Consider the following 57,671-nt stretch of genomic DNA (forward strand, 5'->3'; position numbering starts at 1 on the left):
AAGATGCCATCATCCAGCGCCTGATCGTGGGCTTCGCCGACGCTTCCGCAAAACGCAAAACGTACATAGGTAGCGCTTTCGCCGGTGAGTGCCGAAAAATAACGCGACAGATAGGTGCCAACCAACGCAACCGGTACGAAATCGTGGGCGGCTTCTTCCAGCGTTTCGCGCACTACGGCCTGAATCAGGGATTCGTTTGCGTCAAGGTGACCGGCTGGTTGATTAATGCGGATGCCTTCACGAGTACGCTCTTCAATCAACAAAAAGCGGCCGTCACGTTCGATGATGGCCGCAACCGTGACAGAGGGTTTCCAAACTTCAGTCATAAATTCCTCAGGTAAGCCGACATTTTAACGTGGCTGTCAAATTTTCGACCGATCGTAGCCAAAGTCGTGTATCTGTCACAACAAAATGTCGCGACTGACCAAGCGGGCAAGCTAATAGAATGCCTTCTCACCATCTTCATATGGTTGCGTTACAAATATTCCGTGTAATATCCCTACCAGCATTGTCGATGCACATCCCGACACTGCATTCTTTCGGTCCGTTGAGATCCCACCCCGGTCTCGCAGACATTGGTGGCTTAAGAGGTCATCCCGAGAGTCATCGCAAGAACAACGGTCTGGAAGTTAGATATCGATGGTGATTATTGCGCTGACCGCACGCCTTCAGCGACTAAGGATTTTAACAACAATCGTTTTGCCTATAGATTAATACAATCCTATAGACGACAAGAATTTCTACAATAAGGGAGAATCTTATGAAAATCGGCATCCCCGCCGAGACGCGACCGGGTGAAACCCGGGTTGCAGCGACCCCAGAGACGGTCAAAAAGTTAGTCGCAGCAAAACATGTAGTAGTGGTGCAATCCGGTGCGGGCATTTCGTCCAGCATTCCTGATGATGCGTTTGCGGCAGCAGGTGCGCAAATCGGCACTGCCGCCGAGGCGTTCGGACAGGAAACTATTCTCAAAGTGCGTGCTCCTGCGGCAGAAGAGTACGCGCTGCTGAAAAGTGGCACCGTCGTAATCGGCATGCTGAACCCGTTTGATGCTGAGAACATCGCCTTGATGGCCAGCCATGGTCTGACGGCTTTCGCCCTCGAAGCCGCGCCGCGTACCTCGCGTGCGCAATCCATGGATGTATTATCGTCGCAAGCCAATATTGCCGGTTATAAAGCCGTGCTGATGGCGGCCAACACTTATCAACGCTTCATGCCAATGCTGATGACTGCCGCCGGGACCGTCAAGGCCGCGCGGATGTTAATTATGGGTGCCGGTGTTGCTGGTTTGCAAGCCATTGCCACGGCTAAACGGTTGGGCGCGGTGATAGAAGCCTCGGACGTGCGTCCAGCGGTAAAAGAGCAGATTGAATCGCTTGGTGCCAAGTTTCTGGATGTCCCGTTTATTACCGACGAAGAGCGTGAAGTCGCGCAGGGCGTCGGTGGTTATGCGCGGCAAATGCCGGCAGACTGGATGCGCCGTCAGGCAGAACTGGTGCATGAACGTGCCAAACTAGCTGACATCATCATCACAACGGCGTTGATTCCGGGCCGCAAAGCCCCGATTCTGATCAGCGAAGAAACCGTTAAAGCGATGAAACCCGGTTCGGTCATTCTGGATATGGCGGTGGATCAAGGCGGCAATTGTCCTTTATCCGAATCCGGAAAGACCGTCATCAAACACGGTGTGTACATCATCGGCGAAGGCAATCTGGCCGCGTTAGTGGCTGCGGACGCGTCGGCGTTGTATTCCCGCAATGTACTGGATTTCTTAAAGTTGATTGTCAATCCTGAGGGCGGACTAGTGATTAACCGTGAAGACGATATCGTGGTCGCTACCTTGTTGTGTAGCGGCGGTGAAGTTCTTCGCAAATAAATTACGCATATTTGGCGCGTCTGCGCCGGTGATAGCGGGTGTAGATCGCTAGCGAACACAGGAGATAGAAGCAATGCAACGCATCATGTTACGCGCGAAAATTCATCGCGCAACCGTTACCCAGGCTGACCTGCATTACGAAGGATCGTGCGGTATCGACGAAAATCTGCTGGAAGCGGCCGATATTCTTGAAGGCGAAAAAATCGAACTGTATAACGTCAATAATGGCATGCGCTTTTCGACTTATGCAATTCGGGCCGAGCGTGGCAGTGGCGCCATTGCACTCAATGGTGCCGCAGCACGTTGTGCCCATTTGGGCGATTTGCTGATCATTTGCACCTATGCACCGTTTGCAGATGCTGAAGCCGCCACGTACGTGCCGAAAGTCGTGTTTGTTGATGACAACAATCGCATCACAGGAATGAAAAATTCTAGCTAAATAAAGTTGACCGCATCGTCGCTCATCTGCGCGTGCGGTTTGCAAATCATAAGGGGAGAACACATGGAAGTGTCACACACCATCACCAATCTAATCATATTTGTACTGGCGATTTATGTCGGTTACCACGTGGTCTGGACGGTTACACCAGCATTGCATACGCCATTGATGGCGGTCACCAACGCGATTTCTGCGATCATTATTATCGGCGCGATGTTAGCTGCCGGACTGACTGAAGGTCTGGTCGGACAGATCGCCGGTACGCTGGCCGTAGCCTTGGCCGCGGTCAATGTATTCGGTGGCTTTCTGGTCACGCAACGAATGCTTGAAATGTTTAAGAAAAAAGAACCGAAGGTAAAAGTACTTGCCGTTGAAGCCGAAACCAAAGTTAAAGCAGGAGCGCATTAATGGGTGCTGAAATCGCTAGTTTGTTAAGCATGAATCTGGTCACGATGTTTTACCTGATTGCGTCGGTGTGTTTCATACAGGCGCTCAAAGGACTGTCGCATCCTTCTACTGCACGGCGCGGCAACGCGTTTGGCATGGGCGGGATGGCGCTGGCGATTGTCACCACGATTGCACTTATCATCAAACTCAAGGTGGAATCGCAAGGTGCCGGATTCGGTTTTTGGTTAGTCGCCGGCGGTGTCGTGGTCGGTGGCGGTATTGGTGCGTATTTAGCCAAGAGCGTTGAGATGACCAAGATGCCGGAACTGGTCGCGGCGATGCATTCGCTGATCGGTCTGGCAGCGGTCTGTATCGCGGTCGCAGCAGTGTCGGAGCCATGGGCGTTCGGGATTGCCGCGCATGGCGCAGCGTTGCCGGTTGGTAACCGGATCGAGCTATTTATCGGGACCTTTGTCGGCGCGATTACGTTCTCGGGATCGGTGATTGCTTTCGGTAAATTGTCGGGAAAATACAAGTTCCGTCTGTTCCAAGGTGCACCGGTCAGCTTTGCCGGTCAACACTTTATCAATCTGTTACTGGCCGTCGCCATGCTGGTGCTTGGCATTATCTTTGTCATGACGCAGGCATGGTTGCCGTTCATATTGATGGCATTGATCGCGTTTGTGTTGGGCGTGCTGATCATTATTCCTATCGGTGGTGCGGACATGCCAGTGGTGGTGTCTATGTTGAACAGCTACTCTGGCTGGGCTGCGGCCGGTATCGGTTTTTCGTTGAATAATTCGATGCTGATTATTGCCGGTTCACTGGTTGGTTCTTCCGGTGCCATTCTGTCGTACATCATGTGTAAGGCGATGAATCGTTCGTTCTTTAATGTGATTTTGGGGGGCTTTGGTGGGGATACTGCGACGGCTGCGGCGACTGGCTCACAAGTGCAGCGTCCCGTTAAATCGGGTTCTGCTGACGATGCTGCGTTTCTTTTGGGTAATGCAGAAACGGTCATCATCGTGCCGGGGTATGGCTTGGCGGTGGCACGTGCACAACATGCATTGAAAGAGTTGACTGAGAAGCTGACGCACAAAGGCGTGATTGTCAAATATGCGATTCATCCGGTGGCAGGGCGTATGCCGGGTCACATGAACGTATTGCTGGCGGAAGCGGAAGTGCCTTACGATCAGGTGTTTGAGATGGAAGACATCAATAACGACTTTAGTCAGGCGGACGTGGTGCTGGTGCTGGGGGCGAATGATGTGGTGAATCCTGCTGCTAAAGATCCGAAATCATCGATTGCGGGGATGCCGATTTTGGAAGTTTATAAGGCTAAAACTGTTATCGTCAACAAGCGTTCAATGGCTTCTGGTTACGCCGGGTTGGATAATGAATTGTTTTATATGGATAAAACTATGATGGTGTTTGGGGATGCCAAGAAGGTGATTGAGGCGATGGTTAAGGCGGTCGACTAAACTTTTTGCTGTCTTAATTGAACCGCGCTGGTGAATTTTATATTCACTTGCGCGGTTTTTTTTATGGGATGTAGCTATTGGGTAGCGCAACACGTTCGATTATTCGGTAATTAAAGCGGTTTGTGCTTCGTGGATGCTGGCCGCGTATGGCCCGGCAGCGAGTTATTTTTTTGCTTCGCTAGGCGCCCCCGACTAGCATCCACGGAGCACTAACCATTTTAGCTATCGATCAACCGAACCAACCAAAACGGCTCAACGTCGTCGGCGCTCCATTCACATCCTTAAATTTAATATTCACCGCATCGCCAAACAATAAGTAACCAAATGGCTTGCAATAAACCATAGTATCTCCAACTTGTTTCCGATACTAAAAGCAGGTTAGCGTCGCCCAAACATCATTTGCTCGGCCAGCATATTTTTTGCTGGCTGAATAGCATCCACTAAACCGAGTGATAACCCTAGCAGGGTTTGTGAGAGGGCGCCTTCCGGGGCGCTGGCGAATATACGGGCCATTATGTCTGTCATGCGGATTGTTATGCTGCGGTCGGATTTTCTGCTGAGGGTGAACTTTTCCAGCGCTGCAGGGGTGACTTCCTGGGCTAACAATTTAGCTAATACCGTGGCATCGCGTAGTCCCAGATTGAGACCTTGGCCTGCGACCGGGTGGAGGGTCTGGGCGGCGTTGCCGATGGCGACGGTATGGGTGGAAGTGGTAGGGTTTGCGTTTAGGCCTAGTGGAAAACTGTTCCGTTGGGAGGTACGGATAAAACGTCCTATGCGAGCGCCAAAGGCCTCCGCCAGCGCTTGTAGAAATAGTGCGTCATTCAACCCCAGCAGTTGTGCAGCGTTAGCGGTGCGCACGCACCAGACTAACGCGTAGCCGTCGTCCTGCGGGAGTAGCGCTAGCGGGCCCTGATCGGTAAAGCGCTCAAAGGCGCGATGGGGAATTGGTGCGCTGGTGTGCACGTGCGCGACGATGGCAATCTGGTTGTAATCGCGTTGCAGCTCTTTGCAGGTTTGTGCGCCGAATAAACCGCCTTCGGCTTGTACCATCACTTTGCAATGCATACGGTGGCCATCCGATAGCGTCATCGTAACGCCGCGCGTGTGATCGTCGCTTGTGCTGACCTGAAGCGGACGCAAGAGCGTGATCTCTTGCAGCGCTGGCAAGGCGGCCAGCGCTGTGACCAGATTGCCGTAACGACTGACGTAACCCAGCGCTGGTAATTGATATTCATCGCGTTCAATAAATGTTCGGCCAAAATGTCCCCGTCTTGAGACGTGAATCTGGTGGATGGCGGTGGCGGCTACTGGCCACGCGCCGATGTCTTCCAGAATCTGGCGACTGCCGTAAGAAAGCGCCAGCGCGCGAGGATCAAGACGGGCCTGATCAATTGTTTTGCCATCGATTAGCGCTATCCGGTCTGGTGCGATGCCGCGTTTGACCAGTAAGGCGGCGAACGCCATTCCCACCGGTCCGGCACCGCAAATCGCGATATCGGCATGGATGATATTGCCTGCATCTGATGTTGTTTTTGATGTGCTGTCGGTCATGGTGGCGCTATTTTCGCATCAATGCTTCGATATCGGCGACAGTACGCGGCGCGCCAGTGGTCATCAGTTCGCAGCCGTTGTCGGTGACTAAAGCGTCGTCTTCAATGCGGATGCCGATGTTCCAGTATTTTTCTGGAACGCCTTCTGCTGGCCGCACGTAAATGCCGGGTTCGATAGTGGTCACCATGCCGGGTTGCAGCCCGCGCCATGGCCTTTGCCCGCCTTCTGTTAGCGCGGCATTCAGATCCCTGTATTCGCCCACATCATGCACGTCCATGCCTAGCCAATGACCAGTTCGGTGCATATAAAACTGTCTGAAATCACCGTTGGTAATGACGTCTTCTAACGAACCGACTTTGTCCTTCTTGAGTAATCCGGTATCCAGCATGCCTTGGGCCAGCACGCGCACTGCCGCGTCGTGACCGTCCATAAAATGGTTGCCCGGACGCGTCACTGCTATGGCCGCGTTTTGCGCCGCCAATACAATCTCGTATAACTCTTTTTGTGGGCCTGAAAAGATGCCGTTGGCCGGAAAAGTACGGCTGATATCACCAGCATAGCTGTCAAATTCGCAACCGGCATCGATCAGCACCAGATCACCGTCTTGCAGAACCGCATCGCCGGCCCGATAGTGCAATACGCAGGCGTTGGCACCGGTCGCGACGATCGATCCATAGGCGGGATATTGCGATCCTTGACGACGAAATTCGTGGAGTAATTCTGCTTCCAATTCATATTCATGCAGGCCGGAGCGCGACATCCGCATGGCACGACAATGGCCTTCGGCGGAAATGATGCCCGCACGTCGCATCAACGCAATCTCGTCTGCGTCTTTAATTAAACGCATTTCATCCATCAGCACCTGAACGTTATGGATGGCAGACGGCGCAACCACGCCTGCACGGCTCATGGCGCGCACACTATCTAACCAGCCCTGCAATTTTTCATCGTATGCACGTTGCTGGCCTTGGGTATAAAAGACTGAAGGCGCGTCGGCTAGCAATTTTGGGATTTCAACTGACATCGCTTCAATGGGAAACGCGGCGTCGAAGCCAAACTTTTGTCGTGCAGCCTCCGGGCCGTAGCGGACGCCGTCCCAGATTTCACGTTCCAGATTTTTTTCACGGCAAAACAGAATTGATTGTGGCTTTTCGCCTGCAACGATGACGACAACCGATTCTGGTTCCATAAAGCCCGACATGTAATAGAAGTAGCTATCGTGACGATACGGGTAGTCGGCATCCCGGTTGCGCATCACTTCAGGAGCGGTAGGGATGATCGCTACACCGCCGCCTTTGGCTTGCATCAGACTTATTAACTGCGCGCGACGTGTGGAGTAGGGGTTCATAAGCATCCTTGCATGTTGGTGAGTGGCACCGCTGGGCGTCATTCTGGTAGCTAATCTGGAATACTCATCCTGATAAAATAAGTCGATCAGGACGATTGATTCTGAGATTCTTTAGCGAAATCTATATTAGCGAAATCTATATTCGATTGTCGCCCATTCAACGCTGGTCTGGTTGTGGTAACTAATATTCCTGACCCGTCCGAATAACGCGACATCTGTTGCATCGATTACATTGGTGCGTTTAACTGTTCCAACCGCGCAACCGTCCCGACATCGGTCCAGTCGCCACGATAGACCTCGCCGCCGAGTTGGCCGCGATCCGCGTAGTCACGCAGTATCGGGGCCAACTTACCGAATTCACCTGGTGCAATAGAATCGAAAATCATCGGACGGAATACCCCGATACCGGAGTAAGTAAAGCGCGGCTCGCCTTCGTTAGACACCGAAAAACTATGCACCGCAAAGTCGCCATCAGGGTGATGTGCCGGATTTTTGACCAGATAAATCCAGCCGACGTCTCTGGTTTCAATCGGATGCGGAACGCCCCAGAGATCATTGTCCTCCAGCGTTGTTTTGACTTGTTCAAAATTGAAAAAAGGGCAGTAGATATCGGCCGAAATGGCAATAAATGGCGCCTCACCGAGTAAGTGTCGCACCTTAGCCACGCCGCCCGCAGTCTCTAGCGCCGTGCCTTCTGCCGAGTAGGTGATTTTAGCTCCGAATTTGCTGCCGTCGCCGAGCGTATCTTCGATCAATTGGCCTAAATGGGCGTGATTAATGATGATATCGGTAATACCAGCGCGTACCAGATTGACGATGTGCCAGACGATGAGCGGGCGACCACGGACTTTTAGCAGCGGTTTAGGAGTGGTGTCGGTCAGTGGGCGCATGCGCTCACCACGACCGGCGGAAAAAATCATTGCTTTCATGGTGGCTCAGTTATTTAGTTATTGGTTATTGGTATTGGTACTATTAATTATCGTGCCCGGCAATGATGTTATCAACAAATATACCGAGAAAACATTGCAGGGCAGGTGCGACGAATCAACCTTAAAAGGTATAGCCAATCTGCTGCGGCGTGTCTTCCAGTTTATCGATCAGGCGTACCAGAGGGATCAGCTCGCGGTAGCGCAATGCCGCTTTGCGCACATAATCCATTACTTGCGGTATGTGCTGCATGTATTCTGGTTTGCCATCACGATATTTGAGACGCGCGAACAGGCCAAGAATTTTCAGGTGACGCTGCAATCCCATGTATTCAAAATCCCGATAAAACGTGTCGATATCTGGCGCAACCGGCAAGCCCACGCGTTTAGCGCGCTCCCAATAGCGAATCACCCAGTCGAGAATCTGTGCTTCATCCCATGAGCGGTAGACGTCGCGCAACAGAGACGCGAGGTCGTACGTAATCGGGCCATAAAGCGCACCCTGAAAATCCAGAACGCCGGGATTGCCTGTCGGTATCACCATCAGATTACGCGAATGATAATCGCGATGGACGTACACCTGAGGCTGGGCCATATTATTGGCCAAAATAACATTAAAAACTTCCTCCAGGCTGGCGCTCTGTTCCGTCGTCAGCGTAACATTCAGATGTTTGCCTATATACCACTCAGAAAATATTTGGAGCTCTTTTAATAAAAATGCCCGGTCATATTCTGGCAACACGTCCGGCTTGCTGTGGGTTTGCAACGTTACTAAAGCATTGATTGCGTCAAGATAGAGCGCGTTGGCGTCAGCGTTCTCTTCATTCAGTTGTTGCAGATAGGTGGTCGGACCCATATCGGACAGCAGCAAAAAGCCTTGTTCAACGTCTTGCGCGAGGATAGCAGGCGTTGACATTCCGGCATCATTGAAGATGCCCGCGATAGCGATGAACGGGCGCACGTCTTCTTGTGGTTGCGGCGCATCCATGACGATTAAAGTGTCTGGTGCGGTGGCGCCGGAGGCAGTGACCCCTGAGCTAGCCCGGTCAACCCTAAAATAACGTCTGAAGCTGGCATCGGCTGAGGCGGGTCGCATTGACGCTGCGATAGTTGGGTAGTCTGCTAAAGTTGAAAGCCACGCAAGTATTTTGATCAGACGCAGATCGGTCGCCTCAGGGGGTAAAGAAGGTGCGCACTCTGCGGCTAACAGAGGTGGAGTCGGAGTTGATGTCCGGTTTGATGTCATTTAGCGGTCCAGGAATACGGTTGTAGGTAGTGAGTTCCCCTATAATAAGGTATTAATTTTAAAAAATCGCCTACGATGGTGTTTGCTCAATGCATTTTTTGACACGGTTTTCCTCAGTGCTCCTTTCCCAAGCCTCGCCGCAACCACTGCTGTCGACCCAATTACGCTCGCCAATACGCGGACGTTTGGTCGTGCCCTCCCGTCAAATCGGGTCGTTACCGCTGCCTCGCATGCGACGGCTTACGTGGCTAATTGCGTCGGTACTGGCTTCTTCGGTGCCGATATTGACGTCATCTGTTGCCATGGCGCAAGCAGTTGCGGTCAGGCCTCCGCATGTCGATGAGAGCAATTTACCAATCACTGTTGAAGCTGACCAGATGACAGGTCGCCCGGATCGGGTGCTCAACCTTGACAGTAACGCTGAGTTGAAGCGTGGCCAGACCGAGGTTAAAGCCGATAAGGCAACTTACCGGATTGTTGAAAATGAGGTCGAGGCGCACGGTTGCGTGCGGATGAATCGTTACGGTGACGAGTACACCGGCGATGATCTCAAGCTCAATATGGACTCTGGACAAGGATTTTTGACCAAGCCGACTTATAAGTTTGGTATCAACGGCGGGCATGGGGGTGCCGAACGTTATGATTTTGTGGATGAAGATCATGCCAAGGCGATTACCGGAACGTACACTACTTGTCCCGGTATCAATCCGGACTGGTATATCAAATCAAGCACCATGGATATCGATACCGGTCGCTCGGAGGGCTTGGCGCATGGCGGTGTATTGTATTTCAAGGATATCCCGATTCTGGCTTCCCCTATTCTGTCCTTTCCGCTTTCCAGCGATCGCCAGTCCGGGTTTTTGCCACCGACCATCGGTGCCACCAGTACCGGCGGCTTTGAAGTCAGTCAGCCGTATTATTTTAATATCGCACCCAATCGCGACATGACTTTCAGTCCTAATGTGATTACCAAGCGCGGTGTGCAACTGGGGGTTGAAGGGCGCTATCTAAGCGATACTTATAGCGGTATTACCCGTTTTGAGTACCTGCCAAACGATATGTTAACAAAAAGTAATCGTTATGCCATTGAGTCAACACACGCACAAAAATTGGGTGGTGGTTTTGGCATGTCGTGGAATGTAAACTACGCATCCGATAATAAATATCCAGATGATTTTTCCCGATCTATTACACAGAGTGCGCAACGACTACTGAATCGCGAGCTTGATCTGACCTATGGCGGTACTTTAGGCAGCGTGACAGCGATCGCGTCGCGGTATCAGGTGTTGCAAGATTTCGATTCCAAAGGCAACCCGTTGATATCTCGGCCGTATGATCGGTTGCCGCAGGTCACGTACGGCGTGGGGCGACAGGACGTTGGCGGGTTTGACTGGACCGTGGCTGCCCAATATACCCGCTTTAAAAATAGCCAGTACGATATCGCGCCGAGCAGGCAACTGCCGGGTGAAGGCGATCGTATTTACATTAATCCGCAGATTTCGTATCCGATCATCGGGGCTAGTTATTTTTTAACACCTAAGATTCAGCTCGATGCAACGTCGTACAGCCTTACCAACGTGGTGCCGGGATCGCCGACCAGTTTCAGTCGTGTTTTGCCAACGTTCTCAATCGACGGGGGGCTGACCTTTGAGCGAGATGCAAAATTATTTGGTAACGCGGTAACCCAAACCTTAGAGCCACGCCTGTTTTATGTACGGACGCCATATAAAGATCAGAATAACTATCCACTGTTCGATACTGGTGTGGCCGACTTCAATTTCGCCCAGATTTTTACTGAAAATAAGTTTTCCGGTCATGATCGCATTAGCGATGCGAACCAGTTGACGACGGCCATTACCTCGCGTTTTATCGAAGAAAGCGGGATTGAACGTTTGCGGCTCGCGATTGGTCAACGCTTTTACTTTACGCCGCCATTGGTATCGCTGGATAACAGTATCGTCAACAGTCGTTCCGATTTATTGTTCGGCGCAAGTGGTCAATTGACGCGCACGCTTGGACTGGACAGCAATCTGCAATACAGTCAAAGTAACAATACGATTCAGCGCGCCAATTACAGTATTCGCTGGCAGCCTGGTCCTAAAGAAGTTGTCAACCTGGCGTATCGGCTGGATCGCACGCCAGCGGACGTCGCACTGAATAATAACGAAATATTGAAACAAGTCGACTTATCGGCGCAATGGCCACTCGCCAAACGTTGGTATGGCGTTGGGCGCATCAATTACTCGCTCCAGGATCGAAGAATTGCTGAAGGTTTGCTCGGTGTAGAGTATAAAGCTGATTGTTGGGTTTTTCGCGTAGTGGCGCAACGGACCCCGACCTCGACTGCTAAAACCAGTTCCGCGTTATTTTTCCAGCTTGAATTGAATGGTTTGACGAAACTAGGCTCCAACCCGATGCAAGCATTAAAAGGCAGCATCCCCGGTTATCAAAATGTAAATCAACCTGACAAGATCATCAGTAACTGAATCCGTCATACTTATATATGAATGCTCTCATCACTATGCGTAAAACCATCAAGCCCCGCTCGTCCAACCAGACTCACATTGCGATGATTATTGCATCGCTGCTCATCAGTACCTCCAGTGCATGGGCGCAAAAGCCAGTCAGCCCGTTGAGTCCACCCCTGATGGACTCGCCGACCACAGTGGCTGCCCCGGCTGCCCGAAAGCCAAGAGCGGCCGGCACCCCCGAGACAATAGATTCGATTGCGGCGGTAGTTAACAATGAAGTCATTACCCGTCAGGAGCTGGCACTGCGCCTGAAGGACGTGATTGCGCGGATGCAAGGGCAGGGCGTTGAAGTGCCGCCCCCGGCTGAATTGCAAAAGCAGTTGCTTGAGCGTTTAATCCTTGAGCGGGCGCAAGTGCAGGCCGCTAAAGAGGCGGGTTTGTCGGTCGACGACAAAATGCTGGACACTTCAATTGGCCGCATTGCAGAACAAAATAAATTGTCGATGAGCGACTTCCGCAAGCAACTGGATCACGACAAGATTTCTTATACTGCTTTTCGGGAAGATATCCGTCGCGAAATCTTGTTGCAACGCCTGCGTGAGCGTGAGGTCGATAACAAAATTACCATCACCGAATCAGAAGTCGATAATTATCTGACCGCCGAAGCCAATAACAAGCAATCGCAACAGGCGCAGCAAGAATTTAATTTGTCACAGATTTTAGTGCGCGTGCCAGAAAATGCTACGCCAGCGCAAGTCAGTGAGCGTCGTAAACGTGCAGAAGAAGTGTTGCAGCAATTGCGCTCTGGTGGCAATTTCGGCAAGGTCGCGGCAACCTATTCTGATGCTCCCGATGCTTTGTCGGGGGGCGAGCTAGGATGGCGCGCACAGGATCGCTTGCCGAAAATGTTTCTCGATGCAATTGCAACCCTGACGCCGGGTCAGGTCACTACTATCCTACAAAGTGCGAATGGTTTTCACATCGTTCGGCTTAACGATAAACGTGCTGCTGCCAATACACCAAAACCTGACGCCGCACCGGTAGAGCAAACACACGCCCGTCATATCCTGATAAAAGTCACCCCAACGGTATCAGCGGCAGATGCTAAACGCCGTTTGCTGGAACTAAAAGATCGTCTGGACAATAAAGCGGCCACGTTTGAAGATTTGGCTAAATTATATTCGAATGATTTGTCCGCCTCTAAAGGTGGTGATCTGGGTTGGATCTATCCCGGTGATACCGTCCCGGAATTTCAACGTGCGATGGATACACTGAAACCCGGTCAAATCAGCGAACCGATTCAAACCCCTTTCGGTTATCACCTTATTCAGGTGCTGGAGCGCAAAACCGATACCGTCTCGTCTGATCGTAAACGCCTTGCAGCGCGTGCTGCCATTCGTGAGCGTAAGCAGGAAGAAGCGACCAACGACTGGTTGAGAGAGCTGCGCGACCGCGCCTACGTGGAATATCGCACCGACGATAATTGATGGCTTAACCCCGCGTGTTATTTTGCACGCGGGGAGTCTCTAAGATGCGGTGAAATGCGGCGATTTGCTCCAAAGTGCTGTTACGACTACTAATTGACATGGCAATGACTGCTGAAAAATCCCTCAACACAGGAACTCGTGCCGTGAGTACTGCCGCCTCGCGCCCCATCCTAGCGATAACCTGTGGTGAACCGGCCGGTATCGGTCCGGAAATATCAATCAGAGCGGCGTGGGAGTTACGCGCCACTATCAATAGTGTTCTGATTGGTGACGCTGCATTTTTGGCAATGATTGCAGAGGAGATCGACCCTGCTATAAAACTGGTTGCACTCTCTGAGCAAGCATTCAAATTTAGCGGGTTGCCTGACTTTGGGCCGGAGCGCGTAGCGGTGATTGATTGTCCCTTTAGCGTCCACGTGCGGCCGGGCGTACTCGATCCGCGCAATGGCAGGGCGATTTTAAAGACACTGGATATTGCGATCAGTGGGGCCATGGAAAAAGCCTTCGACGCTATCGTCACCGCGCCGTTGCAAAAAAGCACGATTAATGACGCTGGTGTACATTTCACTGGCCATACAGAATATCTGGCAGAAAAAACCGACACCGAACACGTAGTAATGATGCTGGCGACGGACCGCACCACGCCGCCGTTACGGGTTGCGCTGGCGACGACACATCTCGCCTTGAAGGATGTGGCGGCGGCTATTACTGCCGATAGTCTGAGCCGTACATTGGATATTTTGCAGCATGATTTGCGCGCCAGATTTGGCATAGCGCAGCCGCGTATATTGGTCACCGGCCTCAATCCGCATGCCGGTGAAGGCGGTTATCTGGGTCGCGAAGAGATAGACATCATTATCCCGGTATTGGCGGCAGCAAAGGCTAAAGGCATGTTAGTCAGCGGTCCTTATCCTGCCGATACCTTGTTCCAGCAAAAATATCTGGATCAGGCCGATTGCGTACTGGCGATGTATCACGATCAGGGTTTGCCAGTGCTCAAATACGCCAGCTTCGGACATGGCATCAATATTACACTCGGCTTGCCTGTCATTCGTACTTCGGTCGATCACGGAACGGCGCTCGATTTAGCAGCGGCTGGCTTGGGAAGAGCCGATCATGGCAGTATGCTGGCAGCGCTTAACGCGGCGGCACAGCTGGTGCGCGCGACCGCCGCTGTCGCTGAATAACTCCGCTTTACTTTGCGTTGAACGGCGCATAGTAGCTAGCGTAAAAGTATGGCAAGGGGACGGCAATCCTTAAACCACTCGAATCGGCAGCGTATCAAATTTAGAATTAAGCAAAACCTTCCCTAAATGGCTTTAAGTTGCCGACGCATAACGCAGGCAAGTCTATGGTCTCGCATGGGGAAAGTAACGCCCCGCCGAGGCAATTTTGCGTAAGTCCTATTTTTATCATCAACCTTTGGCATCACCTATTACACAGCTCATCGCATCCATAAATGAAACATATTGCACGTAAGCGCTTCGGCCAGAATTTCCTCACTGATAAGCAGGTATTAACCGACATTATCAGCGCCATAGCACCACAGCCGGACGACAACATGGTCGAAATTGGCCCCGGCCTGGCGGCGATGACCACGTTGCTACTCAAGTCGTTAAAGCAATTACACGTAGTCGAGCTGGACCGCGATCTGGTGACGCGGCTGGAAAAAACTTTCGATCCTGCGCGCTTGCATGTGCATTCCGCCGATGCATTGAAATTTGATTTCAGCAGTATTCCTTTAATTGGCGAAGGAAAGCTGCGGGTCGTCGGCAATCTGCCGTACAACATTTCAAGCCCTTTATTATTTCAGCTGACCGAGATCGCGCCGTTGGTGCAGGATCAATATTTTATGCTGCAAAAGGAAGTCGTCCAGCGTATGGTCGCCGAGCCCGGTAGCAAAACTTTCGGACGACTTTCGGTCATGCTGCAATGGCGCTACAAGATGGAATTATTATTTATCGTGCCACCGACCGCATTTGATCCGCCACCGCGGGTTGAGTCTGCCATTGTAAAAATGGTGCCGATTGCGGAGCCGTTGGTGTGCGACCAGCAGAAACTGGAAGATGTCGTTTTGAAAGCCTTCACCCAACGCCGCAAAGTGATTCGCAATAGCCTGGCGGGTATGTTTACCGAAAATGATTTGATCGACGCCGGTGTTGATCCGCAGGCACGTCCCGAAACCATATCGATGGAATTATTCGTCGGCCTGGCGAATCGACTCAAATAAATTTCTAGCGCGCGCCTTAAACTTAAAGCTACTTAAAGCTTTTCGTTAGGCCAATGCCCCGGCTTACGTTCAATTAATTCAATTTTATAGCCGTCAGGATCTTGTACGAAGGCGATATTAGTAGTGCCGCCTTTGACAGGACCGGCTTCGCGGGTGACATTGCCGCCCTGAAGTTTGACGTCGGCACACGCCTTATGCACGTCTTCAACCGCAAGCGCGATGTGGCCGTAAGCCGTGCCCTGTTCGTAACTATCGACGCCGTAGTTATAGGTCAGTTCCAATTCGGCGTGTCCCGGATTGGTGCCGTAACCGACGAAGGCCAGCGTGTATTTGTATTCCGGATTGTCATTCGTGCGCAGTAGTTTCATGCCAAGCACTTTGGTATAAAAATCGATGGAGCGTTGCAGATTGCCGACGCGCAGCATGGTATGGAGGATTAGCATATTTTTTTCTCGTGATGGAAATGGGAAGGGATCGATAACTGGGACAAGTATCTGCGCTTAAAATCTATCTTCTTAAATTTGACTGATTTTCCCCAGCATTTGAACATTTGTATTTCAAGTATGACGATTCTAACTTCTTCGGTGATATGTTGCAGCGTTGTTGCGCACTGCGGTGGGGGTCTCCCATTTTTATCGATAGCATTATGGTCAAAAACTCACAAAGATTCTTTGACATGCGGAATTTTCTCAGCATCATAGATATCGTAGATAAGTCGCAATAACTGTCCCAGTTCCTCTGACTGATCTGCCATTCGAACGCTAAAAATGATCGGGGAGGTCGTGTTCTTTTCCTCCAGTTCCATATAACTGACATCCTCCCGTTTCATGCCTTGCAAGCTGGCGGGAACAATCGCGACCCCTTGTTCCGCCGCCACCAGGCCGATTGCAATCTGAAGCTCTCTGACCTCGATAATTTTTTCGAGTTTGATTGCACGGTCGCTAAAAGCGGAAAGCACCTGATCCGCAAAACTGGGACGGGGGGCCTTCGGAAAGATAATCAGCGTTTCGGGAATTAAGTCCTTCAAATTAAGATGTGTTCCCAATCCGGTAAGGCGGTGACCTGTCGGTAACGCCACGATCAATCGTTCTTCGCGCAATACGATGCGTCGTACATCCGCATCCTCATATCTGATCCGCCCGAATCCAACGTCAATACTGCCATCCTTCAACGCTTTGATCTGTTGCATGGTAGTCATTTCATGCAGGCTGATCTCGACCGCGTTGTACTCTGATCGAAACCGCCGGATAATTTTTGGTAACAGTCCGTACAGGGTGGAGGCGACAAATCCGATCGAAAGCGTCCTTTCAATTTTCCCCACACGCTGTGTCATTGATTTTAGATCCGCTGCCTTACCTAGTAATTGCTGCGCATGCGCGTAAAAAAAGCGTCCGGCTTCCGTCAGTTGGAGGGGACGTGAGCCGCGTTCAAATAAAGAGACTTCTAATTCCTCTTCCAGTTGCTGTATCTGGCGACTTAACGGCGGCTGGGCGATAAATAGCCGTTTAGAGGCGCGCGTGAAGTTTTTCTCCTCGGCAACGGCCACAAAGTAGCGTAAATGGCGCAATTCCATGTTTATACCTAAAAAGTATTGAAACGATAGCAAATCGGTGTTGGACGGGTCTGATGGCATGCTCTAACCTGCAGATATTCGTTTAATTATACAAATAAAATATGATCAAAACTATAGAAACTATCCTTGTCGATGTACCCACCATACGTCCTCATAAATTATCGGTAGCGATCATGAACGCGCAAACGCTGGTGCTGGTACGTGTGGTTTGTGGAGACGGTATCGAAGGCTGGGGCGAGGCAACCACCATCGGCGGATTGAGTTACGGCGAAGAAAGTCCTGAGAGCATCAAGACCAATATCGATACCCATATTGCACCCTTGTTGCTCGGCATGGACGCCAGCCAGGTTGGCAAGGCGATGGCAAAGATACGCAAAATTATTCAAGGTAACCGATTTGCCAAATGCGCGATTGAAACTGCCTTGCTGGACGCGCAGGCGCGCCGCTTAAAAATTCCTTTGAGCGAATTATTGGGCGGACGGGTACGCGATGCCTTACCCGTCGCCTGGACGCTTGCCAGTGGCGATACCAGCAAGGATATTGCGGAGGCGGAAAAAATGCTTGCGCTACGGCGTCATCGTATTTTTAAATTAAAAATCGGTTTGCGTTCGGTAGCCGACGATGTCGCCCACGTGCTGACAATTAAAAAAGCCCTAGGTGATGACGTCAGCGTGCGGGTGGATGTGAATCAGGCCTGGAGCGAACTAGATGCCGTCAATGGTATCGCAGCGCTTGAAGCGGGCGGGATTGATTTAATTGAACAGCCAATCCGCGCAGACAATAAAGCAGGGTTGGCACGTTTGGCGAGCCGCTTTTCTGTCGCGCTGATGGCGGACGAATCATTGCATGGCCCTTTGGATGCGTTCGATCTCGCAACTATCGCCGGGGCAGACGTTTTCGCTGTAAAGATTACCCAATCTGGCGGATTGATCCCCGCCATTCAGGTCGCCACTGTCGCGCAGCTTGCCGGGATTGGTTTGTATGGAGGAACGATGCTGGAAGGTGGCGTCGGGACTGCGGCATCTGCCCATGTGTTTTCCACCTTCAGTGATCTGTCTTACGGCACGGAACTCTTCGGGCCGTTGTTGTTGACAGAGGAAGTGTTGGTCGAACCACTGGTCTATAAGGACTTCATGTTGCAAGTCCCAAATAAGCCGGGTCTTGGCGTAGAAATTGACCGAGAGAAATTAAACTTTCTCCGCCGAAAGTAATAGCGCCGCTTACATCATTATAAAAATAGGAGAAGACCATGTTGTTTCACGTGCGAATGGACGTCAATTTACCGCAGACTATGCCGGAAAATCAGGCGACCGCATTAAAGAAAACAGAAAAAGACATTGCGCAGGGTTTACAAGAAAGTGGCAAATGGCGGCATCTATGGAGGATCGCTGGCCAGTACGCCAACATCAGCGTTTTCGATGTTAGTAGCGTTGATGAACTACACACCCTGATTTCGACTTTGCCATTATTTCCTTACATGCAAATTCAGATCATGCCTTTGTGCCGTCATCCATCATCAATCAGGAGTAATGACGCATAAAGGCTGCGCTCGCTTGCCATGTAAACGGTAGCGCTGCAACAGAATTTTAATATCCCTATAAGTAAATATATCTAAGGAGACAACAATGACACATACTGAAATCGACACTTTAGTGAAAAGCTGGATCATCGATTCCGCTATCCGGGAAGCAAATCCCCGTGTGCAACAGATCGTACTGCGTGTAGTCGGCGATTTGTGCAAAACAATTGAAGACCTGGATATACAGGCAAGTGAATTCTGGAAGGGCCTGGAGTATTTGTCAGCGGCGGGCGCCAATAATGAACTTGGTTTGATTGCACCAGGTTTGGGGCTGGAACGATTTTTTGATATTCGTGCTGATGAGGCGGAAGTCAAGGCAGGACTGACCGGAGGCACACCGCGTACTATTGAGGGTCCTTTATACGTCGCAGGTGCGCCGCAAAGCAAAGGATTTGCGCGTTTGGACGAAGACGCGGTAAGCGACGAAGCAGAAGTCCTGTTCATGCAGGGAACGGTCTTTGATGCGCATGGCAAAGCAATGCCAGGTGCTAAGGTTGAAGTCTGGCACGCCAACTTGATGGGCAATTATTCCTTCTTTGACCAGACGCAGTCCCCATTCAACCTGCGTCGCACCATCATCGCAGATAAAAACGGCCGTTACCAGTTCCGCAGCATCATACCGGTCGGATACGGTTGTCCACCGAATGGTTCCACCCAGCAATTATTGGATCTGTTAGGTCGTCACGGTCGTCGTCCTGCGCACATTCATTTCTTCGTCACCGGCGCAGGTCATCGTAAGCTGACGACGCAAATTAATATCGATGGCGACGAATACCTGTGGGATGACTTTGCATTTGCCAGTCGCGAAGGTCTGGTGCCCGCCATCCACAAAATCACGGACAAGGAAGAACTTGCGGCTAAAGAGTTGACCCGTCCTTTCTCGTCGATTGATTTTGATTTTAATCTGTACTCAGAAACGCCTGCTGCGCCTTCGACTGAAGTTGCGCGTATCCGCGCTGCTGCATAATAAAAAATGGGCAGTGCATATTCACTGTCCTTTTCTTAAACATAGAACTTACACAAATCGCCCCAGATGCGTTGTGCCTTCTTAACCGCCAACCTGGCGCGGTCGTCACATTCTGTCTTAATCCGCACGCCTTGTAGGGACAGTTTTGTGTAAGTTCTGGAACAGAAGGAATTCATCATGATCCCCATTTATCCTGACAACACGCCAAAGCTCAAAAACCTCGACGAATATCTGATCGAAGATGAAGCCAAAGGTGACTATCGCTTGCATCGCAGCGCCTTCACCGATGACGCTTTATTTGAATTGGAAATGAAGCATATTTTTGAAGGCAACTGGATTTACCTGGCCCATGAAAGTCAGGTTCAAAATAATAATGACTACTACACCACGCATATAGGTCGTCAACCAATATTCATTGCGCGTAATCGTCAGGGTGAATTGAATGCATTCATTAATGCCTGCAGCCATCGGGGAGCGCAGTTGTGCCGCCATAAACGGGGTAACAAGGCGACGTATACCTGCCCGTTTCATGGCTGGACTTTTAATAACAGCGGCAAGTTACTCAAGGTCAAAGATCCTGATGAAGCCGGTTATCCAGAGTGCTTCAATAAAGAAGGCTCGCATGATTTGAAAAAAGTTGCGCGCTTTGAGAACTATAAAGGGTTTCTGTTTGGCAGCGTGAATGAAAACGTGGCACCGCTCACTGAATTTCTGGGTGAAGCAGCCAAGATTATCGACATGATTGTCAATCAGTCTGCGGAAGGGCTGGAAGTATTGCGTGGCGCATCCACCTACACGTTTGATGGCAACTGGAAGCTGCAAGCGGAAAATGGCGCGGATGGCTATCACGTCTCCGCCGTGCACTGGAACTATGCGGCTACGACCAATCGCCGCAAGGACGCAGATGCGACACGTGAGGATAATGTCAGAGCGATGGATGCCGGTAAGTGGGGCAAACAGGGCGGTGGATTTTATGCTTTCGAACATGGGCATCTTGTGTTGTGGTCCAAATGGGCGAATCCACAAGACCGTCCAAACCATCCGCGCCGGGATGAGTTTGCTAGGAGTTTTGGCCCCGCAACCGCTGACTGGATGATCGAACGCTCGCGCAATTTGTGCCTGTATCCCAACGTTTATCTGATGGATCAGTTCGGTTCCCAAATCCGTGTGTTGCGTCCAATTTCCGTCAACAAAACGGAAGTAACGATTTATTGCATCGCACCCAAAGGGGAGTCCGATGAAGCGCGTGCGCATCGCATCCGCCAATACGAAGATTTCTTTAATGTCAGCGGCATGGCAACGCCCGACGATCTGGAAGAATTCCGCGCTTGTCAGCAAGGCTACGCCGGTATTGCAGCCCCATGGAACGATATGTGCCGCGGCTCGCAACACTGGATTGAGGGCGCTGATGAGGCCGCCAAAGAACTCGGTCTGAAGCCTTTGATGAGTGGTGTCAAAACCGAAGATGAAGGCCTGTACACGATCCAGCATCGCTATTGGCTGAACGTGATGAAAAAAGCCTTGCTGGAAGAAGGAGCCAAAGCATGAAGAACATTAGCCTGACCGACATAAGCAGCTTTTTATACTATGAAAGCCGGTTGCTGGACGATGAACAATGGGACGAGTGGCTGGACTGCTATCACCTTGATGCGCAATTCTGGATGCCGTCATGGGACGACGACGATAAGCTGGTCATCGATCCGCAACGCGAGATTTCGTTGATTTTTTATCCGAATCGCCAAGGCCTGGAAGATCGGGTATTTCGCATCAAGACAGAGCGCTCCAGCGCAACCATGCCGGACACCCGTACCTGTCATAACATCGCGAACGTGGAGTTGGAATTGCAGGAAGGCGATATTTGTACAGTCCGATTCAATTGGCAAACATTGAGTTACCGCTATAAAACCAATTACAGCTATTTTGGCATGTCGCGGTATGTGATTGATTTTTCCGCTGAGAGTCCAAAAATTTTGAACAAATACGTGGTGCTGAAAAACGATTACATCAATCAGGTCATCGACATTTACCACATTTAAAAACGATATTCAGGAGACAAGGCGATGAGCTACAACATTGCACTGCAATTTGAAGACGGCATTACCCGCTTCATCGGATGTAACGAAAACGAAAAGCTGTCAGATGCGGCCTATCGTCAAAAAATTAATATCCCGCTGGATTGCCGCGACGGCGCGTGCGGTACCTGCCGTGGCTTTTGTGAGTCGGGCAATTATGATTTGCCTGAGTCGAGTTATATCGAAGACGCGTTAGACGCGAAGGATGCCGCAGCAGGCTTTATCCTGGCATGCCAAATGCGCCCTAAATCCGATTGCGTGATTCAAATTCCAGCAACTTCCAGCGCATGCAAAACGGCGATTTCGCGTTACTCCGGCAGCATTGGTTCGGTCCAGCATTTTTCCGATTCCACGATCAATTTTTCGATCAATCTGGATAACCATTCCGGCCTCGAGTTTCTACCCGGGCAATACGTGAATCTGGAGATTCCAGGTACCACCTTGACGCGCTCGTATTCTTTTAGTTCTCCGCCGGGTGCTCCACAAGCCGACTTTGTGGTGCGTAATGTACCGAATGGGAGAATGAGTAAGTTTTTGGCAGAAGAAGCACAGCCCGGTCAGAAAATGACCTTCTCCGGTCCTTACGGTAGCTTCTATTTACGCAGCGTGACGCGGCCGGTTTTGTTTCTTGCAGGCGGCACCGGTATTGCACCGTTTTTGTCGATGCTGGATGTGTTGGCTGCCGACGGTTTTCCACACCCGGTCCGCATGTTGTTTGGCGTCACTAACGACACCGATCTGGTGGCGCTGGAGCAATTAAACCGGATCGCGTCGCAGCATCCGCAATTTAAATATCAGACTTGCGTAGCCGCAACCGAAAGTCAGCACGCGCGCAAAGGTTATGTGACCGAGCATGTTGCAGCCGAATGGCTCAATGATGGCGACGTCGATATCTATCTGTGCGGGCCTACCGCCATGGTCGATGCGGTCAAAAATTGGTTGGACAAGATCGGTGTAAAACCAGCGAATTTTCATTACGAAAAATTCTCAGAAAGTAGTGGCAGTTGATCATGGAACATTCTCAACGGTTCCAAAATAAAGTCGTTATTGTGACCGGTGCCGCACAAGGTATCGGACGCGGTGTCGCGTTAGCGATTGCGCGTGAAGGCGGCCAAATAGTGCTGGCAGATCGCTCTGATCTGATCAATGACGTTGTAGCTGAAATCAGTCAATTAGAAGCCAAAGCAATTGTCGCAAATGTCGACCTAGAAACTTATGCAGGCGCGCGACAAATGGTCGAGGCCAGTCTTGCAATCTTTGGACGCGTCGATATTCTCATCAATAACGTCGGTGGCACAATCTGGGCGAAGCCCTATCAGGAATACGAAGAAGCGCAAATCGAAGCGGAAATTCGTCGCTCATTATTTCCTACGCTATGGTCCTGTCGTGCCGTCTTACCAGCCATGATCGCGCAGCAGCACGGTGTCATCGTCAACGTATCCTCCATCGCGACACGCGGCATTAATCGCGCCCCTTATGCCGCCGCAAAAGGTGGCGTCAATGCGGTGACTGCCAGTCTCGCATTTGAACATGCGGAGGACGGTATTCGGGTCAATGCGGTAGCAACCGGCGGCACAGAAGCGCCGCCTAGAAAAATCCCTCGCAATGCGAATAAGCTGAGTAAGGATGAGGAAGTCTGGTATCAGGGCATTGTCGATCAGACGCTCTCGACCAGTCTGATGCATCGCTACGGGACGATAGCAGAACAAGTGAGCGCCATCTTGTTTCTGGCATCGGATGAATCTTCTTACATCACCGGCACGGTGCTCCCGGTGGGCGGCGGCGATCAGGGGTAAGTATCTGTTGATGCTCTTCTCAAAAATATCAGACGACGTTTCCCCGCATTAGCGTAAGCTATCGGGGCAGCGTTCTTCTGATTTTTAGCGCTTTACAATCGATAGATCCAAGGAGCATTATGCCTCTCGCACGCATCAATCAAACCGACATCTTTTTTCTCGCCGAAGGCAATCCCTGCAACCCTGCTATCGTATTCTCCAATTCGCTGGGAACCGATCACGCGATGTGGCAAGCGCAGGCCGAGGCGCTGGTCAGTGATTTTTATGTTATTCGCTACGATACGCGTGGGCATGGTCAATCAGCCAGCCCAAAAGGTCCGTATCAGTTGCAACAATTAGGTCAGGATGTGATAGCACTGCTAGATTTTCTTGGCATAGATAAAGCACATTTTTGCGGTTTATCGATGGGTGGAGTGACCGGGCAATGGCTCGGTATTCATGCACCGCAGCGTGTAGAAAAATTAGTCGTCTCAAATACTGCCGCCAAAGTAGGAACGACGGATGGATGGCTGAGCCGGGCGCACGCAGTCAGAGCTGAAGGCCTGAATGCGATTGCCGATAGCGCGGCTTCACGCTGGTTCAGTCCTGCTTTTGTAGAGAATCAATCACCGGTTATTGGTAAATTAATCGCTCATCTGCGCGCTGAAAATCCAGAGGGTTATGCGAGTTGCTGTGAAGCGTTGGCAAGCGCTGATCTACGCGATCAAATTCACGCTATTCCTAACGCAACCCTGATTATCGCAGGTCAATACGACCCCGTGACAACCGAGTCGGATGCGGTGCTGATGCAACAAAAAATCAAAGACTCTACAATAGTGGTGTTACCGGCTTCACATATCTCCAATGTCGAAGCGGAGCATTTATTTACCGAGGCTTTAGCTAATTTTTTGAAAGTCTGACCTCGTACATTTTGCTTGCAGCCGTCAGATTGTCGTGCTGTGACAGGAAATAATATGCCTCAAGTAATGCTTACTTCCGCGGCGGTTACGCAAGCGCGGCAGCTCTTTTTTGAAGAAGGTACGCTACCTAACGGTCTGGTGCACGATGCCGTGTGGCGCTCGTGGCAACGTTGCCTGGGAGACGGGCGCAAAGCTGGCGAGGTGATGGCGTTCAATCCGATCAGGCGTAATTCCGTTGCAGGATTGTTAGAGCGTAACAGGCAATTAATTATTGCATCTGAACCCGCCATCTTGCTACTAGCAAAGGCGATGACCTGCACCGGTTATGGCATTCTTTTGACTGATCGTGATGGCGTCTGTCTGGCGGTGAGTGGCCCGATTGAACACTGCGGGAACATGTTGCGTCAGGCGTTGTGCCCCGGCGTGGATCTTTCTGAGCGCGCGATAGGTACCAATGCGATGGCGACCGCGATGGCGGAAGGTCTGCCGATTGGTATTTTTGGCGGCGAACATTTTTTTGCGCAAAATGAGACTTTTCAATGCGTGGCCGCGCCAATTTTTGATCCCCACGGAACGCTGGTCGGCTCTATCGACATTACCCGCGATGCGCCCGGTGCACAATTTGGCGCCCTGTCGTTGATGCTCGACTGCGCCGCAGCGATTGAAACCTCGCTGTTTCTTCAGTCCCCGGCCCACATCACGATAGGCCTGAACTGGCGGGCCGATGCCAACGATAAATTTTCGGTTGTCATCGTGGCGTTCGGAAAAGATGGCGAGGTGCAGGCAATCAATCGCGCCGCGCGTCGGTTTCTGGGTATCGGTGCGACGGTTTCCGGCCTGCGTTACCAGGATTTGTTTCAGGGAAATTTTGCCGGATTGATGGATGCGATAAAAACCGCCCGTCATCCGATACCACTGACGTTGCAGTCCGGTCTTTGCCTGTTCGCGCAACCGTTGTTCCTCAAGCCGCATGAGACCGTTACGGTGCGGTCCAGCGCGGCAAACGCGCCGCTAAAACAAACCGTGATGCCAGCGTTCGGTGATGCAGCTATTCAACTTTCTCTGCATAGGTCTATCCGTGCTCTAAGCGCCGGATTGCCGATATTAATACAGGGAGAAACCGGAACCGGAAAAGAGGTTGCCGCACGTGCTCTGCATGCTAACAGCGCCGGGTGTAAAGGACCGTTCATCGCGATCAATTGCGGGGCGATTCCGAGGGATCTTATTGAGGGTGAGTTGTTTGGTTATGCCGACGGTGCCTACACTGGCGCTCGCCGTGGCGGAGCAAAAGGAAAAATAGAAGACGCAAATGGCGGAACATTATTTCTCGACGAAATTGGCGATATGCCGATCGACTTACAGACGCGCCTGTTACGTGTGCTCGAAAGCCGGGAGGTCACGCGCCTTGGAGAAAGTACATTGCGCAAACTGGATATTCAACTCATCAGCGCAACGCATCAAGACCTTGATACGCTGGTGCTTGAGAAGCGCTTCAGAAGCGATTTGTATTTCCGCCTGAACGGGATGATGCTGTATCTGCCGCCACTACGGCTGCGCAGTGATTTATCCACCCTGATCGATGCGCTGCTCAGCGAGGAAGGAATTGATCCGGCACGACTGGCGGTGGATAAACGCCTCACGCTGGAAAGTTATCCTTGGCCGGGTAACACCCGAGAATTACGTACCGCACTGCGCTTCGCTCAGGTGATGGCCGATGATCTGGCACCTATCCTTTTATGTCATCTGCCCGATGCGGTGCGCGGTTTGAAATCTGCGCCGTCCTTACTTCCTGCTTCATCGCAGCAGTTGCAAGGGGAGATCGTTGCGGTAAAGCCACTGAAAGAACTTGCAAGCGAAGTCATTACCAGCGCGCTATATGAAAGCAAAGGAAATATTACCTGTGCGGCGCTGCAGCTCGGGATCAGTCGTGCAACCTTGCATCGCTGGTTGAATAAAAATTGACCAAAAAAACCCTGCCGTTCGAAATAAACGAACGGCAGGTATTGAAGCATCAGCGCCTGCTTAAGTCTTTCATCAAAATACTTTTACCAGCCGCAGATGGACCCGGTTAGACTCTTCTGCACCATTGCCAACCTTCAGCGCCCGACCAGCCTGAATCTGCAACTGCACTGTAGGTGTAACGAATGATGCAAGGGTAGCCAGCCAGCGACTATTATTCATTCGATCGTTTTGTGAAGCCCCATTCAACTGGCTTTGGCCGCCGAAGTCGTGATAATACGATAGCCCTACATAGGTGGCAGGCGACAGGACATACCGGAGATGCGTCTGTATGCCGTAGCTAGCATCCTGTTTTTTGATCAGGCCAATAAAATTATTGTTGTTGCCGTATATCGCATATTCCCCGGCTACGTCCAGCATGAAGCTTTTGCCTAGCGCGGTTGTATAGACTGCCTGAAAAATTCCTTTCCAGCGGTTTTCGCCGATATTTACCGGCCCCTTGGAAGGATCGTAGTTGCCCGCCGGTAGCGAGGCAAAGGCCGAAACAGCAAACCATTGCTGTTGTTCGGGACGATTCAATAGCCACAAGGCTGATCCTATTATCGGATCGCCTACGCCGTTTGCAGAGACCGGTGAGAGCGGGCCGAATGGGGTGCTCAGATTAACTTTACCGAACGGGATCACGATCTGTGGATCGATAATGAAATCGCCTATCTTCATGTAATGTACGAACCGCGCCAGGCCGATATCGGTCACCAGCTTGAACGATCCCGGCGTCTTGTCGCCATCAGCGTAATAGGCGTTGCGCTCGGTATGCTGATAATAGACGATACCCAGATTGACACCCGGCGGCAACGCGACATAGTCGCCGGGATCGGTGGCGATTTCCGCTGCGCCGCTGGTGCAGGCCAGCGCCGCGAAGCCGACGCTGGTGATTGCCTTGACCGCGCCCGACAGGCAAGATTTACGACGTGTTATTTGATACATGTACTGTCCCCTGAATTTTATTTGAATTTTATTAGTGCTGCATTGTTACTAGAACGGATAGATGACTGGCTTTTCCATAATGCTCAGCCATTGGCTTTGGGTGAACTCATGGACGTTAGCCGGACCGCCGAAGCGACCGCCGTTACCAGACGATCCCATGCCACCGAACGGCACATGAAATTCATTGTTGACGGTCTGATCGTTGATGTGGATCATGCCGGTGTTAAGTCGTTGAGATAGGGCGACGGCACGCGGGATGTTACGGCTATGGATCGCAGCGCAAAGGCCGTATGCCGAACGATTGACCAGTTCAACGGCTTCGTCGTCGTCGTGGAACACGGTTACCGGCGCCACCGGACCAAAAAGTTCTTCCTGAAAAGCGGCCATATCCGGCGTCACGCCGGTGAGCACAGTAGGACGATAGAACAGCCTTTCATGCGTCGCGCCGGTTAATGCGTGGGCACCTGCACGCAACGTCTCTTGTACTATTCCATGTATTCTGTCGCACTGTTTGCGGTTAATCAGTGGGCCGAGATGCACCTGATCGGTATGCGGATTTCCTACGTGGAGTTTTTCTGCCCGTGCTGCCAACTTTTCTGCATACTGGTCCGCGACAGAATGATGCACCAGATGCCGTCCTGTTTGCATGCATATTTGTCCCTGATGCAGAAACGCCCCCCAGGCACCATTAGAGCTGGCGGCGTCCATGTCGGCATCATCCAGAACGATGATGGCGTTATTGCCACCCAGTTCGAGGGCAACTTTTTTGAGCAGGTAGCCGCATGTTTGTCCAATCGCACGGCCCACAGCGGTCGAGCCGGTAAATGAAATCATGCCGACCTCAGGATGTTTTACCAAGGCGTCGCCAGTCGCAGGACCACCGGGAATAACGTGCAGCACGCCGACAGGTAAGCCTGCATCTTCGAACGCTTGCGCGATCAGTGCGCCACCGCAAATAGCGCTTTGCTGGTCGGGTTTAAGGATGACCGCATTACCTAGCGCGAGTGCAGGCGCGACCGATCGCATTGCCAATAAGAGCGGAAAATTCCACGGCGTGATCACGCCGATTACGCCAATTGGCAACTGGCGGCTGAGATTGGTCCGGCCCGGCATAGAGGATGGGAACAACAATCCCTCCGGCTGCATGGGCAGCGCCGCGGCCATTAGTATTTGTTCGCAGGTGGCGTGCAATTCCCATTCTGCCTTGGCAGGGATTGAACCGCACTGGCGGATGTTCCACACATTGAATTCGGCCGCTCGCTCAAGTACTAAGCGGGCGGCTTCCCGCATAATGTTCGCGCGCTGATCAAAGGGCATCCGGGCCCACGAACGTTGTGCATGGCTGGCGATTTGCACGGCGCGGTCAACATCCTGCGTCGCGCCAATGCCGATATGCCCAAGGACCTGTTCGGTAGCTGGCTCAATGATCGCTGCGGTACCTCCTTCAGCGGCGATCCAGCCGCCTGAGTAAATCTTGCTGTCCCAAATATTAGTAACCGTTGATGTATTCATGTCTCGACTCCTTTTGTGATCCGATTTAAAACCGGGGAAATTTTTAAGCCTGTTTCAGAATTTCTGCCATGCGTTCACCGATGATCATGCACGGTGCCATCGTGTTGCCAGTCGTGACGCGGGGCATGATCGAACCATCAGCGACGCGTAGTCCTTCAATCCCGCGCACGCGTAGTTTGTGGTCGACTACTGCCATCCTGTCGCGCCCCATCTTGCAGGTGCCGGTCTCGTGCCAATAGGTCATCGCGGCGTTGCGGATAAAGTTTTCCATGTCCTTACCTTTAAGCGGACCCGGCATCACTTCGCGTTTGGCGAACTCGCGTAATTCCGGCGCATTGCCAATCTCCCTGCACAATTCAACGGCACGTACCAGCGCCTTCATGTCAGCCGGATCGGTCAAGAAATTGGCGTGAATTTTCAGATGGTCGCGTGGGTCGGACGACTGCAGCGCGACATAGCCTCGGCTGGCCGGACGTACCAGTCCCGGCGCGATAGACCAGGCCGCGGGCGGAATCGCGAACTGTTTCCCCGTGACTTCGCTGGTGTACGGAATTTCGATTTGAAACGGTTGTAGATCCGGCGTGTCGAGACGGCTATCACTCTTCCAGAAAAACGTACACTCCGCGAGATTATTGCGTGGGGCCTGAGGCGAGGTGTATTCCCAGACGCAGCCTCCGAGCAGAATGTGATCCATGAAGTTCTGCCCAACGCCGGGCAGGTGATGCACCGCACGGATGCCGACGCGCTTGAGTGACGCTTCAGCGCCGATACCTGACAGCATCAGTAGCTTTGGAGAATTCAGCGCGCCGGTGGACAAGATGACTTCTTTTGCCGCACCGATCTCATGGGTTTTTCCTTGCCAGATGAATTCGACGCCGGTAGCGCGCTTGCCAACTAACGTAATTTTTTGTACTTCGGCCTGCGTTAATATCGTCAGATTGGGACGCGCCATTACCGGGTGAAGATATTGCGATGCCATGTTGCGGCGACGACCGTCTTTGATAGTGGTGTTGGCGATGGAGCAGCCGCCAGGACCTTCCATCATTGCGCCGTTGTGATCATCGAACGACGGAATGCCGACCGATGCGGCGGCCTTAACCATTGCCGGGGCGATCGGATTGGGTGCATTTGCCGGTTGCACCCATACGTTCCCGCCAGTGCCGCGGTAGGCCGGATCGGGCGCTCCCTGCCAATCTTCGATGCGCTTGTAGATGGCAAGTACATGGTCATAGTTCCAGCGCGGATCGCCCGCTTCGGCGGCCCAAAAGTCGTAATCATTTTTGTGGCCGCGTGCGTAGGCCATGACATTAATGCTGCTGCCGCCCCCGATTGCCTTGCCCATTGCAAGATTGATCTGACGGTTATTCAGATTGGTCTGCGGCACGGATTTGTCACCCCATTCGCGGTCAGTACCGAGATTGGTGAACCAGATACCAGGATCTTGAATGGCAGGAACCTGATCGCTACCGCCTGCTTCGATCAATAAGACTTTGATGTCAGGATTTTCAGACAGGCGACTGGCTACCACGCAACCCGACGATCCCGCTCCACAAATAATGTAATCGTATTGTCGCTGCAGGTTGGCAGCGAGTGCCGATTGGTTGGCTTCGATGGCCGCTGCGTTTTGCGCCATCGTTGCGGCAGTCGCCGTCGACAGTCCTAAGGCTGCCGCAAATTTCATAAAGCTACGCCGGTCAACCCGGCCTTGCATCATCGCCTGTTCGAGCAGATTGATGCGGTCGCCGCCTTCCAGATCGCCGGAATCCCGCTGATTATTTTTCATACTGTCTCCGTTCTACATTTTTTTGTTTGGGTGATTCGGTTTGTTGCAGACGAGGAATAGCAAAACGCATGCCATTAAAATTACGGGCCTAAAATGCGTTAAGTCATTGATTTTTATGCATTTTTTATTGTGGTTATCAATCAACAGCAGCGCTGGCGATGTAGCTATGTCGCATTTTGCGTCGACTGTAGCAAACTGCTACGCAGAGATTATTGAAGATCGTAATGTAATAGATTGAGGATTTAAGCTGAATGATTCGCTAGCGGGAATAGTTAAATTGGGATTGAAACCGCTTGCGCAGACAGTGGAATAGGCAGGGGAAAAACGGTTGTACAGACTTCTATTGCTTACGGGAACTCTATACCTAGCGAGTATTAAACAGATACTTAATCCGTGTTGGACGTAGTTATAACAGCTATATATTCTATGAATACCATGTAAGGAGCCATAGCAAGCCGGTCTCACAATGGTTCAAAAATCAAAATAATACATCGAGGATATAAATCCAGATGTTCATAAAATAGGGACAGTGTTATGCGCCAGATTGACGTTCACAAGGTTGCCGATGCGGCACGATTCAATGGTTTTCACGGTAGGGTACTTTTATGGTGCGCGCTCATTATCATTTTTGATGGCTATGATCTTGCCGTAGCGGGCATCGCAGTGCCCTCCATCATGAAGGACATGGGCGTTACCGCGCAAAACGCTGGCTTTATGGTGAGCGCGGCGTTGTTCGGGATGATGTTTGGCGCAATATTTCTAGGCACCATCGCCGACAAAATTGGGCGTCGCAAAGCCATCGCTATTTGTATCGGTTTGTTCAGTATTTTTACCGCAGCGGCAGGCTTCACCCACGACCCTTACACGTTTAGTGCAATGCGTTTTCTTGCCGGTCTGGGGATCGGTGGCGTCATGCCCAATGTTGTGGCGCAGATGACCGAGTATGCACCTAAGCGTATCCGCTCTACGATGGTCACGCTGATGTTCAGTGGCTATGCGGTGGGCGGCATGCTTGCGGCCTTGCTCGGCAAAGGATTGATCGTCACTTATGGCTGGTCGTCCGTATTTTTAGCCGCGGGTTTCCCCATCGTTCTGGTCCCGTTTATTCTTAAATGGTTGCCAGAGTCGATGCCATATTTGATCAAGAAGAATCGCATCGAAGAACTCAAAATGATCGTTGCACGCATTGAACCGAACTACCGCCCCGATGCAAATGACCGCTTCTCGCTGCCCGCAGAAGACAGAGCCGAAGGCGCGCAGATCGGTAAGCTTTTTCTTGATGGTCGGGGCTTTAGCACCTTGATGTTTTGGGTGGCTTTTTTTATGTGCCTTTTCATGGTCTACGCGCTCAGTTCCTGGTTGACTAAGCTGATGGCGAGCGCTGGTTATAGTTTAGGCTCAGCCCTGACCTTTGTGCTGGTGCTTAATTTTGGTGCCGTCATTGGCGCGGTCGGCGGCGGTTGGCTGGCTGATCGCTTCCACATTAAATATGTTCTGGTTGGTATGTATGCGTTAGCCGCCGTCTCAATCACGCTGTTGGGTTACAAAGTGCCTACCGAGGCGCTGTTCATTTTGGTTGGTCTTGCCGGCGCATCAACCATCGGTACGCAAATTGTTACTTATGCTTATGCGGGCCAGTTCTATCCTATGGCAATACGCTCGACGGGGATTGGTTGGGCCTCTGGGGTAGGGCGCAGTGGTGCGATCCTGGCACCCATCGTGATCGGTACACTTGTAGGTATGGCATTGCCATTGGAAAAGAACTTTATGGCGATTGCAGTCCCAGCAGTAATTGCCATGATTGCGGTATTGCTCATCAATAATAAACGCTCAGCATCGGCGCAGCACGAAGAAGTAAGCGGTACATCCTCCGCTCCGTCAAGCCATGTTGTAAGTTCGGCCTCGGGTGCATAACTAAGCCGTAAATTCGTAATCACGAACGCGGTTAGGGTCCCGTAGGCCTACGAAGATACATTCGTTCGTGCGCAACGGGATACCCTTAAATCATTTTGGTTTGTAAAAAATAATACATAAAAAGTCGTTTTAAAATAATCAGGGGACAGTGCATGAACAAATCAGTATGTAATACCTTAGTCGCGTTATCGACCGTTTTTAGTTCATTAACAGTGTTCGCGCAGTCGCAGGTGACGATGTACGGAATCGTCGATACCGGCGTGGAATATGTCACCCACGCCAACGCGTCCGGTGATTCGGTAGTGAGGATACCGTCACTTACGGGCACATTTCCATCCCGTATTGGCTTCAAAGGCACGGAGGATCTTGGCGGCGGCTTGCAGGCTTTATTCGTTCTGGAGACCGGCTTTGCAGTGGATACCGGCAGCATGGGACAAGGCAATCGCTTGTTTGGACGCCAGTCCTATGTCGGCCTGAAAAATTCTTACGGTGCGCTCATGTTTGGGCGGCAAGTGAATATGACTTACCTTGCCTCGCTTAAATCCGACGTGATGGGACCGAATATTTTTTCAATCAGTAGTCTGGACTCTTATCTGCCCAACGCTCGCAGCGATAACGCGATTGGTTATCTCGGCACATTCTCAAGTTACACGGTGGGGGCAACGTACAGTTTTGGCCGGGATACTTCGTCTGCCGGGGGCCCCGCTGGAACCAATTGCGCGGGCGAAATAGCGGGCAATTTTAAAGCTTGTCATCAGGTGACCGGATTACTGGCATACGACGCGCCATCGTTTGGCGTGGCCAGTGCTTATGATGTTCTTTACGGTGGCCCCGGAGCGGCGGCAGGACTGACCAACAGCAGTTACAGCGATCAAAGAATTTCATTGAATGGTTATGTCATGCTGGGCCAAACCAAGATCGGCCTCGGTCTGGTTGATCGGAAGATACAGGCCGCCACAGATACGCATTCTGATTTGTATTACCTTGGTGTCAGCTATCCGTTTGCGAACTATTGGGTTCTGGACGCACAGGTTTCGCGCTTGAAAATTAAGGATACCGCCAAGGTCTCTACACTGTCGGTTGCGCGCCTGACTTACAATCTGTCAAAACGTACGGCGCTATATACTTCGTTTGGCTACATCCAAAATTCCGGTTCCGCTGCGGTCGCATTGGACGCTGGTGGTACGGTTGGTATCGGTTTGAATCAGGTTGGGGTCATGACGGGTGTTCGCCATACCTTCTAAGAGCCTGTTCACGGCCTTAATGCATAGATCTAATTTTGGCGTGTGATACTCATCGAAGGGCGGCCGTATTTGGTGGACCTGACGCACGAACGTGAGCAAACTTATCTCAAAAAGACGAGCTCGGCATAGCTGGGCTTGCTAAAGGGTTGATGGTTTGCCGCTCTCAATTCAGATTGCACCTGCTGCCGGGTCAACGTGGATTTTGCCACGACATTGACGGGATAGTCATCGCTGATACTAATAAAGCCTTGCTCAGCTATTTGTTGATCCCCAAGAGCGACGTGGTCACCAGTAGTTGTTGGCGCGAACGTGCTTTCGACGGGCGAGGGGATGCCTGCAAATGCGGCGCTGACCGCTGTCAGTAACACTACGGCGCTGACCGCTGTCAGCAACACAAGCCCTACGGAAGTATTTCGGATGTTCATTATGGTTCTCTTAAGAATGAATAAAAGCCTGGCACCGAGGCGGTACATGATCAGCTGCTTTGTATTCAACATAAGCCAAATTTTATTTGTTTCGCTCCTTAAGAAAAATAGCGAACGACACAATTGATTATTTTCATTTTAGGAATAATCCTCCTCTTTTGCTTTGTGCTTGATTTCACTTTACTGATCTCGATTACCACCCGGTAAAATTTTTCAAGTCCTTAAAACTGTTGAGTGACGTCGCGCATCTCTCTGCTAGCGACCTCAGCACTTAAAAAATCGGCAGCGTTTCCTGTGCGCTATCGCGCAACGTGCGCCGTGCGGTTTCAAACTCAGGAAAAATCGACTGCACAGTTGCCCAAAAACGGGGGCTATGATTCATCTCACGCAGATGGGAGAGTTCGTGCGCGATCACGTAATCAATTAGCGGTAGCGCAAAATGCATCAGGCGCCAATTGAGGCGGATCTTGCCGTCAGCGGTGCAAGATCCCCATTGCGTAGTGGCGGACGATAGCGCAAACGATTTGTAGGACACGCCTAATTTATCTGCGTAAAGCCGCAGCCGTTCAGCGAACACACGCTTGGCTTCCAACTGTAACCAGCCTAATACGCGGTCTTTGAGTTGTTGCTCACTGGCATTCAGCGGCAGGCAAACGGTCAAGGTAGCCGCGGCGGGATTAAATTCGATTCCGGTCGCCTGCGTTGCGCGTATCCGTAGGGTGATGCTGCTACCGAGATACGGCAACGTCTCGCCATCGGACCATGTCATTTTAGGCTGCAGACGGCGTGCCGAGCGATCCCGATATTCAAAGAGTTTGGTAAAAATCCAGCGTTTCTTTTCCCTGATAGCGCTTTCAATCTCGACCACTGTCACCCATTTCGGCGCTGTCACGCGCAAGCCATCGTCGCTGATGACAAATCCTATAGAGCGTCGTTTGGAGCGCAGCAACGCGTAATCCAGCACATGCGCGTCAATATGCAAACGCCGCTTACCCGGCGGCACTGGCGCCACACCTTCGGGACGGACCTTTTCAGACGCCGGTGGCGGATCGCCCTGCGTCAATACCGGTGAGGGACTGTTGGCTGGCGGCAGTACTTGTGGGTCAGGGAGAAGGTCAGCAACACCGGGCACCGGACTAAACAAATCTAGCTGGCGCGCCATGGGTTGCTGGAGGGAAACCGGCGTCCGCGCGAGCGGCTTCAGGTCAGGGGCTTGAGGAGGCGATTTTTGATGCAAAAATTTCAAGATTGTTGACGGTTCATTAGTCTGCTGAACAAAAGTCCGGGATGCCCCATTGCTTTATACCGTGTGTCATTTGGTATAAACATGCGGTGAAATCCTCCGCATTTCTGATTCTATCCAATTTTCGACTTTTTCCATCAACTCTGCACTATTTAAGCCTTCAGGAGAAATCGGCTTGCCGATTGAGACTGTGATGATCCCCGGTTTTTTGATGAAAGAATTTTTTGGCCAGCATTCGCCCGCATTCACTGCAATAGGAACAACCACGGCGTTGGTTTCAACCGCCAGACGTGTCCCGCCGAGTTTGTATTTGCCTTTTTGTCCGACCGGAATCCGCGTGCCCTCCGGGAACATGATAATCCATTGGCCATCCGCAAGCCGCTTGCGTCCTTGCGTGACGACTTGAGCGAAAGAGTCGCGCGCGCTGCGATCAATCGGGATCATGCGCATCAGCGCAATAGCCCAGCCGAAAAACGGAATATAGGTAAGGGACTTTTTGAAGACAAACACTAAAGGACGCGGGGTCATTTGCAGTAAGAAAATCGTTTCCCAGGCTGATTGATGTTTGGACAGAACAATCGCCGGTGCATCGGGAAAATTTTCATAGCCGACCACTTTATACTGAATACCGCAAATAACTTTGGCCAGCCAGACGATAAAGACGTTCCAGCGTGAGGTCATGTAATATCTTTTTGCATAAGGAAACGGCGCAAAGAAAAGACAGGCGATCGCCCAGACGACGGTGGCGACGGTCATGATGACAAGGAATAACGCCGATCGCAAAAACAAGAAAAACTGCATACTTACTCCAAAATTTTATTTACAACGAGGCCAGACTATCAAACCCGACAGCCCCATTAAACCGACATTTCTACCGGCTTTTTTAATATAAAGTCGACCACTGCTGCCAAATCGGGGAAGATCATCGTGCCCGGCGGCAGACCGCCTTTGGTACGGGTGATTTCTCCTTTGCCTGTCAATACCAGAAACGGCGCGCAGCCGGCCACAAAACCTGCCTGTAAATCCCGTAGCGAGTCGCCGATTACCGGTACGCCGCCGCGCAGGCTGATTTCAAACCGCTTGGCGATGTCGATGAACATGCCCGCCTTCGGTTTGCGGCAATCGCAATTGTCTTCTGCCGCGTGCGGACAAAAGAAGACCGCATCAATTTCGGCGCCGACCAATTGCGCGGCGGTATGCATCTTTTGGTGGATTTCGTTGAGGACCTGGACATTGAGCAAACCGCGCGCAACCCCGGACTGATTGGTGGCCACGACCACGCGATAACCGGCTTGATTCAAGCGGGCAATGGCTTCCAGCGAGCCCTTGATCGGCACCCATTCATCGGGCGATTTAATAAACGCATCGGAGTCCAGATTGATGACGCCGTCACGATCGAGAATAATTAATTTTATTGGTTGTCCCATGGCGATCTCAGGCGACTAGCTTGGAAATGTCAGCAACCTGATTCAGCATCAGGTGCAGATTAGACAGTAGAGCCAAACGGTTGTTACGCAACTGTTCATCTTCTGCCATGACCATGACATCATTGAAAAATGCATCGACTTCCGTACGCAAGCGCGCAAGTGACTGTAGCGCACCGGCAAAGTCACCCTGCGCAAAAGCTGCGTCAACCTGTGGCTTGACATTGGACATGGCCGCGAAGAGCGCCTTCTCAGCCGCGTCCTGCAATAATGTTTCTTGCACCGTGCCGGTAGAGGTCACATTATTCTTTTTCAGAATATTAGTGATGCGCTTGTTGGCCGCTGCCAATGCCTCGGCTTCCGGCAGTGCGGCAAATGCCTGTACTGCGTCGAGACGTTCAATGATGTTAGTCAGTGTGTCGGGCAGTTGTGCGACCACAGCCTCAATCTGGTTTTGCGCATAACTGCGGTCGCGCAATATGCCGCGCAAGCGGTCGAACATAAAGCTGAGTACGTCTGCACCCGGATCTTTAAAATTCGGATTGTCAGCAAACGACTCCGCTGCAGTGTCCAGCAACGTCTTAAGCGATAACGGCAAGCGTTTTTCCAGCAACATACGCAACACGCCTAAAGCATGCCGACGCAATGCAAATGGATCTTTATCGCCGGTGGGCTGCAGGCCGATACCCCAGATGCCGATCAGCGTTTCCAGCTTGTCGGCCAGCGCCACTGCGGTACTGGTCTCGGTAGTTGGCAATGCATCGCCCGCAAAGCGCGGTTGATAATGCTCGGAAATCGCCAGCGCAACCTGGTCCGTCTCGCCGTCGTGACGAGCGTAATAGGTTCCCATGATGCCTTGCAGCTCAGGAAATTCGCCCACCATGTCAGTCAGCAAATCGGCCTTGGCTAGTCCAGCAGCACGTGCCGCACTCACAGCTAGCAACGGATCGGTGCTGAGTAGTTTGGCAATGGCGACTGCGATAGCTTGCACCCGTTGGGTGCGCTGAAATTGATTACCCAGTTTGTTGTGATACACCACATTGGCAAGCAATGGAACACGCTCGGCCAGGGTCTTTTTCTGATCTTGCTCGAAGAAAAATTTGGCATCCGCCAGACGCGGACGTACGACGCGCTCGTTGCCTTGAATGATGTATTGCGGGTCTTTGGTTTCCAGATTAGAGACGATCAAAAAGCGTGAACGCAGTTTGCCCCCTGTATCGGTCAGCGCAAAGTATTTTTGGTTGGTTTGCATGGTCAGGATCAGACACTCCTGCGGCACGGATAAATATTCGTCTTCAAAATGGCATGGATACACCACCGGCCATTCAACAAGTGCCGTCACTTCATCCAGTAACGACTCGGGCATCAGCACCAGATCTTCGCCCGCCGCAGCCAGCAAAGCAGTGCGGATTTGTTGTCTACGTTGATCGAAACTGGCAATGACCCGGCCTTCGGTCGCCAATACTTCGACATAGCTCTCTGCATCAGCAATTGTCACCGCGCCTTTTGATAAAAAGCGGTGACCGCCAGTGATTCTGTCAGCTTTCAGGCCTAACAAACGCAAAGGTACCACGGCGTCGCCGTGCAACGCGATCAGGCGGTGCGCCGGGCGCACGAAATGCACCGTCTCGCCAGCCGCAGGACCGTACTGAAGTTGGTAGCTCATCTGCTTTGGGATGGGCAATTTGGCGATCGACTCATCCAGAACGACTTGCAAGCCGACTTCCAGCGCCGCACCTTTGGCGGTGTAACTGTAGAAAAAACTCTCGGCCTTGCCATCTGCCGCGCGCTCCAGTTGATCTGGCGTGATCAGCACGGCGTTGGTGGCTGCGGCTAATGCTGCGAGCTTCTTGATCAGCGGTACGCTCGGCTGACCTTGCGCGTCCAGTGCGACGGAGACCGGGAGCACTTTTTCGCGCATGGTCTTGTCCAGCGATATCGCCCGGACATTGCTGATGATGACTGCCAGACGGCGCGGTGTGGCGTAGGTTGTGGCGACTGCATCGGCGGCTAAAAAATCGCGCGCTTTCAAACCATTAAAGATACCGCTGGCAAAAGCATTGCCCAGTTTTTCCAGCGCTTTCGGCGGCAGTTCTTCAGTAAAAATCTCGATTAAAAGGGTAGAACTCATACTGCCTGACTCCCTGCGCGGCGTGCCACCGTTGCGGTGTATTCGTCGCCAAATTCTTTCAACAATAACGGCGCATTTTTTTCGTTCAGTTCCCACATCGGAAAGCCGAGCGTTTCACGCGATTCGTAATAAGCTTTCGCTACTTCGCGCGACAGGTTACGAATGCGGCCCATGTAGGCGGCGCGTTCAGTGACGGAAATCGCGCCACGCGCATCCAGTAAATTGAAAGTGTGGGCTGCTTTTAACACCATTTCATAGGCGGGCAATGCCAGCGGTACTGCCAGCAGTTTCTTGGCCTGTGCTTCATAACTGCCAAACAGCGGAAACAGGAACTCCGTATCGGCGTATTCAAAGTTGTAAGTCGACTGTTCGACTTCGTTTTGATGGAACACATCGCCGTAGCTCAGGTGTTTCTTGACATCGTTCTCGACCCATTCGGTCCAGACCAGATCGTAGACATTCTCGACGCCTTGCAAATACATTGCCAGACGCTCGATACCGTAGGTGATTTCGCCCAGCACGGGTTTGCAATCCAAGCCGCCAACCTGTTGAAAATAGGTGAATTGGGTGACTTCCATACCATTGAGCCATACTTCCCAACCCAGACCCCAAGCACCCAATGTCGGGTTTTCCCAATCGTCTTCCACAAAGCGGACATCGTTCTTTTGCAAATCGAGTCCCAATGCTTCGAGCGAACCAAGATAAAGCTCAAGAATGTTTTCGGGCGCGGGTTTGAGTACTACCTGATATTGGTAGTAGTGCTGCATCCGATTAGGATTGTTGCCATAGCGACCATCCTTAGGGCGGCGTGACGGCTGAACATAGGCGGCGCGCCAAGGCTCAGGTCCGATTGCGCGTAAAAACGTCGCGGTGTGCGAGGTACCTGCGCCCACTTCCATGTCGTAAGGTTGCAATAACGCACAACCTTGCGCGGCCCAGTAATCTTGCAATTTAAGAATTATTTGTTGAAATGTAAGCATTATTTTTTGTGCTGCTCCATGCGGCAGGGCCGGTTGCTAAAAAGCAAAGTGAGTTTCGCTAAAGGAGCGATTTTAGCGGGTTTTGGCGGGCTTATGTGGCTTGCCGGTATTACGCTCGTGTCGCGTTGTTGTTACGCCGTTTGTTATGTCGTTTGTACAGTCGCCTGGTACATTGTTCGTTACGTGTTGTTATAACCATAGCAAGGCGCGCCTTGCGTGAGTTTCCAAAGCATACGCGTCGATGGTCGAAATATCTTCGACATTGTTTACGGGTTTCGGCGTTGGCGTCCGGTAAACCATGCCGCTGCAAGCAATAGCGCCGCACACACCAATAGCAAACGATTACCCATAACAATATAAGGCGTGTCGCCATTGTAACCCTGCACGGTCGCCGCTAACGTGCCGAACTGCAACGGCGGCAGATGCGCCCGTAGGTTGCCATGGGTATCGATGACGGCGGTGGTGCCGGTATTGGTGGCGCGCAGCATGGGGCGACCGGTCTCAATAGTGCGCATCTGCGAAATCTGTAAATGTTGCGGAAGCGCAATCGAATCGCCGAACCATGCAATATTCGACATGTTTAATAAAATTGTCGCCGCCCGATGACCGGACGCTTCCGGGGCCGATAATTGCGCGGCGATTTCTTCCCCAAATAAATCTTCATAACAGATATTCGGAAGCACCCATTGATCCTTTACCGCGAAGGGCGGCTGGACAACATTGCCACGATGGAAATCGCCTAAAGGAATGTTCATCAAATTGACAAACCAGTGAAAACCGTAAGGAATAAATTCGCCAAACGGCACCAGATGATGTTTGTCATAACGATAGAGGGGGGCAGGGTCAGAACCACTAGTTGCAGCCTTCGCCGTCTGGGGATAAAAGCCGAGCACGCTATTGGCGTAGTTATCGGGACCGTCCGTGATCGGAATGCCTAGCGCGATAGTGCTGCCAGACTGTTGTGCGAAATCGGCAATGGCGGGCAGATATTCTGGTGGTAACTGCGTTTGTAAAACCGGTATCGCAATCTCCGGTGTGGCGATCAGATCGGCTGGCTTAGTGCGGATCATGTCCTTGTAGAGCGCTAAGGTGTGATCAATCTGGGTCGGCTCAAATTTCATCTGTTGGGCCACATTACCTTGCAGCAAACGTACCGATATCGGTTGTCCGCTTGGTTGCGTCCAGTTTACGGTATGCAAACCGTATCCCACCAGCAAAAGACCGATTGCTGCGAGGACAGGAATTTTCTTCTGTGGCAAGCAGGCCAGACAGCCGCTGATCAAAGCAGCGATCATTCCCACGCCGTAGACCCCAATTACTGGCGCATAGCCTGCTAGTGGGCTGGCAGTATGCGCGTAGCCGGACACCAGCCACGGAAAGCCGGTAAATATCCATCCGCGCGTCCACTCAGTTAAACCCCACAGTGCAGGGAAAATCGCCAAGGCGGTCATCAACGCTGAGACCGACCAGCGCCTCCGCAGCCAGACCGTTAAGCCAGTTGCCAGAGCGGCGTACAATCCGATAAACAGCGCCAGCAGCACCACCGCGAGGGCCGCAATCCAGCCCGGCATGCCGCCGTATACGTGCAAGCTGATATACAGCCAATACACCCCGCAGACAGTCCATCCAAAACCAAACGCCCAGCCGAGGAGTGCCGCCTGCTTAACTGCGTTAAGGGAGTTAATGCGTAGCAGTCGCCACATTAGTAGCGCCAGCGTTAATATTTGAACCGGCCATGCGCCAAACGGGGCAAAGGCCAGCACGTTGAGTGCGCCCAGCAGGGCGGCGAGCGGGAGATGGATCAAGGTGAAGCGTAAGGTCATCGTGAGAGTTGGCTAAGATTGGTATTACGCGTAAAACCATGCTTTGGTGGCAACGCGCACCCAAGCTACGTATCCAGCATCAATTATCTGTGACTGAATCAAACTGGAACGGCTACGTGGGGGAGTATGGTGCCCCTTCGGTTGTTGTCATTACCCGTTTATAACTGGCAATGACCGTTACGTCCGGTAAGGGGCGAGCAGGTAACAACAAAATATGGAACGGCGGAGCACCGGACAAATTCGCTATGCCAGCGCAGTACTCAACGTGCAGACTTATGCATCAGGGTCGGGAAGAGCGCCTTGTATTTTTTCCACCAGCAGCATATGGACCTGTCGCGGGTCGGCGCGCAGCACCTCAAAACGGACGCGATCAAATATGAATTGATCCCCTTTACGCGGCACCCGTCCCAGATGATTGGCAACTAGTCCGCCGATGGTGTCGACGTCTTCATCAGAAAAATGCGTATCCAGCGTTTCGTTAAATTGTGCGATTTCCGTCAGCGCTTTGACCCGCCAGCGCGCACCTTGATCGCCGTCGCGAATGACCAGAATATTGTCTTCAGCTTCATCGAAGTCATATTCGTCTTCGATATCGCCAACGATTTGCTCCAGAACGTCTTCGATCGTAATCAGGCCTGCAACACCGCCGTACTCATCGACGACAATAGCCATGTGATTACGATTGGCGCGGAAGTCACGCAATAGCACGTTGAGGCGCTTGGATTCAGGGATGAAAATCGCCGGGCGCAGCATGTCGCGTACGTCAAATGAATCCTCGGCATAATAGCGGAGTAAATCTTTCGCCAGCAACACACCAATCACTTTGTCTCTGTCACCATCGACCGCCGGAAAACGTGAGTGCGCCGTGGCCAGCACTACCGGCATCCACTCCTCGATTGGCTTGGTGATATCGATCATGTCCATTTGCGAACGCGGCACCATGATGTCACGGGTGGAAAGATCGGATACCTGAAATACGCCTTCAATCATTGATAGCGCATCGGCATCAATAAGATTGCGCTCGTGGGCGTCTTGCAACACATCGAGAAGCTCAGCGCGGTTTTCAGGCTCGGGGGAAATGAGGGCGGTCAGGCGTTCAAACAAAGACCTGTGGGGTTTAGCGTCAAAGGATTTGACGCTACTAGAGTGCTCGGGCATATGGCGTTAGCCTTGGATTTGCGTTATTTCGAATTCGCTAGGATACAACAAATATGTGACCGGACGAAGAAACGTGTCTGATGACGCCATTATATCGGTAGTTTACAAGATAATTTAACCACAAAATACGCTACCTGCCGAGGTTACCCTGGGCTTTTCTTGCCCCTGCGTACTGTCTGAGTTTGCACAGCCTGTTGGTAAAAGTAGATTCAGGCGTGAACCTTAGCGGTCAAATCCCGGTCAAGTGCCAGCATTACGGCAAGGGTGGTTTTTAAGGTCGGATTGCCGTTTTCGCTAAAAGAAAGCTACAACTGTTCGCGGGAAAGGCCCGTTTGTGCGGCAATCTGCGCCATGCCTTTCGCACGCGCAACAATGCCAAGGGCGTGCGCGATGTAGCTGGCGTCGTTGGTCTGTAACGCTGCGGTCATGAAGGTTGCCATTGCTTCGTCAGAAGCTAAATTTGCGGCGGATCGTAGGTGGTTAATTTTTTAGCTATTACTTAATGTACTTTATAACAACATAACCATTTAACCACTTAACTGCATAACGACAAGAATTTCCACTAAAAAAAGCAATGCCTTGGAGCATTGCTTTAATTTTTTGAACGACGATTTTTAAAGCAATTATTTCTTCATATCGTCTTTCGCCATTGAATCTTTGCCCATCGCGTCTTTACCCATGGCATCTTTGTCCATGGTCGATTTTTTCTTCATTGTATGGGCTTTTTTGGTCATTTTGTCTTTGCCCATTTGATCCTTGGACATACTGTCTTTCGCCATGCCATCCTTGCCCATAGCATCCGGCTTCATTGCGTCTTGGGCATAGACGGTCGTCGCGGCCAATAACATACAGCCCATCAATACAGCCGATAATTGCTTTTTCATGTAAATCTCCAAGTGATTAAATTTGGCAAAAGTGCCTATACATCAGTGTCCGCCTCTCCATAATCAGAGAGTTATTCAGAACCCGTTCAAGATCTGCGTGGTGTGAGATCCAGAACGGGTTTTTAGGCCCCACCGAACCAGTTGTACCCCTGATCTTCCCAATAGCCTCCGGGGTACTTGTTTGTTACTTCCAGCGACATAATATGTTTTGGATTTTTGTAGCCCAGTTTGGTTGGCATCCGCAGCTTCATCGGGAAACCATATTTGGGCGGCAAAATCTGGCCGTCATAGGTTAGGGTCAATTGGGTTTGCGGATGTAGCGCAGTGGGCATATCGATGCTGGTGTGATAATCGTCACCGCATTGAAAGTTAATATATTTGGCGCTAAGATCAGCCCCGATCTGTTTTAGGAATAGCGAAAATGGGACGCCGCCCCAACGCCCGATTGCGCTCCATCCTTCTACACATATATGCCGCGTGATTTGCGCATTTTGTGGCAATTGGTGTAAGGCATCCAGCGTCCATGGGCTTTTGTTGGTCACCAGGCCACCGATTTTCAGCAGATATCCTTCCTGCGCAATTTCCGGCACGTCCTCTTCGCCGTAATAGGCGTTAAATGGAAAAGGGCGCGTGATCATGGAGGCTGGATAGGTCGGCGCCAGTTTATTCGGATCGAACAGCCACGCTTGCACGCCATCGTTCAACCTTGACACCCGTTCCAGCATCCGATTGATGGATGGCTCATCGGTAATATTGCAGCCGGTCAGCAGCGATAGACCACCTAACGTCAGCGCGCGTTTGCCAAACAGGCGTCGCGATGGCATGTCCAGGGCCTGCCGCGCATCCTTCAATATCGAATCGATGTCGCGCTGCGACGGGATCATCAGACGAGTTTTTTTGATCATGATCGAATCTCCTTAAATTTTCTTTGCATCTATTTGAGCAGACTCAACGGCCGCGTAGCATGGCGAGCAACGTGCGTGGCACCAATGCGACCATGACGATGTGCACCACAATAAACAGAACTAAAAAGCTCATTGCGAAAAAATGCACGATGCGGGCATTGTCATAACCACCCATCAAATCGCGCAAAATCGGAAACTGCACGGACTTCCAGATCGCGAGTCCAGAAAGCACTAAGAGGATCAGGTCGATAATGACCGAAAGATAGGCTAATTTTTGCACTGCGTTATATTTATTGGACGTATCGTGCTGAAGTTTGCCGGTAAGGGCTTTTTTAATATCCCGTAGCACCGCAGCAGGCGTCAGCGGGAAAAATTTCTTCCACAGGCGTCCGGTAGCCCCGTTAAGTATCAGATACAACAGCCCGTTAACGAACAATAGCCACATTGCAGCAAAATGCCACTGTAATGCGCCGCCTAGCCATCCGCCAAGCGTCCATTGGTTGGGAATGTGGAACGGGAATATCGGTGACGCGTTATAAATGCGCCAGCCACTGGTAATCATCACGATTACCGCAAGTGCATTGAGCCAGTGTGTGATGCGCAACCACACCGGATGGATGACAATTTTCCTGTATTTTTCTGTCGCTTCAATGGTCATTTTTGTCTCCCGGCACTGAAAAAGATGGGGGCACTATAAATATTTTGCATATTTTGCATATTTTGCGTATTCGCTATCGATCCGAAAGTTCGCATGTGACGCACTTGAAAATTCTTGAATGAAACGTAGTCGTCGGCGGAAACGATTCCTTACACATTATTTTCTATGCTAGTACTTTTTACGACTTACGCAAAACCGCCCCAGTGGCGTTGCGCTTTCCTAGCCGCCTTTCGTGGCCCGACCAACGTGGCCCGACCAACAGTGCTGCCTTCTTCTGCAGGCTTGTTAGCTCGGTGCCGGGCTGATTTTGCGTAAGTCCTACTTTCAGGGACTACAACTTGCTTGAAAAGGTTAAATTTTTCGCCAAAATTAAGGGTGGTTTTTAAATATTAATTTAGCAATTTTTAAGTTGGCGCGAGAATCGGTTAGGGACCTGATCAGTTTCGGCGGGAGGGGAGGGAGTCGTTAGCGCCCGTAAGCAACTTATGCTGTAAGAGGGGATAAAGTGGGGAGCGAAAAAATAAGCAACGCGCTATAAAGCGCTGCTTGCAACAGGTAATGATCTTTTATGGAAGCGAAAGCGAATAAATGAGGAATACGGGGTCTGCGCGATAGTTTTTGTACGCCGTATCGTCTTGACGCGAAATAACAATTAAAGCTGAGCGATACCGGCGTCCACATCCGTATACGGATTAGGCCATCCTAAAGCCGCCAGAATCTCAATTTCAAGATTCTCCATCTCGGTCGCTTCTTCATCGTTTTCATGATCGTAGCCTTGAGCGTGCAAAACACCATGGACGACCAGATGGGCGGTGTGTTCTTCGATGGATTTTTTTTGTTCTGCGGCTTCGCGTTGCAGCACGTCGGTGCAGAGCACAATATCGGCCTCGGTTGTTTCGGCGTCTTCGTCCTCAGTGTAAGCAAACGTCAGCACGTTGGTCGCATAATCTTTGCCCCGATAGTTGCGATTGAGCGTGCGGCCTTCCTCTGCGTCAACAAAACGTATGGCGAATTCTGCGGGAGCCAGCAGCGCCGCCTTCACCCAGCGGCGCACTTGCGGTCGCAAAATAATCTCTTTGAGGCGAGGGTCGGGATATTGGACCGATAGCGAAAGCTTGTTGGCGACTTTGTTGGACACAGATTTATTTTTTTGCGACATTGCGACTGCGGGCACGTTTAGTGATGCCCGTTTCAATAGGTTTAGGAATTTTAACGGGCTTGACTGGCGGCACGACCGGATCAATGACGCCGTGGGTGGGTGCCACTGGCGTGGCAAGGGACGCCGCCTCATACGCATCCACAATCCGCGCTACCAGCGGATGCCGCACCACGTCGGTGCTGTTAAAGCGGGTGAATGCGATGCCGCGTACGTCTTTCATAATATTCATGGCGTCAATCAGGCCACTTTTTTGACCGCGCTGCAAGTCGATCTGCGTCACGTCACCGGTGACTACTGCCTTGCTGCCAAAGCCAATACGGGTTAAAAACATCTTCATTTGTTCTGGGGTCGTGTTTTGTGCTTCGTCCAGAATAATGAAGGCATGGTTCAACGTGCGGCCACGCATATAGGCCAGCGGAGCAATTTCAATCGCCTGTTTTTCGAACATTTTTTGGGTGCGGTCAAAGCCCAGTAAATCATAAAGCGCGTCGTACAAGGGCCGCAAATAAGGATCGATTTTTTGAGCAAGATCGCCGGGCAAAAATCCTAACCGTTCGCCAGCTTCGACCGCCGGTCGCGTCAGCACGATACGTTTTACCGCGTCGCGTTCCAGCGCATCGACCGCGCAAGCCACCGCCAAGTACGTTTTGCCGGTTCCGGCAGGGCCAATGCCCAGGGTCACGTCGTGTTCTAAAATGGCGCGTATGTACGCCATTTGGTGTGGTGTACGACCGCGCAGATCGGCGCGGCGGGTTTTTAGGATAGGGCTTTCTATCTGCGAAGGCGGAATCGGGGTCGTTGCAAAATTGTCGCCGCTATTATCGTCAGAGGCAGCATCGGAACCGCCCGCGGCCACCAGTTTCAGCGCCTCGTTAGCTCTTTGCTCGACCAGCGCCAGCTGGATTTCCTCGACTGAAATCACCCTATGCGCTATTGCGTAGAACTGTTCAAGTATTGCTACAGCCCGTTCGGCATTGGCACCGGAAGCAATGAATTTTTCACCACGGCGGAAAAGCGTCACATCCAGCGCCGCTGATATTTGTCGCAGGTTCTCATCCAGCGGGCCACAAAGGTGCGCTAGTCGTGTATTGTCCAGCGGTTCCGGGATGAAAAAGTACGGCTGCGTTGGCGTTTTAGTTTTGGTTTTCAAGCGAATGTGGGCTCGTCAGATAATGCGTCATTAATAGGAAGAAAGCGAGGAAGAAAGTGGGTGCAAGATAACCCACATGCTCTGGGCAGATTACACGATCTTGGCAACCTGAGTTTGTTCTATGTGCGCTGACATCATTCAAAATCAAGCAAAATTTATCATTAATGATACTAGTGCAACTAATTGATGCGTTTTAACAACTAAGAAGCTGTTTAACGCATCTTGCGCCTAACACCTGAGTGCAGAACGAATTAAGCGGTGACCACCAACTCACCACGCAAAGTATATTTGTAGCTTTCCGTGATGGTGACATCGATTAATTGTCCTATCAGGCGGGCAGAGTGTGGGCCACCATCAAAGTTAACCACCCGATTGTTTTCAGAGCGGCCTTGTAACTCGTTGGCATCTTTTTTGGACGGTCCTTCAACCAGTATCCGTTGCACGGTACCAATCATCTCTTCACTGATTCGGATTGTATTTTCTTTAATCACCGCTTGCAGATGCTGCAGACGCTGGAGTTTAACTTCCGGCGGCGTATCGTCTTCCAGATTAGCGGCTGGGGTGCCGGGGCGCGGGCTAAAAATAAAGCTGAAGCTATTGTCGTAACCGATTTCATGGATCAGCTTCATCAAAGCATCGAAATCCTCATCTGTTTCGCCGGGAAAACCAACAATGAAATCACTGGAGATGCAAATGTTTGGGCGTACCTTACGCAAGCGCCGGATCACCGATTTGTATTCGAGTACGGTATAACCGCGCTTCATCGCCGCTAAAATGCGATCCGAGCCGTGCTGTGCGGGCAAATACAGATGATCAACTAATTTCGGTACTTTGGCGTAGGTATCGATCAGGCGCTGCGTGAACTCTTTTGGATGGCTGGTAACGAAACGGATGCGTTCTATGCCCGGTATTTCGGCGATAAATTCGATTAACAGCGCAAAGTCGGCAATCTCGCCATCTGCCATGACGCCGCGGAACGCGTTCACGTTTTGGCCTAGCAACGAAATCTCTTTAACACCTTGTTCGGCCAGGCCAGCAACTTCGGTCAATACGTCTTCAAAGCGCCGCGAGACTTCTTCACCGCGCGTGTAGGGCACGACGCAATAACTGCAATATTTACTGCAGCCTTCCATGATCGACACAAAAGCGGTCGCGCCATCGACTTTGGCCGGTGGCATATGGTCAAATTTTTCGATTTCAGGAAAGCTGATATCTACCTGAGAATTGCCGGTCATACGCCGTTGCTTGATCATCTCGGGCAATCGGTGCAGGGTTTGTGGACCGAACACGATATCAACGTAAGGCGCACGCTTGACGATTGCCGCGCCTTCTTGAGAGGCCACACAACCGCCAACGCCAATTAACAAATCGGGGTTCTTGAATTTGAGTTCACGCAAACGGCCCAGATCGGAAAATACCTTCTCTTGTGCTTTTTCGCGGACTGAACAAGTGTTCAATAGAATGACGTCAGCATCTTCGGGGCGATCAGTTTTGATCAAGCCGTGAGACGCGTTAAGGACATCAGCCATTTTGTCTGAGTCATATTCGTTCATCTGACAACCGAACGTTTTTATGTAGACTTTCTTTTGGATCGTTTTTTCCATGATTTTCACTTCAAGTTACTGCGTTGAGTCTCGATCGACTGACTCGCCTCATCGGTAGTCAGTATCCAGACCCGATCTACATCGCCCTGAAAATTTTGTGTGTAATTTACTAAATAAGTGCTCGATCCCAATGATACGGGTATCTGCGTCAAATGATTTTGTCCCCAAATCCGGGAGCCGGGCGACAACTGCAAAGTAGCTTTACCTACAGTAATCGCAGGATAGGCGGTAATCGTCATGTTTCCACGGAGGGTGGTCGCGGGAAAAGTCCGATCAAACGCCAACGCTGGCAATGCCATCATCGTCATTGCTACTGCTATCAACCAGCGTTTTAACCACGTTGTTGCGGGCATAGGAACTCCGTTGAGTTGCTGCGAAAAAGGTGGTTCAGAATGCGATTTTTCGTGAGAACGCAAGGGCAGGATTATAGCATTCCATAATAACAGTACCCGCTTAACCCATAGAGATGCTTTTTTGTATGCCTCCTCAACGCCTTGGTGCGACTCTGACCGCACATGGTTGTGGTTTATATGCTAAAAACGGCAAATTATTTTCAATCGTACGGCTCCTAAATCGTACTACTATAAATAGTAAGTACTCTAATTATTTTAATGTTAATAATATGCCTTCTACTCAAGAGCGTTTTTCTAGTGCTTTGCACAGTACCCGCACGTGCCTGGCGTCAGGCCCTTGACCGTCGTTTAAAGGATCTCGGTGTCGGGCAAGCGGGATGGATGGCTATCGCAGTGATCGCCAAAGCGGCTCAGCCGATGGGTATAGTTAAAAAAAGGCCACCGACGATTTGGCACGGCGCGCGCCGCTGGAGGCTTCTCACACACTTTCCGGTGAAGATATCGCTCACGCGCGGCAAGCCGTAGAAGATGCCAAAGCCTCGTTAGCGGTAGCGACGAAGCAGGCCGACGCCGCTAACGCAGGGATCGCCGGTGTCAGTCTGTCGGATAATCCAAGCGTGTTGTCAGCCAAAGCCGATTACATCCAGGCATGGCTTGCGGTCCGTCGCAATGCTAATCTGGCGAAGTAGGAATGGTGCTGAATGTTTCATAAGCCTTGGTTCTGGTAGGTTGGATATGTACCCCATCAAAGGCAAGGTACGTGAACGAGTAAAGAGGCCGAGGTTTTAGTTAAACAGGGAGTTAACCGGGTTTCGTTTGACTCATGGTAAAAGGCGAGCGACTAGCGAATGACTGTAAAGGGCTGGATTGGACTCAAACGATGGTTTGCGTAAACCTGTTTTAGCGGGCAGTAAAGACATAAAAAAGCTCTCAGTATTGAGAGCTTTTTGATTATCTGCAGTTGCAAATAGCGCAGAATATCGTTGGTTATTGCTGTCTATTGCTAGTTATAGCCGCGCAAGTAATTCCGTTTTTTTAGTGACGTATTCCGCCTCACTAAGAAGATCTCGCTTGCGCAAGTCGGCCAGTTTTTCAATCATGCTAAAGACGTCCGAATCGGCGATCGCAGCACTCACGGATGGCACCTGTGGTGATTGTTGTTGTGGTGGTTGTTGCGCTGCTACCGGTTCCACATTGTTTACTGGCGTATTCATCGGTGCCGGGACTGGCGTATTGGCAAACTGGTTGCCATTATTGTTGTCCTGCTGTGTTTGCGGTACGCCATCAATCGAGATAACCGGCAAACTGGCGACGTCAATCAGGCCGTATTGGCTGTTAAAGCAGATTGATCCGCCATAAGATTGCTGTTGCGAGAAGCCGCCGATTTGATGATCCAGCGTGTCATAGACGGTGACTCTGTCGTTTAATTCGATCACCAGGCGGCGTGCTTGTGCGAAGTAAGCGTAGCGCACATTGTTCTGGGCACCGGTGCTATTCGGCCAACGTAGATCGGCAGGCCACCAATCGTTTGATTTGCCAGGTGCGGGCGGCACAAACAGACTGGCCGTATTGTTGTGCTGGGACGAATTTGAATTTTGATATTGCGAATTTAAATTCGCATAATTGTTTTGCTGCTGGCCGCCGCCCTGATAGGAGCCACCCTGACTTTGCGACTGGAAGCTACCGCTTCGTAGCAAGTCTGGTTGATTGGCTATCAAACGTGCCAGTTCCGTGCATAGACTGTCAACGCGATTTTTGAGGTAGCCATTGAACATGTCCGACACCATGGTCATCCCGCCCTGCATCCACTGGCCCGAGCCGCTGAATTCCGGATGATTAAATTGTGCCATCCCACCATTGCCATTGATAACCGACTGAAGCATGCTTAACACTGCATCGACACTGAATCCATGGCGTCGCGCGATTTCTTCGATCACCTGACGTCCGCTTGGAGAAAGTTGTTGCATGATAGTTTTCCTATTCGTGGAATGACAAAGGGTGAAGCTGCGAACAATGCCAGATATGTTGTATGGGCAAGTCGGGGAGGAGGCTGCGTAGATTTTGCGACAGTTTAAACGGTTATCAAACCGTACCAGCTGCGATTCTCCGTAATACAACGGGTTAGGCGACGTTATACGAAATGAGTATTACATTGAAGCATAATGTTTTGTTCGTTGGCCCTGATGGTGCGTAAAACAACTTTGTTTGATGTCGCAAGCGGTCACGCCTATCAAACGAACGCTGTGTCAACGCCCAATGCGGAGCATAGGTTGTATAACAAAAGTATTAAACGTGGCAATATTGCTGGTGGTAACAATGTAGACATCCCCGCCAGAGGAGAGTTGCATGAGGGGGTATTTCGGCGTTCTTGCGAACGGACCCGACGATGAGCGGGCCAGCGGCTTTCATACTGCGGCGTAAGGCTGGTGTTGATCGGCAATACCCGGATATTTTAGCGATACGAAGGTGATCGTCGGTATTCGGCATGTCTGTATTAACGGCGTGATTGCCATTAACATTTTAAAACGGTCTCGCAGTCGAGCGAGATGACTAATGCATTAAGCTTGAGCTTATTTTGGCAAGCCTGCTTTTGACGACAAAGAAAAACGCAAGCCGAAAGCGACGATGGCTAAAGCAACTGGGAAGTATTGAATGATGTACATGGTAAGTTTCCAAAAAGAATTAAGCTATCAGTGGGAGTAAGTATAAAAAGTTTGCCGTACGAAATCCAATTTCGAATCAGTATTTCCTTTATACGTTTCCTGAATATCATTGATTTTCTATATCGATTAAATCTAATTGATAGAAAAAACGAAGCGCTGGAACGGTCGTTGTCTGGGTGCAAGTATGCATTGCCAGCGGCAGGATCGACGAGGTAACTCTTTCAGCCTTTGATGGACGCTTTTACGAAGCGCGCTACCATGTCCGGCTTGTCTGCCACGGTCTTTTGCATCGTCCCAATGGTGGTGCCGTACGGCGGGTAGCCATCCTGTGCAAACAGGAAGAAGTTAGTCTTCACATTAGCTTCATCGCCTGAAATGGTTTGGAAAAAGGATAGGCTTGCTGCACTACGTTCTGGTCCACAAAGAACGGTTGCAGGTTGAACGTTTAAGCCCGCACCAGAGACTCTGTATAGCCGTACTTTGCTTCCAGCCAAGGCAGTCACGTAGGGTGTGCTGTGCTGCCGGCGAGAATAATTTTGCCTTTCAGGTCGGCTAGACTTTTGACGTTCTCGTGCTTCATCATCCCTTATAAATCTTTTTGAAAAGATGTGGCGACGGTAGTCACGGGTTCAACTTTTTCTAGTCTGCAATAGGCTAGGCATTCTGCGTGCCAACAAATTAGAAAATATTATTTTTAATAAGATCAGATAGTTATGGCGGTGGCGAGTGTAATGCGGTCTGTCGCCATGAACCCAGTATGATATTTGTCTCAAATTGGCGCAGATATCCGGCTCATTTTGGTGCGGAGGAGTAACGGGGAGGAAGGTTAACCAAGCAGAGATGGGCGCTGGCATAATTGACGCCGCCATTCAAAATTTCTTCCGGTTGTACTAACCAGATTCCTTGCTGTCAAGCACTGACCTAAGATTTATCGAGTTGTGCATTGGAAAAATAATGCCAATAAACTTAGCATAAGGGCGCACCAAAAAATAACTACGCGCAACTTCTGCAATACACGAGTAACGCCTTTTTCATTACACTAGAGTGCGAATGTCGCAAATTTTAGGAGACAGGGCGTAGCAACGTGCCGGAAGTTACGTAGTGGTGTGGAGGAAGTGCAGGACGGGTGCGCGAAGTCGGGAGATTTAAAAGCGTTCGACTGCTCCGAACACCGGCGCTCCATTCGGCGTGCTGGCGACCGGCAACCTTATTCGGGCTTCCCATTTGGCGCAAGAGGGGATTGCCTGTGGCACCTTGGCGGATATCAAGACTAATTATAGTAACCGGTATGACGCGTGGCTTTTTTGGGATAGTCTTCGGACGTGGCGCAGGATAGCCCGATGCGATTGTTGCAAATTGTTGAGGGGGTAGTGGCGCTGTACGGTAAGGCTGCCAATTTAGTGGGCGGAATATCTTTTTGGCGGAGTGTTTAATATTTTTAACAAATGTGGGGTCGAAAGATTGCGCCCTGCAGTTCACTGCGAGAGCGTTAAATTGGATCATAGTTGACTGAGCGACTTTTTTGCATCGTGAGATGCGCCCCGGCTTACGCTCTTCTATGGTCGGTAACGGGGCTACTGTTTCTGGATGAAGACGCGGCGATGTTGGCGTTTGCGTTTTGTTAAGGCAAGCGGTATGGTCCGAATAGATAGCTATGGGTGAGGGTGCCCTTAGTATTCCGCAGAGATGTTTATGCGGATAAATAGGTTAGGGGTGTCGTGGCCTGCTTGATTTAACAGGTGTAACAATAGTAATTCGGCACTAGTTTTCAGCAAATGTCATCAAAGTGTAATTGTCGTCGCATAGCATATAGCTCTGCCTGTGGTTGACACGCACTACCGGCGCTGGCGGTCGGGAAACATTCCAGCACCAAATTTAAAAGCTCGCAGCCGAAAGGTCGGCGGGCTTTTTTTACGTCTTTACGGCGGTATATGCAAAGGGCGAAAAATGTCGCCGGATCAAGTCGAAGTTATTGGATGCATCTAACCTCAAAATTCCATCCACTATTTCTCTTATTTCTCTTGTTTCTCAGATGCGGGTCGCTCCGACAAACTTGTTTGCCAGGCGCCGGTGTACCCGAATCTCGGCGCAGGTATTTCTTCGGCAAACCAAAAGTCAGTAAAACTGACCACGCTTGGCGCCAGAAACCAGTGCGCATACCCATTCGCATCCATCGCCCACCAGCGCGCACTTTGGGGCGCTTCCTTCCAGTTTATATCTGAATACATGGTAATTACCCCACAATCGTTATCATCTATTATTTGGACCGGGGATTGCCCTGGTGGTTCTTGCCCACTCTCCAATGATAGAAACTTTAGCGACTATGATCATTTGTGCTCATGGTAGTAGCGTTACGTTCTCTTCTCAAATTGCACTATAAATACGTAGATCGTTCTATAAATAGGTCGGCGCGGCCTCCGGAAAGAAAATTTGAGTCGATCGTCAGGTTCAATTTCACCGCGAATGGTGCTTTACTGCTGGTTTTGGCAAGCTTAAATTTCTTCAGCAGTATCCTCGTATTTCTGAAGTAACTCATCAACGTCTTCGGTAAAATCCAAGACTATCTGGATCGGTTCTGAAGTCAGATTTTTTTCGTTATAGACGTCTACATCGGTTTTGAGTTGAACGCACTCGCCAACGACTTGCCTTCGGCGTTCCGCGAACGAGCGCACAAAATGGGATCGCGGCGCATTTTTATCATCAATATCGGCCCATAAGGAACCTTGTTTGTTCCCTTTAGTGATCTTGATTGCATGCTTGGCCCGATAACGACGTCCACGACTGTCGGTCCGATGTTCCTCTCGAAACACCTGCGATATATCCGATGCGATGGCATCGATAATGGTCTTGGTATTTGGCTTGATCAAACCATGGCGATAAGCCCATGCAGCCACCTCATGTGGGTCAATTAAGCCGACTTCGCCCGTTTCCTGCTCATACCTGTGAACGTAGTCACGCACCTGATCAGTATATGTAGACATAATTTCCTTAACTCTCAATAGGATAAGAAAAACCAAAGCCATCAGTCACAGCGGCTGCGCACACAATATGTCGCACTTTGGCTTGGTGTTTCACCAACAAGTCGTAACGTTTAAGTTGGCGTTGTAGCTGTCCGACTACGATTCCGACATGAATATTTAACTTCCTTGCAAACAGGGTCACTCTTTCTTCGGAAAAAAATGGTTGAACGCGCGCAATGAAACTTCGCAAGTCCTTCTGAGGCAAACAAAACTCCGCCGCGGCCTCGTTTGCGAGCAACTCCTCAGCGGGTAATCCCTCAGCCGCGGTGGCATCTAGTTCAACATCGATACACGCATGTTTTTGTCCGTCACGATTGAGAATATGTTCGATTTCGTGTCGCAACACAAACCAGAAATTATCAATCTTGTCCCGCCGCATGGTTAACCCAATAACAGGAGATTTCGCGTCCAACCAAAGACAGGCACCATCGATTTTTGATCCAGGAAGATGCTCTACGACCAGAAATCTAACCCCCGCATCTGCCAAAATTTTAGGTACTTGCCGCGTTCCTTCAGGAGATAAAAGTAACGCGGACAATGTCGGTAACGCGTTGCGCAAAGATACTTCTGAGTAAGGCTTTGCCACCATAGTTTCCGCTATTTTTTTAACCCGAAAAAGCCACGTCAATTGAGAAATTGGTGCATTAATGTAAGATTGCTTTTTCGCCGCATAATGTAAAACTGGCGCTTCGTCTATTCCCTTTATACCAAAAAAATCAAATAATTGCATTTCTAGTATTTCGGTCGTGACGGCGGCGCCAACCCATCCTCGTTTGATCATTTCCCTAACGGGAAACTTAGAGTGTAAACCTGCTTTTTTTGAGATACTACTTTCCCTTGTGCGTACTTTCGATAGTTGGTACTGGCTTTCCAAGTTCATCCACAGTTCTGGACTAGTGCCAAGCGCTTCGCTAAAAATTAATGCGGTTTCGGCGGTGATCGAACGCTTACCGTTTATTACTTCATTGATCAGCCGGCTGTCACGGCCGATAATTTCAGAAAATTCGACTTGGGTCCAGTCGCGCGCTTCCAATTCATCCTTGAGAAATTCTCCGGGAGGGGAAACCTCTGCTGGTACACGTGCTTTCATATTTAACTCCTTCATTAGTGATAGTCCTCTATAGAAATGAGAGACGACGATCACAATTTTTCTAGTCCCGCTAGTGTTCGTTTTGTTATGGGCGCCTTAGCGCATTGAGACGCATTAACGATGTGATCCCCTTTCAGTTTCTCTAATGCGGCGACTTCATTGCAGAGAAGTCTCGCTCGTCAAGGGCGCTCAAATAAAACCGTTGTTTTCTCTTTGTGTAATAACAGCGGCATGAAAGCCGACATTAAAAGTCATATCCGTTTTGAGACTACCGAAAATTGCAACAGAAAATTGTCTCCATGGAGCAATAATACTGAGTTAGGCGGAGAAAGTAAATACGTAAATACGTGCATGACACGTATTTAGAAATTGAAGTCAAATACCTATATCTATGCGCCTGCTTTTCTGATGCAAAGCCTGTTTATAAGGGATCAGGGAATGACTATGTATATTTCGTCCGATCCCGCAAAGTTAAGTACTGTCTGTATCACGTCTTAAGGGTGTGGGCTGAGCGCCCCTATCGGAAATGCGATGTAAAGGGCGCTCAGGTCATGTGGCGAAAGCACGTCCGGCACATAAAAACCATTGCGATGACTACGGACTAAATCCAGCAATTGCATTAAGCAGAGGTTGCTTGCAGGTAATGTGGATAACCAGAAAATCGGCGGGCTGCAGAACTGAGATCCTCGTTCCAAAAATCGAAGAAGTAGCCGCTAGCGTTGAGGGGAAAGCTACCCGTTGATGCCGGTGGATTGTCACTCGCCCCTCATTGTTGCCTAATTTTAGATGCGCTTATTTCAGGACATTGATGTTCGTAACAAAACTAGCGCTGGAAGCCGCTTCCATATCCACCGCCTTGATTGCCGCTATTGCCACCGCCTTGATTACCCTCGTGGCTACCGCCTTGTCCGTCGCCGCCGCGATGATCATGGCGCTCACCTGCACCGCTGTCACGGTCGCCATGGTGTTCGCCCGCGCTGCGGTCGCGGTCCCGGTCGCGGTCCCTGTCGCCGTGATGGTCTCCCCCGCCGCTATCGCGGTCGCGGTGGCCTGGCCCATCGCCGCCCCCATAAATTCCACCACCGTAACTGCCGTGACCGCCGTCTTCATAAGGCCCTGCAACACAGCCGCCGAGCAAGGTTGTTAGCATGAGCAAAATCGTCAAATGTTTCATGATGGACTCCGTAAGGGTTGTCGACATTGGTTTCGACGCCGGAACCTGCTGACAGTTCAGATTGACGAAATGAACCCGAGGGCACTTATCGCGCTTT

At 50.9% G+C, this 57,671-nt stretch carries 51 protein-coding genes and 1 pseudogene (1 of these 52 running past the window's edge); 20 read left to right on the forward strand and 32 right to left on the reverse strand.

Features of this window, described 5'->3' with window-relative positions:
* Positions 1–326, reverse strand: the 5' portion of a protein-coding gene (locus HAV38_RS13120) for an NUDIX hydrolase (protein ID WP_168055833.1). Its footprint begins 190 nt before the window's first position; only the first 326 of its 516 coding nucleotides appear in the window; the start codon lies at positions 324–326; its stop codon lies beyond the left edge, outside the window.
* Between the two features lie 434 nt (positions 327–760).
* Between HAV38_RS13120 and HAV38_RS13125 the strand changes: the two genes are divergently transcribed.
* The 4 genes from HAV38_RS13125 (at position 761) to HAV38_RS13140 (ending at position 4,183) form a co-directional block, all read left to right on the forward strand.
* The gene (locus tag HAV38_RS13125) at positions 761–1,876 is read left to right on the forward strand and encodes a Re/Si-specific NAD(P)(+) transhydrogenase subunit alpha (RefSeq protein WP_168055834.1); all 1,116 of its coding nucleotides are present in this window, start codon (positions 761–763) and stop codon (positions 1,874–1,876) included.
* 73 nt (positions 1,877–1,949) lie between these two features.
* Complete coding sequence (gene panD / locus HAV38_RS13130) at positions 1,950–2,315, forward strand: aspartate 1-decarboxylase (protein WP_168055835.1); 366 nt, start codon at positions 1,950–1,952, stop codon at positions 2,313–2,315.
* 63 nt (positions 2,316–2,378) lie between these two features.
* On the forward strand, positions 2,379–2,723 hold the full coding sequence (locus HAV38_RS13135; protein ID WP_168055836.1) for an NAD(P) transhydrogenase subunit alpha part 2: 345 nt from the start codon (positions 2,379–2,381) through the stop codon (positions 2,721–2,723).
* The gene (locus HAV38_RS13140) at positions 2,723–4,183 is read left to right on the forward strand and encodes an NAD(P)(+) transhydrogenase (Re/Si-specific) subunit beta (RefSeq protein ID WP_168055837.1); all 1,461 of its coding nucleotides are present in this window, start codon (positions 2,723–2,725) and stop codon (positions 4,181–4,183) included. Before HAV38_RS13135 ends, HAV38_RS13140 begins: the two co-directional genes overlap by 1 nt.
* A gap of 378 nt (positions 4,184–4,561) precedes the next feature.
* On the opposite strand, the gene HAV38_RS13145 is transcribed toward HAV38_RS13140, so the two are convergent.
* The 4 genes from HAV38_RS13145 to HAV38_RS13160 all read right to left on the reverse strand — a co-directional run bounded on the left by HAV38_RS13145 (position 4,562) and on the right by HAV38_RS13160 (position 9,257).
* On the reverse strand, positions 4,562–5,737 hold the full coding sequence (locus HAV38_RS13145; RefSeq protein ID WP_168055838.1) for an FAD-dependent monooxygenase: 1,176 nt from the start codon (positions 5,735–5,737) through the stop codon (positions 4,562–4,564).
* 7 nt (positions 5,738–5,744) lie between these two features.
* Positions 5,745–7,085, reverse strand: coding sequence for an aminopeptidase P N-terminal domain-containing protein (locus HAV38_RS13150; RefSeq protein WP_168055839.1), 1,341 nt, complete (start codon positions 7,083–7,085; stop codon positions 5,745–5,747).
* Positions 7,086–7,312: 227 nt separating this feature from the next.
* Positions 7,313–8,014: an N-acetylmuramate alpha-1-phosphate uridylyltransferase MurU gene (murU, locus tag HAV38_RS13155; RefSeq protein WP_168055840.1), complete on the reverse strand. Its 702-nt coding sequence runs from the start codon at positions 8,012–8,014 to the stop codon at positions 7,313–7,315.
* A 121-nt stretch (positions 8,015–8,135) separates the two neighbouring features.
* Complete coding sequence (locus HAV38_RS13160) at positions 8,136–9,257, reverse strand: aminoglycoside phosphotransferase family protein (protein ID WP_168055841.1); 1,122 nt, start codon at positions 9,255–9,257, stop codon at positions 8,136–8,138.
* An 89-nt stretch (positions 9,258–9,346) separates the two neighbouring features.
* Here HAV38_RS13160 and HAV38_RS13165 point away from each other — a divergent pair, with 89 nt between their 5' ends.
* The 4 genes from HAV38_RS13165 to rsmA all read left to right on the forward strand — a co-directional run bounded on the left by HAV38_RS13165 (position 9,347) and on the right by rsmA (position 15,445).
* Positions 9,347–11,743, forward strand: a complete 2,397-nt coding sequence (locus HAV38_RS13165) for an LPS-assembly protein LptD (protein WP_245182349.1) — start codon at positions 9,347–9,349, stop codon at positions 11,741–11,743.
* Between the two features lie 35 nt (positions 11,744–11,778).
* On the forward strand, positions 11,779–13,215 hold the full coding sequence (locus tag HAV38_RS13170) for a peptidylprolyl isomerase (RefSeq protein WP_168055997.1): 1,437 nt from the start codon (positions 11,779–11,781) through the stop codon (positions 13,213–13,215).
* 143 nt (positions 13,216–13,358) lie between these two features.
* Positions 13,359–14,402, forward strand: a complete 1,044-nt coding sequence (gene pdxA / locus HAV38_RS13175) for a 4-hydroxythreonine-4-phosphate dehydrogenase PdxA (RefSeq protein WP_245182350.1) — start codon at positions 13,359–13,361, stop codon at positions 14,400–14,402.
* A 272-nt stretch (positions 14,403–14,674) separates the two neighbouring features.
* Positions 14,675–15,445 (forward strand): 16S rRNA (adenine(1518)-N(6)/adenine(1519)-N(6))-dimethyltransferase RsmA, encoded by a 771-nt coding sequence (gene rsmA / locus HAV38_RS13180; protein ID WP_168055843.1) that lies wholly within the window; start codon positions 14,675–14,677, stop codon positions 15,443–15,445.
* Between the two features lie 32 nt (positions 15,446–15,477).
* On the opposite strand, the gene gloA is transcribed toward rsmA, so the two are convergent.
* Together gloA and HAV38_RS13190 are read right to left on the reverse strand one after the other, a co-directional pair.
* Positions 15,478–15,888, reverse strand: coding sequence for a lactoylglutathione lyase (gene gloA / locus HAV38_RS13185; protein ID WP_168055844.1), 411 nt, complete (start codon positions 15,886–15,888; stop codon positions 15,478–15,480).
* Positions 15,889–16,103: 215 nt separating this feature from the next.
* Entirely contained in the window at positions 16,104–17,018 is a 915-nt protein-coding gene (locus HAV38_RS13190) for a LysR family transcriptional regulator (RefSeq protein WP_168055998.1), read from the reverse strand.
* Between the two features lie 101 nt (positions 17,019–17,119).
* Here HAV38_RS13190 and HAV38_RS13195 point away from each other — a divergent pair, with 101 nt between their 5' ends.
* From HAV38_RS13195 to HAV38_RS13235, 9 genes are all read left to right on the forward strand, one after another.
* Entirely contained in the window at positions 17,120–18,229 is a 1,110-nt protein-coding gene (locus tag HAV38_RS13195; protein ID WP_168055845.1) for a muconate/chloromuconate family cycloisomerase, read from the forward strand.
* Positions 18,230–18,267: 38 nt separating this feature from the next.
* Complete coding sequence (catC, locus tag HAV38_RS13200; protein WP_168055846.1) at positions 18,268–18,558, forward strand: muconolactone Delta-isomerase; 291 nt, start codon at positions 18,268–18,270, stop codon at positions 18,556–18,558.
* Positions 18,559–18,643: 85 nt separating this feature from the next.
* Positions 18,644–19,564 carry a catechol 1,2-dioxygenase gene (catA, locus tag HAV38_RS13205; protein ID WP_168055847.1) on the forward strand — a complete coding sequence of 307 codons (921 nt, stop codon included), beginning with the start codon at positions 18,644–18,646 and terminating at the stop codon, positions 19,562–19,564.
* 177 nt (positions 19,565–19,741) lie between these two features.
* Positions 19,742–21,112 (forward strand): benzoate 1,2-dioxygenase large subunit, encoded by a 1,371-nt coding sequence (gene benA / locus HAV38_RS13210; RefSeq protein WP_168055848.1) that lies wholly within the window; start codon positions 19,742–19,744, stop codon positions 21,110–21,112.
* Positions 21,109–21,600 (forward strand): benzoate 1,2-dioxygenase small subunit, encoded by a 492-nt coding sequence (gene benB / locus HAV38_RS13215; protein ID WP_168055849.1) that lies wholly within the window; start codon positions 21,109–21,111, stop codon positions 21,598–21,600. Before benA ends, benB begins: the two co-directional genes overlap by 4 nt.
* A 24-nt stretch (positions 21,601–21,624) precedes the next feature.
* Positions 21,625–22,644, forward strand: a complete 1,020-nt coding sequence (benC, locus tag HAV38_RS13220; RefSeq protein ID WP_168055850.1) for a benzoate 1,2-dioxygenase electron transfer component BenC — start codon at positions 21,625–21,627, stop codon at positions 22,642–22,644.
* Positions 22,645–22,646: 2 nt separating this feature from the next.
* A complete protein-coding gene (locus HAV38_RS13225) occupies positions 22,647–23,432 on the forward strand; it encodes a 1,6-dihydroxycyclohexa-2,4-diene-1-carboxylate dehydrogenase (RefSeq protein ID WP_168055851.1) in 786 nt (261 codons plus the stop codon).
* Positions 23,433–23,551: 119 nt separating this feature from the next.
* Positions 23,552–24,331 carry a 3-oxoadipate enol-lactonase gene (gene pcaD, locus HAV38_RS13230; RefSeq protein WP_168055852.1) on the forward strand — a complete coding sequence of 260 codons (780 nt, stop codon included), beginning with the start codon at positions 23,552–23,554 and terminating at the stop codon, positions 24,329–24,331.
* A 54-nt stretch (positions 24,332–24,385) separates the two neighbouring features.
* On the forward strand, positions 24,386–26,293 hold the full coding sequence (locus HAV38_RS13235) for a sigma-54-dependent Fis family transcriptional regulator (RefSeq protein WP_168055853.1): 1,908 nt from the start codon (positions 24,386–24,388) through the stop codon (positions 26,291–26,293).
* 72 nt (positions 26,294–26,365) lie between these two features.
* On the opposite strand, the gene HAV38_RS13240 is transcribed toward HAV38_RS13235, so the two are convergent.
* From HAV38_RS13240 to HAV38_RS13250, 3 genes are read right to left on the reverse strand one after another with little or no spacing between them, the layout of a single operon-like run.
* The gene (locus tag HAV38_RS13240) at positions 26,366–27,277 is read right to left on the reverse strand and encodes a transporter (RefSeq protein WP_168055854.1); all 912 of its coding nucleotides are present in this window, start codon (positions 27,275–27,277) and stop codon (positions 26,366–26,368) included.
* 48 nt (positions 27,278–27,325) lie between these two features.
* Entirely contained in the window at positions 27,326–28,789 is a 1,464-nt protein-coding gene (locus HAV38_RS13245; protein WP_168055855.1) for a benzaldehyde dehydrogenase, read from the reverse strand.
* A 43-nt stretch (positions 28,790–28,832) separates the two neighbouring features.
* Positions 28,833–30,572, reverse strand: a complete 1,740-nt coding sequence (locus HAV38_RS13250) for a GMC family oxidoreductase (protein WP_168055856.1) — start codon at positions 30,570–30,572, stop codon at positions 28,833–28,835.
* 534 nt (positions 30,573–31,106) lie between these two features.
* Here HAV38_RS13250 and HAV38_RS13255 point away from each other — a divergent pair.
* Positions 31,107–32,486, forward strand: a complete 1,380-nt coding sequence (locus tag HAV38_RS13255; RefSeq protein ID WP_168055857.1) for an MFS transporter — start codon at positions 31,107–31,109, stop codon at positions 32,484–32,486.
* Positions 32,487–32,638: 152 nt separating this feature from the next.
* Complete coding sequence (locus HAV38_RS13260; RefSeq protein ID WP_168055858.1) at positions 32,639–33,730, forward strand: porin; 1,092 nt, start codon at positions 32,639–32,641, stop codon at positions 33,728–33,730.
* A 101-nt stretch (positions 33,731–33,831) separates the two neighbouring features.
* Here HAV38_RS13260 and HAV38_RS13265 read toward each other — a convergent pair whose 3' ends face one another.
* The 16 genes from HAV38_RS13265 to HAV38_RS13340 form a co-directional block, all read right to left on the reverse strand.
* Positions 33,832–34,155, reverse strand: a complete 324-nt coding sequence (locus tag HAV38_RS13265; protein WP_168055859.1) for a DUF4148 domain-containing protein — start codon at positions 34,153–34,155, stop codon at positions 33,832–33,834.
* A 271-nt stretch (positions 34,156–34,426) separates the two neighbouring features.
* Positions 34,427–35,317, reverse strand: coding sequence for a M48 family metallopeptidase (locus HAV38_RS13270; protein ID WP_168055999.1), 891 nt, complete (start codon positions 35,315–35,317; stop codon positions 34,427–34,429).
* 150 nt (positions 35,318–35,467) lie between these two features.
* A complete protein-coding gene (locus HAV38_RS13275) occupies positions 35,468–36,199 on the reverse strand; it encodes a lysophospholipid acyltransferase family protein (protein WP_168055860.1) in 732 nt (243 codons plus the stop codon).
* A 56-nt stretch (positions 36,200–36,255) separates the two neighbouring features.
* Entirely contained in the window at positions 36,256–36,813 is a 558-nt protein-coding gene (gene gmhB, locus HAV38_RS13280; RefSeq protein ID WP_168056000.1) for a D-glycero-beta-D-manno-heptose 1,7-bisphosphate 7-phosphatase, read from the reverse strand.
* Between the two features lie 19 nt (positions 36,814–36,832).
* Positions 36,833–38,953 carry a glycine--tRNA ligase subunit beta gene (glyS, locus tag HAV38_RS13285; RefSeq protein WP_168055861.1) on the reverse strand — a complete coding sequence of 707 codons (2,121 nt, stop codon included), beginning with the start codon at positions 38,951–38,953 and terminating at the stop codon, positions 36,833–36,835.
* On the reverse strand, positions 38,950–39,933 hold the full coding sequence (gene glyQ / locus HAV38_RS13290; protein ID WP_168055862.1) for a glycine--tRNA ligase subunit alpha: 984 nt from the start codon (positions 39,931–39,933) through the stop codon (positions 38,950–38,952). Before glyQ ends, glyS begins: the two co-directional genes overlap by 4 nt.
* Positions 39,934–40,199: 266 nt before the next feature.
* Positions 40,200–41,756 (reverse strand): apolipoprotein N-acyltransferase, encoded by a 1,557-nt coding sequence (gene lnt, locus HAV38_RS13295; RefSeq protein WP_168055863.1) that lies wholly within the window; start codon positions 41,754–41,756, stop codon positions 40,200–40,202.
* Positions 41,757–42,029: 273 nt separating this feature from the next.
* Complete coding sequence (locus HAV38_RS13300) at positions 42,030–42,914, reverse strand: CorC family transporter (RefSeq protein ID WP_168055864.1); 885 nt, start codon at positions 42,912–42,914, stop codon at positions 42,030–42,032.
* Positions 42,915–43,219: 305 nt separating this feature from the next.
* Positions 43,220–43,342, reverse strand: coding sequence for an addiction module antidote protein (locus tag HAV38_RS21915; protein ID WP_245182351.1), 123 nt, complete (start codon positions 43,340–43,342; stop codon positions 43,220–43,222).
* Positions 43,343–43,537: 195 nt separating this feature from the next.
* Positions 43,538–43,798, reverse strand: a complete 261-nt coding sequence (locus HAV38_RS13310; RefSeq protein ID WP_168055865.1) for a pentapeptide MXKDX repeat protein — start codon at positions 43,796–43,798, stop codon at positions 43,538–43,540.
* Positions 43,799–43,920: 122 nt separating this feature from the next.
* Positions 43,921–44,703, reverse strand: coding sequence for a molybdopterin-dependent oxidoreductase (locus HAV38_RS13315; protein ID WP_168055866.1), 783 nt, complete (start codon positions 44,701–44,703; stop codon positions 43,921–43,923).
* 43 nt (positions 44,704–44,746) lie between these two features.
* Entirely contained in the window at positions 44,747–45,361 is a 615-nt protein-coding gene (locus tag HAV38_RS13320) for a cytochrome b/b6 domain-containing protein (RefSeq protein WP_168055867.1), read from the reverse strand.
* A gap of 652 nt (positions 45,362–46,013) precedes the next feature.
* Complete coding sequence (gene ybeY / locus HAV38_RS13325; protein WP_168055868.1) at positions 46,014–46,520, reverse strand: rRNA maturation RNase YbeY; 507 nt, start codon at positions 46,518–46,520, stop codon at positions 46,014–46,016.
* The gene (locus HAV38_RS13330; RefSeq protein ID WP_168055869.1) at positions 46,504–47,670 is read right to left on the reverse strand and encodes a PhoH family protein; all 1,167 of its coding nucleotides are present in this window, start codon (positions 47,668–47,670) and stop codon (positions 46,504–46,506) included. Before HAV38_RS13330 ends, ybeY begins: the two co-directional genes overlap by 17 nt.
* Positions 47,671–47,921: 251 nt before the next feature.
* Positions 47,922–49,262, reverse strand: a complete 1,341-nt coding sequence (miaB, locus tag HAV38_RS13335; RefSeq protein WP_168056001.1) for a tRNA (N6-isopentenyl adenosine(37)-C2)-methylthiotransferase MiaB — start codon at positions 49,260–49,262, stop codon at positions 47,922–47,924.
* 17 nt (positions 49,263–49,279) lie between these two features.
* Positions 49,280–49,627: a hypothetical protein gene (locus HAV38_RS13340; protein ID WP_168055870.1), complete on the reverse strand. Its 348-nt coding sequence runs from the start codon at positions 49,625–49,627 to the stop codon at positions 49,280–49,282.
* A gap of 443 nt (positions 49,628–50,070) precedes the next feature.
* Between HAV38_RS13340 and HAV38_RS13345 the strand changes: the two are divergent.
* Positions 50,071–50,316, forward strand: a pseudogene (locus tag HAV38_RS13345) (EmrA/EmrK family multidrug efflux transporter periplasmic adaptor subunit); the annotation flags it as partial.
* Between the two features lie 318 nt (positions 50,317–50,634).
* Here the strand turns inward: HAV38_RS13345 and HAV38_RS13350 are convergent.
* The 6 genes from HAV38_RS13350 to HAV38_RS13375 form a co-directional block, all read right to left on the reverse strand.
* On the reverse strand, positions 50,635–51,594 hold the full coding sequence (locus HAV38_RS13350) for an SHOCT domain-containing protein (protein ID WP_168055872.1): 960 nt from the start codon (positions 51,592–51,594) through the stop codon (positions 50,635–50,637).
* A 917-nt stretch (positions 51,595–52,511) separates the two neighbouring features.
* A complete protein-coding gene (locus HAV38_RS21920; protein WP_168055873.1) occupies positions 52,512–52,646 on the reverse strand; it encodes an ABC transporter substrate-binding protein in 135 nt (44 codons plus the stop codon).
* A 1,656-nt stretch (positions 52,647–54,302) separates the two neighbouring features.
* Positions 54,303–54,518 (reverse strand): hypothetical protein, encoded by a 216-nt coding sequence (locus tag HAV38_RS13360; protein ID WP_168055874.1) that lies wholly within the window; start codon positions 54,516–54,518, stop codon positions 54,303–54,305.
* Positions 54,519–54,782: 264 nt separating this feature from the next.
* Positions 54,783–55,271 (reverse strand): hypothetical protein, encoded by a 489-nt coding sequence (locus tag HAV38_RS13365; RefSeq protein WP_168055875.1) that lies wholly within the window; start codon positions 55,269–55,271, stop codon positions 54,783–54,785.
* Positions 55,272–55,278: 7 nt separating this feature from the next.
* On the reverse strand, positions 55,279–56,400 hold the full coding sequence (locus tag HAV38_RS13370; RefSeq protein ID WP_168055876.1) for a HigA family addiction module antitoxin: 1,122 nt from the start codon (positions 56,398–56,400) through the stop codon (positions 55,279–55,281).
* A 792-nt stretch (positions 56,401–57,192) separates the two neighbouring features.
* The gene (locus HAV38_RS13375; protein ID WP_168055877.1) at positions 57,193–57,510 is read right to left on the reverse strand and encodes a hypothetical protein; all 318 of its coding nucleotides are present in this window, start codon (positions 57,508–57,510) and stop codon (positions 57,193–57,195) included.
* Positions 57,511–57,671 lie beyond the last annotated feature (161 nt).

The organism is Glaciimonas immobilis (genome assembly GCF_011947285.1).
GTDB lineage: Bacteria > Pseudomonadota > Gammaproteobacteria > Burkholderiales > Burkholderiaceae_D > Glaciimonas > Glaciimonas immobilis.

Bases quoted from the DNA above. Each gene is read 5' to 3' on its own strand.
- HAV38_RS13165 (WP_245182349.1), top strand. From the start codon at position 9,347: ATGCATTTTTTGACACGGTTTTCCTCAGTGCTCCTTTCCCAAGCCTCG.
- HAV38_RS13375 (WP_168055877.1), bottom strand. From the start codon at position 57,510: ATGAAGACGGCGGTCACGGCAGTTACGGTGGTGGAATTTATGGGGGCG.
- HAV38_RS13250 (WP_168055856.1), bottom strand. From the start codon at position 30,572: ATGAAAAATAATCAGCGGGATTCCGGCGATCTGGAAGGCGGCGACCGC.
- catA (WP_168055847.1), top strand. From the start codon at position 18,644: ATGACACATACTGAAATCGACACTTTAGTGAAAAGCTGGATCATCGAT.
- HAV38_RS13240 (WP_168055854.1), bottom strand. From the start codon at position 27,277: ATGTATCAAATAACACGTCGTAAATCTTGCCTGTCGGGCGCGGTCAAG.
- benA (WP_168055848.1), top strand. From the start codon at position 19,742: ATGATCCCCATTTATCCTGACAACACGCCAAAGCTCAAAAACCTCGAC.
- glyS (WP_168055861.1), bottom strand. From the start codon at position 38,953: ATGAGTTCTACCCTTTTAATCGAGATTTTTACTGAAGAACTGCCGCCG.
- HAV38_RS13310 (WP_168055865.1), bottom strand. From the start codon at position 43,798: ATGAAAAAGCAATTATCGGCTGTATTGATGGGCTGTATGTTATTGGCC.
- glyQ (WP_168055862.1), bottom strand. From the start codon at position 39,933: ATGCTTACATTTCAACAAATAATTCTTAAATTGCAAGATTACTGGGCC.
- HAV38_RS13225 (WP_168055851.1), top strand. From the start codon at position 22,647: ATGGAACATTCTCAACGGTTCCAAAATAAAGTCGTTATTGTGACCGGT.
- benB (WP_168055849.1), top strand. From the start codon at position 21,109: ATGAAGAACATTAGCCTGACCGACATAAGCAGCTTTTTATACTATGAA.
- HAV38_RS13190 (WP_168055998.1), bottom strand. From the start codon at position 17,018: ATGGAATTGCGCCATTTACGCTACTTTGTGGCCGTTGCCGAGGAGAAA.
- HAV38_RS13140 (WP_168055837.1), top strand. From the start codon at position 2,723: ATGGGTGCTGAAATCGCTAGTTTGTTAAGCATGAATCTGGTCACGATG.
- HAV38_RS13135 (WP_168055836.1), top strand. From the start codon at position 2,379: ATGGAAGTGTCACACACCATCACCAATCTAATCATATTTGTACTGGCG.
- catC (WP_168055846.1), top strand. From the start codon at position 18,268: ATGTTGTTTCACGTGCGAATGGACGTCAATTTACCGCAGACTATGCCG.
- HAV38_RS13255 (WP_168055857.1), top strand. From the start codon at position 31,107: ATGCGCCAGATTGACGTTCACAAGGTTGCCGATGCGGCACGATTCAAT.
- HAV38_RS13270 (WP_168055999.1), bottom strand. From the start codon at position 35,317: ATGGCGCGCCAGCTAGATTTGTTTAGTCCGGTGCCCGGTGTTGCTGAC.
- HAV38_RS13260 (WP_168055858.1), top strand. From the start codon at position 32,639: ATGAACAAATCAGTATGTAATACCTTAGTCGCGTTATCGACCGTTTTT.
- pcaD (WP_168055852.1), top strand. From the start codon at position 23,552: ATGCCTCTCGCACGCATCAATCAAACCGACATCTTTTTTCTCGCCGAA.
- HAV38_RS13320 (WP_168055867.1), bottom strand. From the start codon at position 45,361: ATGACCATTGAAGCGACAGAAAAATACAGGAAAATTGTCATCCATCCG.
- HAV38_RS13265 (WP_168055859.1), bottom strand. From the start codon at position 34,155: ATGAACATCCGAAATACTTCCGTAGGGCTTGTGTTGCTGACAGCGGTC.
- HAV38_RS13275 (WP_168055860.1), bottom strand. From the start codon at position 36,199: ATGCAGTTTTTCTTGTTTTTGCGATCGGCGTTATTCCTTGTCATCATG.
- murU (WP_168055840.1), bottom strand. From the start codon at position 8,014: ATGAAAGCAATGATTTTTTCCGCCGGTCGTGGTGAGCGCATGCGCCCA.
- gloA (WP_168055844.1), bottom strand. From the start codon at position 15,888: ATGCTAATCCTCCATACCATGCTGCGCGTCGGCAATCTGCAACGCTCC.
- panD (WP_168055835.1), top strand. From the start codon at position 1,950: ATGCAACGCATCATGTTACGCGCGAAAATTCATCGCGCAACCGTTACC.
- HAV38_RS13300 (WP_168055864.1), bottom strand. From the start codon at position 42,914: ATGCCCGAGCACTCTAGTAGCGTCAAATCCTTTGACGCTAAACCCCAC.
- ybeY (WP_168055868.1), bottom strand. From the start codon at position 46,520: ATGTCGCAAAAAAATAAATCTGTGTCCAACAAAGTCGCCAACAAGCTT.
- benC (WP_168055850.1), top strand. From the start codon at position 21,625: ATGAGCTACAACATTGCACTGCAATTTGAAGACGGCATTACCCGCTTC.
- HAV38_RS13350 (WP_168055872.1), bottom strand. From the start codon at position 51,594: ATGCAACAACTTTCTCCAAGCGGACGTCAGGTGATCGAAGAAATCGCG.
- HAV38_RS13315 (WP_168055866.1), bottom strand. From the start codon at position 44,703: ATGATCAAAAAAACTCGTCTGATGATCCCGTCGCAGCGCGACATCGAT.
- HAV38_RS13170 (WP_168055997.1), top strand. From the start codon at position 11,779: ATGCGTAAAACCATCAAGCCCCGCTCGTCCAACCAGACTCACATTGCG.
- HAV38_RS13145 (WP_168055838.1), bottom strand. From the start codon at position 5,737: ATGACCGACAGCACATCAAAAACAACATCAGATGCAGGCAATATCATC.
- HAV38_RS13125 (WP_168055834.1), top strand. From the start codon at position 761: ATGAAAATCGGCATCCCCGCCGAGACGCGACCGGGTGAAACCCGGGTT.
- HAV38_RS21915 (WP_245182351.1), bottom strand. From the start codon at position 43,342: ATGACCGCAGCGTTACAGACCAACGACGCCAGCTACATCGCGCACGCC.
- HAV38_RS13195 (WP_168055845.1), top strand. From the start codon at position 17,120: ATGATCAAAACTATAGAAACTATCCTTGTCGATGTACCCACCATACGT.
- rsmA (WP_168055843.1), top strand. From the start codon at position 14,675: ATGAAACATATTGCACGTAAGCGCTTCGGCCAGAATTTCCTCACTGAT.
- HAV38_RS13360 (WP_168055874.1), bottom strand. From the start codon at position 54,518: ATGTATTCAGATATAAACTGGAAGGAAGCGCCCCAAAGTGCGCGCTGG.
- HAV38_RS13370 (WP_168055876.1), bottom strand. From the start codon at position 56,400: ATGAAAGCACGTGTACCAGCAGAGGTTTCCCCTCCCGGAGAATTTCTC.
- HAV38_RS13340 (WP_168055870.1), bottom strand. From the start codon at position 49,627: ATGCCCGCAACAACGTGGTTAAAACGCTGGTTGATAGCAGTAGCAATG.
- HAV38_RS13245 (WP_168055855.1), bottom strand. From the start codon at position 28,789: ATGAATACATCAACGGTTACTAATATTTGGGACAGCAAGATTTACTCA.
- lnt (WP_168055863.1), bottom strand. From the start codon at position 41,756: ATGACCTTACGCTTCACCTTGATCCATCTCCCGCTCGCCGCCCTGCTG.
- HAV38_RS13160 (WP_168055841.1), bottom strand. From the start codon at position 9,257: ATGACATCAAACCGGACATCAACTCCGACTCCACCTCTGTTAGCCGCA.
- HAV38_RS13235 (WP_168055853.1), top strand. From the start codon at position 24,386: ATGCCTCAAGTAATGCTTACTTCCGCGGCGGTTACGCAAGCGCGGCAG.
- HAV38_RS13365 (WP_168055875.1), bottom strand. From the start codon at position 55,271: ATGTCTACATATACTGATCAGGTGCGTGACTACGTTCACAGGTATGAG.
- HAV38_RS13150 (WP_168055839.1), bottom strand. From the start codon at position 7,085: ATGAACCCCTACTCCACACGTCGCGCGCAGTTAATAAGTCTGATGCAA.